52 protein-coding genes, 1 tRNA gene, 1 other RNA gene and 1 pseudogene (1 of these 55 only partly in view) are annotated in these 55,971 nt (G+C 62.5%); 26 read left to right on the plus strand and 29 right to left on the minus strand.

Annotated features, from left to right (window positions below; translation table 11 throughout):
* Positions 1-178 precede the first annotated feature (178 nt).
* From HGI47_RS16960 to HGI47_RS16970, 3 genes are all read right to left on the minus strand, one after another.
* Positions 179-937 (minus strand): TonB family protein, encoded by a 759-nt coding sequence (locus tag HGI47_RS16960; protein WP_168853967.1) that lies wholly within the window; start codon positions 935-937, stop codon positions 179-181.
* 378 nt (positions 938-1,315) lie between these two features.
* Complete coding sequence (locus HGI47_RS16965) at positions 1,316-2,536, minus strand: UbiH/UbiF/VisC/COQ6 family ubiquinone biosynthesis hydroxylase (RefSeq protein WP_168853968.1); 1,221 nt, start codon at positions 2,534-2,536, stop codon at positions 1,316-1,318.
* Positions 2,533-4,212, minus strand: coding sequence for an alkaline phosphatase family protein (locus tag HGI47_RS16970; RefSeq protein ID WP_206066259.1), 1,680 nt, complete (start codon positions 4,210-4,212; stop codon positions 2,533-2,535). The genes HGI47_RS16965 and HGI47_RS16970 overlap by 4 nt, the downstream gene beginning before the upstream one ends.
* A 121-nt stretch (positions 4,213-4,333) precedes the next feature.
* Between HGI47_RS16970 and HGI47_RS16975 the strand changes: the two genes are divergently transcribed.
* Positions 4,334-6,379: a protein-disulfide reductase DsbD gene (locus HGI47_RS16975; RefSeq protein WP_168853969.1), complete on the plus strand. Its 2,046-nt coding sequence runs from the start codon at positions 4,334-4,336 to the stop codon at positions 6,377-6,379.
* Positions 6,380-6,492: 113 nt separating this feature from the next.
* Here HGI47_RS16975 and HGI47_RS16980 read toward each other — a convergent pair whose 3' ends face one another.
* From HGI47_RS16980 to der, 3 genes are all read right to left on the minus strand, one after another.
* Positions 6,493-7,266: an SDR family NAD(P)-dependent oxidoreductase gene (locus HGI47_RS16980; protein WP_168853970.1), complete on the minus strand. Its 774-nt coding sequence runs from the start codon at positions 7,264-7,266 to the stop codon at positions 6,493-6,495.
* A gap of 77 nt (positions 7,267-7,343) precedes the next feature.
* The gene (locus HGI47_RS16985) at positions 7,344-7,769 is read right to left on the minus strand and encodes a DUF983 domain-containing protein (RefSeq protein ID WP_168853971.1); all 426 of its coding nucleotides are present in this window, start codon (positions 7,767-7,769) and stop codon (positions 7,344-7,346) included.
* An 8-nt stretch (positions 7,770-7,777) separates the two neighbouring features.
* Entirely contained in the window at positions 7,778-9,160 is a 1,383-nt protein-coding gene (gene der / locus HGI47_RS16990; protein WP_168853972.1) for a ribosome biogenesis GTPase Der, read from the minus strand.
* A 124-nt stretch (positions 9,161-9,284) separates the two neighbouring features.
* Between der and HGI47_RS16995 the strand changes: the two genes are divergently transcribed.
* Complete coding sequence (locus HGI47_RS16995; RefSeq protein WP_240950254.1) at positions 9,285-10,076, plus strand: CHAP domain-containing protein; 792 nt, start codon at positions 9,285-9,287, stop codon at positions 10,074-10,076.
* Positions 10,077-10,202: 126 nt separating this feature from the next.
* Here the strand turns inward: HGI47_RS16995 and mmsB are convergent, their stop codons facing one another.
* From mmsB to HGI47_RS17030, 7 genes are all read right to left on the minus strand, one after another.
* Positions 10,203-11,072, minus strand: coding sequence for a 3-hydroxyisobutyrate dehydrogenase (gene mmsB, locus HGI47_RS17000; RefSeq protein WP_168853973.1), 870 nt, complete (start codon positions 11,070-11,072; stop codon positions 10,203-10,205).
* Between the two features lie 4 nt (positions 11,073-11,076).
* Complete coding sequence (locus HGI47_RS17005; protein WP_168853974.1) at positions 11,077-11,859, minus strand: enoyl-CoA hydratase-related protein; 783 nt, start codon at positions 11,857-11,859, stop codon at positions 11,077-11,079.
* Complete coding sequence (locus HGI47_RS17010; RefSeq protein ID WP_370521780.1) at positions 11,856-12,941, minus strand: enoyl-CoA hydratase/isomerase family protein; 1,086 nt, start codon at positions 12,939-12,941, stop codon at positions 11,856-11,858. The genes HGI47_RS17005 and HGI47_RS17010 overlap by 4 nt, the downstream gene beginning before the upstream one ends.
* Positions 12,938-14,080 carry an acyl-CoA dehydrogenase family protein gene (locus HGI47_RS17015; protein WP_168853975.1) on the minus strand — a complete coding sequence of 381 codons (1,143 nt, stop codon included), beginning with the start codon at positions 14,078-14,080 and terminating at the stop codon, positions 12,938-12,940. Before HGI47_RS17015 ends, HGI47_RS17010 begins: the two co-directional genes overlap by 4 nt.
* Positions 14,081-14,163: 83 nt before the next feature.
* Complete coding sequence (locus HGI47_RS17020; protein ID WP_168853976.1) at positions 14,164-14,460, minus strand: I78 family peptidase inhibitor; 297 nt, start codon at positions 14,458-14,460, stop codon at positions 14,164-14,166.
* Between the two features lie 14 nt (positions 14,461-14,474).
* Entirely contained in the window at positions 14,475-14,969 is a 495-nt protein-coding gene (locus HGI47_RS17025; RefSeq protein WP_168853977.1) for a hypothetical protein, read from the minus strand.
* Positions 14,970-15,044: 75 nt separating this feature from the next.
* On the minus strand, positions 15,045-16,541 hold the full coding sequence (locus tag HGI47_RS17030) for a CoA-acylating methylmalonate-semialdehyde dehydrogenase (protein WP_168853978.1): 1,497 nt from the start codon (positions 16,539-16,541) through the stop codon (positions 15,045-15,047).
* Positions 16,542-16,648: 107 nt separating this feature from the next.
* Here HGI47_RS17030 and HGI47_RS17035 point away from each other — a divergent pair, with 107 nt between their 5' ends.
* Positions 16,649-17,545 carry a LysR substrate-binding domain-containing protein gene (locus HGI47_RS17035; RefSeq protein WP_168853979.1) on the plus strand — a complete coding sequence of 299 codons (897 nt, stop codon included), beginning with the start codon at positions 16,649-16,651 and terminating at the stop codon, positions 17,543-17,545.
* A 113-nt stretch (positions 17,546-17,658) separates the two neighbouring features.
* On the opposite strand, the gene HGI47_RS17040 is transcribed toward HGI47_RS17035, so the two are convergent.
* Positions 17,659-17,997 (minus strand): DUF3297 family protein, encoded by a 339-nt coding sequence (locus HGI47_RS17040; protein WP_206066260.1) that lies wholly within the window; start codon positions 17,995-17,997, stop codon positions 17,659-17,661.
* A gap of 112 nt (positions 17,998-18,109) precedes the next feature.
* Here HGI47_RS17040 and HGI47_RS17045 point away from each other — a divergent pair.
* Positions 18,110-18,184: transfer RNA gene (locus tag HGI47_RS17045), tRNA-Val, on the plus strand.
* A gap of 46 nt (positions 18,185-18,230) precedes the next feature.
* Here HGI47_RS17045 and glmU read toward each other — a convergent pair.
* Positions 18,231-19,592: a bifunctional UDP-N-acetylglucosamine diphosphorylase/glucosamine-1-phosphate N-acetyltransferase GlmU gene (gene glmU / locus HGI47_RS17050; RefSeq protein ID WP_168853980.1), complete on the minus strand. Its 1,362-nt coding sequence runs from the start codon at positions 19,590-19,592 to the stop codon at positions 18,231-18,233.
* A gap of 61 nt (positions 19,593-19,653) precedes the next feature.
* On the opposite strand from glmU, the gene HGI47_RS17055 reads away from it, so the two are divergent.
* Genes HGI47_RS17055 through rsmA form a run of 3 tightly spaced genes read left to right on the plus strand, consistent with a single transcriptional unit; the run spans position 19,654 to position 22,181 of the window.
* A complete protein-coding gene (locus tag HGI47_RS17055) occupies positions 19,654-20,343 on the plus strand; it encodes an HAD-IA family hydrolase (RefSeq protein WP_168853981.1) in 690 nt (229 codons plus the stop codon).
* Between the two features lie 9 nt (positions 20,344-20,352).
* Complete coding sequence (gene pdxA, locus HGI47_RS17060) at positions 20,353-21,354, plus strand: 4-hydroxythreonine-4-phosphate dehydrogenase PdxA (RefSeq protein ID WP_168853982.1); 1,002 nt, start codon at positions 20,353-20,355, stop codon at positions 21,352-21,354.
* A complete protein-coding gene (rsmA, locus tag HGI47_RS17065; protein WP_168853983.1) occupies positions 21,351-22,181 on the plus strand; it encodes a 16S rRNA (adenine(1518)-N(6)/adenine(1519)-N(6))-dimethyltransferase RsmA in 831 nt (276 codons plus the stop codon). Before pdxA ends, rsmA begins: the two co-directional genes overlap by 4 nt.
* On the opposite strand, the gene HGI47_RS17070 is transcribed toward rsmA, so the two are convergent.
* Positions 22,182-22,394: a DUF4287 domain-containing protein gene (locus tag HGI47_RS17070; RefSeq protein WP_168853984.1), complete on the minus strand. Its 213-nt coding sequence runs from the start codon at positions 22,392-22,394 to the stop codon at positions 22,182-22,184.
* A 43-nt stretch (positions 22,395-22,437) separates the two neighbouring features.
* Complete coding sequence (locus HGI47_RS17075; RefSeq protein WP_168853985.1) at positions 22,438-24,567, minus strand: malate synthase G; 2,130 nt, start codon at positions 24,565-24,567, stop codon at positions 22,438-22,440.
* Positions 24,568-24,744: 177 nt separating this feature from the next.
* On the opposite strand from HGI47_RS17075, the gene HGI47_RS17080 reads away from it, so the two are divergent.
* The 4 genes from HGI47_RS17080 (at position 24,745) to HGI47_RS17095 (ending at position 28,660) form a co-directional block, all read left to right on the plus strand.
* Positions 24,745-25,950 (plus strand): hydrolase, encoded by a 1,206-nt coding sequence (locus tag HGI47_RS17080; protein WP_168853986.1) that lies wholly within the window; start codon positions 24,745-24,747, stop codon positions 25,948-25,950.
* A complete protein-coding gene (locus HGI47_RS17085; RefSeq protein ID WP_168853987.1) occupies positions 25,950-26,987 on the plus strand; it encodes an arginine N-succinyltransferase in 1,038 nt (345 codons plus the stop codon). The genes HGI47_RS17080 and HGI47_RS17085 overlap by 1 nt, the downstream gene beginning before the upstream one ends.
* A 9-nt stretch (positions 26,988-26,996) precedes the next feature.
* Positions 26,997-28,262: an N-succinylarginine dihydrolase gene (locus HGI47_RS17090; RefSeq protein WP_168853988.1), complete on the plus strand. Its 1,266-nt coding sequence runs from the start codon at positions 26,997-26,999 to the stop codon at positions 28,260-28,262.
* Between the two features lie 149 nt (positions 28,263-28,411).
* Positions 28,412-28,660, plus strand: a complete 249-nt coding sequence (locus HGI47_RS17095; protein WP_168854036.1) for a hypothetical protein — start codon at positions 28,412-28,414, stop codon at positions 28,658-28,660.
* A gap of 58 nt (positions 28,661-28,718) precedes the next feature.
* On the opposite strand, the gene ssrA is transcribed toward HGI47_RS17095, so the two are convergent.
* Positions 28,719-29,087, minus strand: a transfer-messenger RNA (tmRNA) gene (gene ssrA, locus HGI47_RS17100).
* Between the two features lie 153 nt (positions 29,088-29,240).
* Entirely contained in the window at positions 29,241-29,663 is a 423-nt protein-coding gene (gene mscL, locus HGI47_RS17105) for a large conductance mechanosensitive channel protein MscL (protein ID WP_168853989.1), read from the minus strand.
* A gap of 180 nt (positions 29,664-29,843) precedes the next feature.
* Here mscL and HGI47_RS17110 point away from each other — a divergent pair, with 180 nt between their 5' ends.
* The 5 genes from HGI47_RS17110 (at position 29,844) to HGI47_RS17130 (ending at position 33,515) form a co-directional block, all read left to right on the plus strand.
* Positions 29,844-30,479, plus strand: coding sequence for a LemA family protein (locus HGI47_RS17110; RefSeq protein WP_168853990.1), 636 nt, complete (start codon positions 29,844-29,846; stop codon positions 30,477-30,479).
* 1 nt (position 30,480) lies between these two features.
* The gene (locus HGI47_RS17115; protein ID WP_240950255.1) at positions 30,481-31,320 is read left to right on the plus strand and encodes a YgcG family protein; all 840 of its coding nucleotides are present in this window, start codon (positions 30,481-30,483) and stop codon (positions 31,318-31,320) included.
* Positions 31,320-32,000: a TPM domain-containing protein gene (locus HGI47_RS17120; RefSeq protein WP_168853991.1), complete on the plus strand. Its 681-nt coding sequence runs from the start codon at positions 31,320-31,322 to the stop codon at positions 31,998-32,000. Before HGI47_RS17115 ends, HGI47_RS17120 begins: the two co-directional genes overlap by 1 nt.
* Positions 31,997-32,539: an NUDIX hydrolase gene (locus tag HGI47_RS17125; protein ID WP_168853992.1), complete on the plus strand. Its 543-nt coding sequence runs from the start codon at positions 31,997-31,999 to the stop codon at positions 32,537-32,539. Before HGI47_RS17120 ends, HGI47_RS17125 begins: the two co-directional genes overlap by 4 nt.
* A gap of 196 nt (positions 32,540-32,735) precedes the next feature.
* Positions 32,736-33,515, plus strand: coding sequence for an SDR family oxidoreductase (locus tag HGI47_RS17130; protein WP_168853993.1), 780 nt, complete (start codon positions 32,736-32,738; stop codon positions 33,513-33,515).
* A 17-nt stretch (positions 33,516-33,532) separates the two neighbouring features.
* On the opposite strand, the gene HGI47_RS17135 is transcribed toward HGI47_RS17130, so the two are convergent.
* From HGI47_RS17135 to HGI47_RS17145, 3 genes are all read right to left on the minus strand, one after another.
* A complete protein-coding gene (locus HGI47_RS17135; RefSeq protein ID WP_168853994.1) occupies positions 33,533-34,420 on the minus strand; it encodes a hypothetical protein in 888 nt (295 codons plus the stop codon).
* A gap of 11 nt (positions 34,421-34,431) precedes the next feature.
* Positions 34,432-35,367: a CsgG/HfaB family protein gene (locus tag HGI47_RS17140; protein WP_168853995.1), complete on the minus strand. Its 936-nt coding sequence runs from the start codon at positions 35,365-35,367 to the stop codon at positions 34,432-34,434.
* 465 nt (positions 35,368-35,832) lie between these two features.
* On the minus strand, positions 35,833-36,945 hold the full coding sequence (locus HGI47_RS17145; RefSeq protein WP_168853996.1) for an S-(hydroxymethyl)glutathione dehydrogenase/class III alcohol dehydrogenase: 1,113 nt from the start codon (positions 36,943-36,945) through the stop codon (positions 35,833-35,835).
* 111 nt (positions 36,946-37,056) lie between these two features.
* Here HGI47_RS17145 and HGI47_RS17150 point away from each other — a divergent pair, with 111 nt between their 5' ends.
* From HGI47_RS17150 to HGI47_RS17185, 8 genes and pseudogenes are all read left to right on the plus strand, one after another.
* Positions 37,057-37,944 (plus strand): LysR family transcriptional regulator, encoded by an 888-nt coding sequence (locus HGI47_RS17150; RefSeq protein WP_168853997.1) that lies wholly within the window; start codon positions 37,057-37,059, stop codon positions 37,942-37,944.
* Positions 37,945-38,043: 99 nt separating this feature from the next.
* Entirely contained in the window at positions 38,044-39,336 is a 1,293-nt protein-coding gene (locus HGI47_RS17155) for an MFS transporter (RefSeq protein ID WP_168853998.1), read from the plus strand.
* A 228-nt stretch (positions 39,337-39,564) separates the two neighbouring features.
* Entirely contained in the window at positions 39,565-40,362 is a 798-nt protein-coding gene (locus HGI47_RS17160) for a thioesterase family protein (RefSeq protein ID WP_240950256.1), read from the plus strand.
* A gap of 11 nt (positions 40,363-40,373) precedes the next feature.
* Positions 40,374-41,606, plus strand: coding sequence for a serine hydrolase (locus HGI47_RS17165; protein WP_168853999.1), 1,233 nt, complete (start codon positions 40,374-40,376; stop codon positions 41,604-41,606).
* A 44-nt stretch (positions 41,607-41,650) separates the two neighbouring features.
* Positions 41,651-42,886, plus strand: a pseudogene (locus tag HGI47_RS17170) (3-hydroxyacyl-CoA dehydrogenase NAD-binding domain-containing protein); the annotation flags it as partial.
* Positions 42,887-42,900: 14 nt separating this feature from the next.
* A complete protein-coding gene (locus HGI47_RS17175) occupies positions 42,901-44,478 on the plus strand; it encodes a class I adenylate-forming enzyme family protein (protein WP_168854001.1) in 1,578 nt (525 codons plus the stop codon).
* Positions 44,479-44,498: 20 nt separating this feature from the next.
* On the plus strand, positions 44,499-45,674 hold the full coding sequence (locus HGI47_RS17180; protein ID WP_168854002.1) for an acetyl-CoA C-acyltransferase: 1,176 nt from the start codon (positions 44,499-44,501) through the stop codon (positions 45,672-45,674).
* Positions 45,675-45,836: 162 nt separating this feature from the next.
* Complete coding sequence (locus HGI47_RS17185) at positions 45,837-46,298, plus strand: hypothetical protein (RefSeq protein WP_240950257.1); 462 nt, start codon at positions 45,837-45,839, stop codon at positions 46,296-46,298.
* A 203-nt stretch (positions 46,299-46,501) separates the two neighbouring features.
* On the opposite strand, the gene parC is transcribed toward HGI47_RS17185, so the two are convergent.
* The gene (gene parC / locus HGI47_RS17190; RefSeq protein ID WP_168854003.1) at positions 46,502-48,787 is read right to left on the minus strand and encodes a DNA topoisomerase IV subunit A; all 2,286 of its coding nucleotides are present in this window, start codon (positions 48,785-48,787) and stop codon (positions 46,502-46,504) included.
* A gap of 98 nt (positions 48,788-48,885) precedes the next feature.
* Between parC and HGI47_RS17195 the strand changes: the two genes are divergently transcribed.
* Positions 48,886-49,410, plus strand: a complete 525-nt coding sequence (locus HGI47_RS17195) for a type 1 glutamine amidotransferase domain-containing protein (RefSeq protein WP_168854004.1) — start codon at positions 48,886-48,888, stop codon at positions 49,408-49,410.
* Between the two features lie 82 nt (positions 49,411-49,492).
* On the opposite strand, the gene HGI47_RS17200 is transcribed toward HGI47_RS17195, so the two are convergent.
* The 5 genes from HGI47_RS17200 to HGI47_RS17220 all read right to left on the minus strand — a co-directional run bounded on the left by HGI47_RS17200 (position 49,493) and on the right by HGI47_RS17220 (position 54,455).
* The gene (locus tag HGI47_RS17200; RefSeq protein WP_168854005.1) at positions 49,493-50,650 is read right to left on the minus strand and encodes an iron-containing alcohol dehydrogenase; all 1,158 of its coding nucleotides are present in this window, start codon (positions 50,648-50,650) and stop codon (positions 49,493-49,495) included.
* A gap of 136 nt (positions 50,651-50,786) precedes the next feature.
* Complete coding sequence (locus HGI47_RS17205; RefSeq protein ID WP_168854006.1) at positions 50,787-51,953, minus strand: mechanosensitive ion channel family protein; 1,167 nt, start codon at positions 51,951-51,953, stop codon at positions 50,787-50,789.
* 38 nt (positions 51,954-51,991) lie between these two features.
* Positions 51,992-52,324 (minus strand): 2Fe-2S iron-sulfur cluster-binding protein, encoded by a 333-nt coding sequence (locus HGI47_RS17210; RefSeq protein WP_168854007.1) that lies wholly within the window; start codon positions 52,322-52,324, stop codon positions 51,992-51,994.
* A 2-nt stretch (positions 52,325-52,326) separates the two neighbouring features.
* Entirely contained in the window at positions 52,327-53,409 is a 1,083-nt protein-coding gene (locus HGI47_RS17215; RefSeq protein ID WP_168854008.1) for a cysteine desulfurase family protein, read from the minus strand.
* Positions 53,406-54,455: a cysteine desulfurase family protein gene (locus HGI47_RS17220; RefSeq protein WP_168854009.1), complete on the minus strand. Its 1,050-nt coding sequence runs from the start codon at positions 54,453-54,455 to the stop codon at positions 53,406-53,408. Before HGI47_RS17220 ends, HGI47_RS17215 begins: the two co-directional genes overlap by 4 nt.
* 125 nt (positions 54,456-54,580) lie before the next feature.
* On the opposite strand from HGI47_RS17220, the gene HGI47_RS17225 reads away from it, so the two are divergent.
* Complete coding sequence (locus tag HGI47_RS17225) at positions 54,581-55,237, plus strand: alpha/beta hydrolase (protein ID WP_168854010.1); 657 nt, start codon at positions 54,581-54,583, stop codon at positions 55,235-55,237.
* Between the two features lie 54 nt (positions 55,238-55,291).
* Here HGI47_RS17225 and HGI47_RS17230 read toward each other — a convergent pair whose 3' ends face one another.
* Positions 55,292-55,971: the 3' portion of an SDR family oxidoreductase gene (locus tag HGI47_RS17230; RefSeq protein ID WP_168854011.1), read on the minus strand. It continues 157 nt past the right edge of the window; only the last 680 of its 837 coding nucleotides appear in the window; the start codon falls outside the window, past its right edge — the gene reads right to left on this strand; its stop codon occupies positions 55,292-55,294.

A 55,971-nucleotide genomic window follows, 5' to 3' on the forward strand; every position in this document is an offset into this window, starting at 1 on the left:
CGCTTTTCCCGAGGTTACAGGCTACCACGCGAGTCTGTGGCTGAAGCCAGTATCCGACTGAAGTCGGAGGGGTTCCTCCTTGCTAGAGGACTCTAAATTGCCAAGTTTACTTCCCGAAAGCAGACATCCGTCTTGACGAAAGGTTACTGCAAGAGTCGCCCCCATCACACATCGTAATTCATCTCTTTAGACCAGCTATTTCGAAGGTCACTGCGATCTTACGGTTTTTGCCATCGGGGTCTGGGTCAAATTCCTTCGCGCCCACAGTAATTGGACCGCTACAGAGGTCAGAAGATTTTCCCATCCAGTCACGAGTGACTTCAGCTTTGCATGTTGTAATTACCCCAGACGCAGAAATACCTGCCGTTGCGCTTGTAATGATGACTCGGTCCTCGTCCAATCGCTCAGGAATTGCGATAACTGATCCTTCAACTTTAATGGCGAGTGTCAGAGAAATGCTTTGATAACTCGTCAATGTTGCCGGAAGAAATTTATCGGCAAGGACGTCGATCATTTGGGGATTACATTTCGGATCATTATCATGATAGTTATACTTAACCAGCTCGCAGTTGGATAAGCGCCCATCACGCTCCACTGCAAATGTCAATTTGAACCCTTGCGTTATGAGTTTCTCCCGAGGAATTCTCCAAGTGACTTTCTGAGAGTATTTGGAGGTTGTCGCTTGGCCATTTTGATTTTTTGCGGGAGTGAACTGTGCGCGCTTCATAATAAGAGAGCAGGTGAGATTGTCGAGGCCGCTGTCGCCGGAAGACGACGTTATTGAGCAAGACGACGGCGCACCTTTTTCATCAACATTTATGGAGACGTTTATTGCGCCTTCTGTTGCAGAGGCTACGAAGTCCGTCGGATAGTCGCTTTGACTAAGCCACGTATGCGGATCAGTGCGTGGTATTGCTGATACTGCACCTGAAGTCATCGCAAATAATAAAAGCAAGTTCGGCCTCCGGCTAATAGCTGGAGGTTAAACACTGTAAAGAAATTTTAGGCGATCGCAACCAGTACCGCTAACGCTTGGACGGTGACGAAAGCAGTACCTCTGCCAGTAAGGGGCTGTTCACGACGATACTAGCAACGTCAGAAATGCAGCGTGATTGATGAAAATCTGACAGTCTAAATCCCACCCAAAACCAACCATCCAAACATCAACCTTCGCAATCCCAAAACCCGTCGTCCCGGACTTGATCCGGGACTTGGCTTTTCTTCTTCAGCGCTGGGCCGCAACAACAAGCCAAGCCCCGTGTCGAGCACGGGGCGACGGGTTTAGCGCGTTTGGCGCGGCGCTACGCCACCAACCTCACGCCGCGCGCAGCAGCTTGGGCAAATCCCCGCTCATCCCGCGCGCTTCATCCATGAACCACCGCTTCAGCGGCGCGGCCCGCTGCACGCCAGCCATGCCAAGGCGACGGATCGCGGAAGGCACCTTGCCCGGAATGCCGAACAGCCGGGTCAGCACATCGGTCGCCGTCGCCACCATGAAGGTATCGGCCGCGCGCCAGCGCTCATAGCGGGCGAGCAGTTGCGCATCGCCCACGTCCAGCCCCAGCCGAACGCCATCGGCCAGCACTTCGACCAGCGCCGCCACATCGCGCAGGCCCACGTTCAGGCCCTGCCCCGCAATCGGGTGCATCCCGTGCGCCGCATCACCGATCAGCGCCAACCTGTCCTCCACGATCTTCGCCGTGTGGTGGAAGTTCAACGGATAGGACGAACGCGGGCTGGCAAGGTCGATCTGGCCGAAAATGCCGTGCATCCGGCTCGACACTTCATGCAGGAACATCGCTTCGGGCATGGCCAGCACGGCGGCGGCATCCTTTTCCGCAACGGTCCAGACCAGCGCCGAGCGGTGTTTGCCATCTTCGCCATCCAGCAGCGGCAGCAGTGCGAACGGCCCCGCCGGATAGAACACTTCCCACGCCACGTTGTCGTGCGGCTTTTTGTGCGTCAGCCCGGCGATGATGGCGCGGTGGCCATAGTCCCACTTCGCAGGGGTGAACCCGGCCTCGTCGCGCGTGGGGGACTTGCGCCCCTCCGCCGCCACCAGCAGTCGCCCTTTCAGCACGCGCCCGTCAGCCAACGTAACGGCAACGCCATGTTCGCCGCGTTCGCGCGCCACCACCTGGCTGTTGGGGTGAAAGGCAATCGCGTCCTCGCGCGCGGCCACGGCATACATCGCAATGCGCAAATCGCGGTTGGCATACATCCGTCCCAGCGATCCGTCGTCAGCGCCGGGTTTGAAATCGATGCGCCCCGGCTTCATCCCATCGGTCACCGCAATGGCATCGATAGGGCAGCCTTTCGGTGCCAGTTCCTCGGCCATGCCAAGATTGGTGTAAAGGTTCCAGCTTGCGGTCGAAATTGCAGAAGCGCGCCCGTCAAACCCTTCGGCGGTCTGGGCCGCAGGATCGGAATTGTCGACAACGTGGCTGCTGATCCCGGCCTTGGCCAGTCCGATCGCCAGCGTCATGCCGACAAGCCCGCCGCCAAGGATCACCACATCTGCGTTCAGTTCATTCACTTGATCGCTCCACACGTATTGCCGGTGCCACCATCGAGATCGAGGCAGCGCCCGTCAAATGCACCTTGGGGGATCTTGAGGCCGATCCATGCCGCAAGCGATGGGGCGATGTCCACCGTTTCCACCGGGCTTGGCTGTTCGAAACCGTTCATGCCCTTGCGCCAGAACAGGATCGGCACGCGGCGGTCATAGTCCCACGGGCTGCCATGCGTGGCGACATAGCCCTTGCGCGCCTGCGGAATGGCCACGACCCCGCGCTTGAGCATCACCACGAAATCGCCCGAATGCAGCGGGTTATAGGATGCACGCGCGCGTTCGGCCAAAGTCCATGTCTCAGCCGAACCGGTCGGCATTGGCGTGGCGGCAATCGCTGCGGCAGACAGCACCGTTTCCACAAAGGGGCTGGTCATCAGGATGGCGCTGGCATCGTCGATGATCTTGCCCCGCAGCCCTTCGGCAATATCGGTGCGCAGCCAGTAATCGCCCGCAGGACCGTCCGACAAGATCAGCCCCTTCGGCTCCAAGCCATAGCGCTTGCCCAGCGTGGCAGAGAGCGCTTCGGCGGAAACTTCCGGCCCCACGCGCGATGCCTTGGCCAAGCCTTGTTCGTTCAGGCGTTCGGGCATGTCGAAACCGCCGTGGTCCGCCGTCAGCACAACGCCATAATCGATCCCGCGCTTGTCGAGGCTGGCGAAGAAATCGCCGAGCGCCAGATCGAGCTGGGTCAACTGGATGCACATTTCAGCGCCTTCGGTGCCGGTGCCGTGGCCAACGTAATCGGTGGCGGAAAGGCTCACTGCCAGCACATCCGGCACAGCGCCCTTGCCCAGCTTCTGCTCGTCCACCAGCTTTACCGCCAGATCAAGCGTGGCGCGGTCAAGCCGGGGCGACGTGCGGAAGCCATCGGCATCGCCCGCTTTCAGTGCAAAGTGCCCATCACCCACCGAAACCTCGCCCGCTTTCACCGCGCGGTCGGCACGGCGGCACAGCGCGGGAACAGGATATTCGCCTGCGCCCTTGGCCAGAACCCTTGCGATCTCGGCATTTTGCGCAATGGCAGTCGGCCCCGGCTCGCGCCCGGCCAGCGTGACGAACTGCTTGCCCTTCCACCAATAGACCTGATCGATATCGTGCCCGCCCATCATCAGCGCGCCGCGATCCTTGCCCGAAACGGCAATGTTGCGCGCCGCCGGATTGGCCTTCTTCATCCACTCGCCCAGCGTGGGCACCAGGAGATGTGCGGTAGAGGCCACATAGTCCTTCGATCCCGCACTGCGCTGCGCCACATCCTCGGCGCAATAGACCACCTTCGGCCCCACCGTCACCGACTGGTCGATCCATGAATTGGCGATGATCCCGGTGTGGGCCGGGCGATTGCCGGTAAGGATCGTCGAATGGCCGGGGCACGTTTCGGTCGCCGCATGGCTCTGAAAGCCTGCCGGGAACACCGCGCCCTGCGTCAACCGCGCGAATCCGCCGGTAAAGTGCTGGCGATACTGCGCAAAGATGTCGGCAGAGAACTGGTCGATGGAAATCGCCACGATCAGCCGGGGCGCATTGGCCGGAACCTGCTGGCTCACGGCAGGCGCGGTTTCCTGTGCGCTGGCGGGAAGCATCGGCAGGACGGTTGCCAGCAGAACGGCGGCAAAACGGGACAGGCTTTTCACGCGGAACATACTCCTATGGGCAAGTGTGCTGGACTCAGGCCAAAGCCAGCCGTAGGACGCCCAAGAGCGCTACGCATGGCCCCGCTTGCGCTCTGGTTCAAGGGGCCTTTTTTGGACTTGTGCCCCCGATATGCCGATCAGCGAAACGGCCCGGATCAACATGTTGCGCACTATAGCGATGTTTGTGACGGCGCTGTTGCTGCTCACCTTTTCCTCTGCTCGCGCCGCGCCCAACCATGTGCAAACCACGCTGCTGGCAGAAGGTCCGGCAGAGCCGGGTGGTACGGTCACGCTGGCGTTGCTGATGCAACCGGAAAAGGGCTGGCACGGCTATTGGTCCAACCCCGGCGATGCAGGTTATGGCCTGACGTTGGACTGGACTTTGCCCAAAGGAGCCAGCGTCGGCGCGATGCAATTTCCGGTGCCGCAGACCTTGGTCATCCAAGGCCTGATGAACCACGTCTACGAACATGACTACGCCGTCCTTGTGCCGCTTAGCCTACCCGTAGGTGCAGTTCGGAACACCACGCTGCCGATCCGCGTCAAGGCGCAATGGCTGGCCTGTACCGATACGATCTGCGTGCCCGAACGCGCCGAATTGCAGGGCACCATAACGGTCGGCGCCGGCCCGAAGGACGCGCGGTTCGAAGGTTGGCGTGCAGCCCTGCCCGCGCCGCTCGACCGTGCAGGCACATTCGCGCTTGGTGCCAAGGCTCTGCGCATCGCCCTGCCTTTTCCCGCTTCGGCCCCGCTGGACACGCCGCACCTGTTCCTGTCGACGGAAGGACTGGTGAACTATGGCGCGCCGCAGCGCTTCTTCCGCGATGGCGACACGCTGATCGTCGAAGTGCCCCTCGCCGCCTCCCCCGCCCCTGCACAGAAGGTCGAAGGCTTGCTGGCGATGGGCAAGGACGCTGGCGGCATCAGCTTCACCGCTGCGCCCGGCACCGTGCCAACGGGCGGCACGGAAGTGGGCGGCACCGCCAGTTTCTCCGCCGCTACGCTCGGCCTTGCACTGATCGGAGCGTTTCTTGGCGGGCTGATTCTCAATGTGATGCCCTGCGTCTTCCCGATCCTCAGCCTCAAAGCGCTGGCGCTGGCACGCGGCAATTCGCACAATGCCCGCAGCGAGGGACTGGCCTACACCGCAGGCGTTGTCCTCGCCTGCCTTATGCTCGGCGGTCTGATGCTGGCCCTGCGCGCAGGCGGGGAACAGGTGGGCTGGGCGTTCCAGTTGCAGGAACCCGGCGTGGTCGCCGTGCTGCTGTTGCTGGCCGTGGCGATCACGGCCAATCTCATCGGCGTCTACGAACTGCCCGGCCTTTCGGTTGAACGCGGCGCAGGAAATTCTGGCGCGTTCGCCACCGGCCTGCTCGCCGCTTTCGTCGCCACGCCCTGCACCGGGCCGTTCATGGCCGCAGCAATGGGCGCAGCGTTGGTGTTACCAGTCTGGGCCGCGCTGGGCGTGTTCGCGGCGCTGGGGCTGGGTCTTGCCCTGCCCTTCCTGCTGCTCGGCTTCGTGCCCGCGCTGCGCCGCCTGCTGCCCAAACCCGGCGCGTGGATGGAACGCTTCCGCCGCTGGATGGCGCTGCCGATGGGTCTTACGGCTCTGGCACTGGGCTGGCTGGCATGGCGCGTCGGCGGAGCAGAGTTTGCCGCCGCCACCGTGGCCATCGCTGCTGCGCTCGTCGTGCTTCTTGCTTTTGCGGGCAAGGGCCAGCGCCGAGGCCACGCGGTAATGGCGTGGACGCTCCCCGCAACGCTCCTGCTGGGCGCGGGCGCCTTCGCCGCAACCCCGCATCTCGCCACGGCAACCGCAGGCGAAAGCGGCGGCATCCTCGCGGCGAAACCCTTCTCCGAGGCCGCGCTGGCCGAGGCACGCAAGGCCGGAAAGCCCGTCTTCGCCCATTTCACTGCCGACTGGTGCCTTTCGTGCAAGGTCAACGAAGGCACATCGATAGAACGTGAAAGCACCAGGGACGCGTTCGAAAAGGCAGGCGCCGTGGTGCTGGTGGGCGACTGGACGCGCCGCGATCCCGCGATCACGAAATTCCTCTCTACCCAAGGCGCAGCAGGCGTGCCGCTCTACCTGTGGTATCCCGCCGATGGCGCTAACCCGCGCCAGTTGCCGCAAGTGCTGACGCCCGACATGCTGGCAGAATTGCCCGCGCAGTAGCCTCCAAGACACACCTTGCTCCCCCGCGCAGGCGGGGGCCTCAGGCGGCTTCCACTGATGTTGCGTGATATCACCGAGGCCCCCGCCTGCGCGGGGGCGCGCAGCTTTGGGCCTTACAAACTCTGCCCGTCATCCACCGAAATGAACGTCCCCGTCACCTGTCGCGATGCGTCCGATGCAAAGAACAGCATCATGTCGTCCAGCGCCGAAATCTCTGTCAGGCGCTTGCGCGGCCACGATGCAACTTGCGCCTTGCCACCATCGGTATCGAACCACTCGCCATCGATCTCTGTGCGAATATAGCCGGGCTGGATCACGTTCACATTGATCCCCAACCGCGCCCATTCGCGGGCGAACTGCCGCCCCAGATGCTGCACGGCCAGTTTGGTCGCGGCATAGGCGCTATCGCCCTGCGCGGTCATCTGCGCGGTGATGGAACCGGTCAGGATCACCCGCCCCTTTTCCGATTGCTTCGATCCCGCTGCGATCATCCGCCGCGCCCCTTCGCGCGCGGTCAGGTACACGCCGTTGAAATTGGTATCGACCACCCGGCGCATCGCATCGGCGGACAAATCGACCGAGCGCCCCGCATCAACGATCCCCGCATTGGCCACCACCACGTCGGGCACGCCGATAGCTGCTTCTGCCGCATCGAACGCCTCGATAATCGAAGCCTCGTCCGTCACGTCCAACGCAACGGCCAGCGCCCTTCGACCTGCGTCATTGATCTCGTCGGCCAGCGCCGCCACACGATCAATCCGACGCGCGCCGATAACAACAGCGGCACCCGCAGCCGCATAGAGCCGCGCGAAATGCGCTCCCAGTCCTGACGATGCGCCCGTGATCAGCGCAATGCGGCCTGAAAGCGAATAGCGGGGTGTTTCCATGATCCTCTCCATTTCTGACCAGAGGATTTAACCAATTGCTTAACACGCGCAAGCTCTGACTTGGCGCAGGCAAAAAGCTATTTCAGCCCGGCTTCAGCCCGGCCCGGCCTTGCCGCAAAGCCCTGCAACCCCAGCCACCATTGCAGCGCAATCACGCCACCCTTGGCCGGCTGCAGAAAGGCCGCCAGCAGCGCTACAGCCATCACCGCAACGATCAGCATCATCGCCCACCCCGGAATCGCCGGGTTAAGACCCAGCTCGATAATCACCGGGGCCATGATGTGCCCCGTAAGCAGGATAGAGATATAGGGCGGAAAATCGTCTGCGGCGTGCAGCGTCCAGTTCTGGCCGCACATCCGGCAGCGCCCTACCGGCTTCAGAAACGCCGCGAACAGATGCGTGCCGCCACAACGCGGGCACTTGCTTTTTACCCCGCGCCACAGCGCCCCGCCCAGACCTTGCGGAAGCGAAGCGCGGTCAATCGGCAGGGCAGCATCGGGCATAGCGGGGCCTACTTGGCGAAGGGGTTCTTGGGGCTGCGCAATGTCAACCGGATCGGCACGGCATCAAAGCCCAGCTCGCGGCGAATGCCGTTCACCAGATAGCGCCGATAGCTTTCGGGCAGTTGATCCAATCGCGTGCCAAACAGCACGAAGCCCGGCGGGCGCGTCTTGGCCTGCGTGATATAGCGCAGCTTGATCCGGCGCCCACCCGGCGCGGGTGGCGGATTGGCGGCCAGCGCATCGTCGAACCAGCGATTGAGTGCAGCAGTCGCCACGCGCTTCGACCATGCGGCGCGAATCTCGAACGCAGCCTTCAACAGCTCGTCCAGCCCCTTGCCGGTGCGACCGGAAATCGCCAGCAGCGGCACGCCGCGCACTTGCGCCAGACCATCTTCCAACGCGCCACGGATACCTTGAAACAGGCCCGAAGGATCTTCGGCCACGTCCCACTTGTTGATCGCGATCATCAGCGCGCGACCTTCTTCGAGCACCATCGACGCGATCTTGAGATCCTGATGCTCCAGCCCGCGCGTAGCATCGAGAACCAGCACGACCACTTCGGCAAAATCGATGGCGTGGCGCGCATCGGCCACCGAAAGCTTTTCCAGCTTGTCGGTCACTTGCGTTTTCTTGCGCATCCCTGCCGTGTCAATCAGCCGGACCGGGCGGTAGCCCTCGCGCTCTGGATCGAACCACTGCCAGTCGATCGCGATGGAATCGCGCGTGATACCGGCTTCAGGCCCGGTCAGCAGGCGGTTCTCGCCCAGCAGCTTGTTGATCAGCGTAGACTTGCCCGCGTTCGGGCGACCGACGATGGCGAGCTTCAGGACGGATTCGGGATCGAACTCCTCCTCGTCGCCGTCAACCTCGTCGGTTTCGTCCTCTTCAACCTGCTTCGGTTCCAGATGCGGGCGCAGCGCTTCGAACAAATCGGCAAGGCCCTGCCCATGTTCGGCCGAAAAGGCCACCGGCTCTCCAAAGCCAAGCGCGAAGGCATCGTACAGGCCCGAATCGCCTGCTCGCCCTTCGGCCTTGTTGGCCATCAGCACGATGGGCACGCGGCTCTGGCGCAGATAGCGGGCAATTTCCTCGTCCAGCGGGGTCACGCCCGCGCGCGCATCAATCACGAACAGTGCAACGTCGGCGCCTACCAGCGATGCTTCGGTCTGCTGGCGCATCCGGCCCGGCAGGGTATCGGGATCAAGATCTTCCCAGCCTGCGGTGTCCACGATAGTGAAATCGAGGCCGAGCAGCGTCGCATCGCCAAAACGGCGGTCGCGCGTAACGCCCGGCTGATCGTCAACCAGTGCGAGTTTTTTGCCGACAAGTCGGTTGAAAAGCGTGGACTTGCCCACATTGGGGCGTCCGATAATGATAACCTGAGGGCGCATCCGCCTCCCGTGGCTGTTCCTGCGCGTGAACGCAAGGGGCCGATTAAGTCAGGGTGTTTGATTAGGCCGCCATTAACCAAGGGTAGAAGGCCTGCCATAACCAAAGACCCGCATAACCCCTCACATGAGGGAAAAGATCTGCCGCATTGCCGCACTGATGGCGTTCGCCCTGCCCGCAACGGGTGGAAACGCCGCAGAACTAAGCGATTTTTCGCGATCCACGGGTTCATTCACCGCTGACCGCGAATCACTCCCCTACCTGCAATGCGTGCCTTATGCGCGGCAGGTCAGCGGCATCCAGATCTATGGCGATGCGTTAACCTGGTGGGGTCAGGCAGAAGGCCGCTATGCACGCGGGCGCAAGCCGAAAGCGGGCGCAGTTATGAGTTTCGCGCCCTATGGCCGGATGGAACTGGGCCATGTCGCCGCTGTCAGCAAAGTGATCGATTCGCGCACCGTGCTGCTGCGCCACGCCAACTGGTCGGTGATCGATGGTCGGCGCGGCCAGATCGAAGACAATGTGCGCGCGGTGGATGTATCGGACGCGAACGACTGGTCAGAAGTGCGCGTCTGGTATGCCCCCATCGGCAATCTCGGCACTACGGCATGGCCGGTGAATGGGTTCATCTATCCGGAAAAACCCGGCAAGCAGAAAGGCTTCACGCTGCTGGCCGCAACGCCGGTGGTGAAAGCCAAAGCCGCCGAAGCGCCGCGGTCGCTGGTCGGGGCGGATTTTCTGAAAGGGGTTCGCCCAGAAGTGGATACGAAAGCGGCGGCGGTGCGGAGGCAACTGTCCTACAGCTACAGCGCCCCCAAAGCCTCGCCGCAACCGCAAGTAGCCAACCGCCCTGCGCGTACGAACCCGGCGCTGGCAGACGACCCGATTGGCCGGATCATCGCCGCGAGAACACGCTGACGGGCAGCCCGCAAACAAACCTGCGCCCGCGCGAAGGCGGGGGCCTCGGGGGTGTTACGGAACCTTGAAGTAAAACGATTAAGGCCCCCGCCTTCGCGGGCGCGCACCATTTGCCATCGGCACTGGTTACAGCGACTTGATGATGGCGGAGAAATCCAGCCCCGCGTTGCCCGCATCGGCAAAAGCCGAATAAAGCTCCTCGGCGCGCGCGCCCATCGGCACTTGCGCGCCCGCATCCTTCGCCGCCGCAATTGCCAGCTTCAGATCCTTGAGCATCAGCGCGGTGGCAAACCCGCCCTGATAGCCATTGTCAGCCGGGCTTTGTGGCCCCACGCCGGGAACCGGGCAATAGGACGTCATCGACCAGCACTGGCCCGAGGCTTTCGACGAAATGTCGTAGAACGTCTGCAGGTCCAGCCCCAGCTTTTCCGCCATCGCAAAGGTTTCGCAGGTGGCGACCATCGATGCGCCCAGCAGCATGTTGTTGCAAATCTTGGCCGCCTGCCCCGCCCCGATGGCCCCTGCATGGATCACTGCCTTGCCCATCGCGGCAAGGATTGGCTCTGCGCGGGCAAAGGATTCGTCTGTCCCGCCGACCATGAACGTCAGCGTGCCGCCGTTGGCCGCTGCGATGCCGCCCGAAACCGGAGCATCGACCATCTCGTACCCTGCGGCGTTGGCGACAGCGGCAACCTCGCGCGCAGTGGCGACGTCGATGGTCGAGCAATCGAGCAGCAGGGCAGACGTTGGCGCGTGACCGATCACATCGGCGCTGTAGACCGCATTCACGATGGCCCCGTTGGGCAGCATCGAAACCACGGCATCGGCACCCTGCACGGCCTCTCTCACCGAGGTGTAGGTGGTGCAGCCGTTCTCCTTCGCACGGCTTAGCGCTGCTTCGGCAAGATCGAAGGCGTGGACATCGTGGCCTGCTTTGACAAGGTTCGCGGCCATGCCGCCACCCATGTTGCCAAGGCCGATGAATGCGATTTTCATGGTCTTACCGCCCCTTCCACACGCCGGGGCGCTTTTCGATGAAGGCCTTCATGCCTTCGGCCTTGTCCTCGCTGGCGGTCAGCACCTGGAACAGGCGGCGTTCGAACAGGAGGCCCTGATCCAGCGTCGTTTCGAACGCGGCGTTGACCATTTCCTTGTTGGCGACGGCGGCCATCGGTGGCATCGCGGCAATGGCTTCGGCAGTCTTCATCGCATCGGCCAGCAGATCGGCCAGCGGCACCACTCGGGTCACAAGGCCCGAACGCTCGGCTTCGGCAGCGTCCATCATGCGGCCGGTCAGGCACATGTCCATCGCCTTGGCCTTGCCCACGGCGCGAGTCAGGCGCTGCGATCCGCCCATTCCGGGGGCCACGCCCAACTTGATTTCGGGCTGGCCGAACTTGGCATTGTCAGACGCGATGATGAAATCCGCCATCATCGCCAGTTCGCAGCCACCGCCCAGCGCAAATCCGTTGACCGCCGCGATCCACGGCTTGCGCGTGGTCTTGACCAAGTGGCTGGTCCACTTGGAAAAGAAGTCTTCGTTGTAGAAGTCGGCGGCAGGCTTGTCGGCCATTTCCTTGATATCGGCCCCGGCGGCAAAAGCCTTTTCGCCCGAACCGGTCAGCACCGCACAGCGCTGCGAAGGGTCGGCCTCGAACGCGGCGAAGGCATCGATCAGTTCGGCCAGAACCTGCGAATTGAGCGCGTTCAGCGCCTGCGGGCGGTTGAGCGTGATAAGGGTGACGGCACCCTTCTGCTCCACGAGGATCGTTTCAAAGCTCATAGCGGTTTCCATTCGTCAGCAGCGCCCAGCGGCGCGAAAATCTGGTCCAGCAGGTCATCGGTCACACCTTCCGGCGTTGCGGGCGACCACTTCGGCGCGTGATCCTTGTCGACGATCACGGCGCGGACGCCTTCTGCAAAATCCGGCAGTGTCAGCACCCGCGCACCCACGCGATATTCCATCGCCATGTTCGCGGCAAAATCGGGCAAAGTCAGGCTGGTGGACAACTGGCGCAGCGCAACCTTGCAGGTCTGCGGGCTTTTGGTGCGGAGCGTTGCCAGCGTCGCAGTCGCGAACTCGGACCCGTCAGCCTCAAGTGCAGCAAGGATATCTTCATAGCGGTTCGATGCGAACAGCCGCTCGATATCGTCGGCGTGCGCGGCGATCTTCGGTTCGGGCGGCACGGCTGACAGTTCACGCAGAATCGCGGGAATACTTTCAGGATTGGCGGCAATCCGCGCCTTTGCATCCGCCAGATTTTCCGAAGGCAGGTAATGCGTGGCAAGCCCCGCCCACACGCATTCCGCCCCATCGAGCCGCGCGCCGGTGAGCGCGAGATATTGCCCCAGCCGCCCGCGCAGGCGCGAAAGGAACCAGCCGCCGCCCACGTCGGGGAACAGGCCAATGCCGGTTTCGGGCATCGCCAGCTTGGTATTTTCCGTTGCAACACGGTAGGTTGCGGGGCCGGAAATGCCCACTCCGCCGCCCATCGTGATGCCATCCATGAACGCCACCACCGGCTTGCCATAAGTCATCAGCAAGTGGTTGAGCTGGTATTCATCGTGGAAGAACTTGCGCCCCGAAGCGCCGCCATCGTTCAGCGCGGAGTTGCGCAGGAAGGCGATATCCCCGCCCGCGCAGAAGCCTCTGGAAAGTTTTGGATCGCCATCCGGCGCGGCGGAATGGTCGATCAGGACCACGGCCACGGCAGGGTCATCCCGCCATTCGATCAGGGCGGCGGTCATGGCGTGAACCATGTCGAGCGTCAGGGCGTGTAAAGCCTTGGGCCGGTTCAAGGAAATGACGCCTGCGTGCATCTTGGTGCACTTCAGGACGTCTTCTGTGCTGTTCAGAACGGTCACTTCAACAAGTCCCTTCCCACGATCATGCGCATGACTTCGTTGGTGCCTTCAAGGATGCGATGGACCCGCAGATCGCGCCAGAAACGCTCGATCGGATAGTCGCGCAAATAGCCGTAACCGCCGAACATCTGTAGCGCGGCATCGACGATGGACGAGCCATTGTCGGTCGCCAGTTTCTTGGCCATCGCGGAAAAACGGGTCTTGTCGGGCGCGCCCGACGTGACCTTCGCAGCGGCGAGATAGAGCAGCGCACGCGCCGCTTCCAGATCGGTGGCCATATCGGCAAGCTGGAACTGGGTGTTCTGAAACTCCGCGATGGACTTGCCAAACTGGCGGCGATCCTTGACGTACTGGATCGCCTCATCAAGGCAACGCTGCGCCCCGCCGAGCGAGCAGGCACCGATGTTCAGACGTCCGCCATCAAGCCCCGCCATCGCGAACTTGAAGCCATCGCCTTCTGCGCCAACGCGGTTGGCCACCGGCACGCGCACGTTGTCGAAAATCACTTGCGCGGTGGGCGAAGCGTTCCAGCCCAGCTTCCTTTCCGGCGCACCGAACGAAACGCCCGGCATGTCCTTATCGATCACCAGACACGAAATACCCTTCGCGCTGTCATCGCCAGTGCGGACCATCGTTACGTAAATGTCGTTCACCCCGCCGCCCGAAATGAACTGCTTGGTCCCGTTGACGACATAGGCATCGCCATCGAGCCGCGCCGTGGTCTTCAGCGCTGCCGCATCGGAACCGGAACCGGGTTCGGTAAGGCAATAGCTGGCCATCAAGTCCATCGTGACGAGGCTGGGCAGATAACGGCCCTTGATCTCGTCCCCGCCGAACTTGTCGATCATCCACGACGCCATGTTGTGGATCGAAATGAACGCGCTGGTCGCAGGGCAGCCATAGGCCATCGCTTCCATGATCAGAGCCGCTTCCAGACGGCCAAGCCCGATGCCGCCCGATTCCTCGCTGACATAGATCGCGGCAAAGCCAAGTTCGGCGGCGGCCTTGATCGTTTCGCGCGGGAACGTGTGATCTTCGTCCCACTGCGCAGCAAAAGGCGTGATGGCATCGGCGGTAAAGCGCCGCGCCATGTCCTGAATGGCGATCTGGTCTTCGGTCAGCGCGAACTGGTCGGTCATTTCTCTCTTCCCGTCACACGGATTAATCGTGCCCTTAAATCAACGGGACGGCGGTTATGGCCCGCCGTCCAAGCTGTCGAGTCCTATCCGCAGGAAATGCGAACGATCGCGTAATCGTCATCATAACTTACGGTCAGCCGGTCTGCGCGATAGTCCATCGTCACGGCGGAGCGCGGCGGCACCCAGCGCAAGGTTTTTGCCCCGGTCAGACGCAGCAGTTCGGCACCGCTTGCCCCATTGGCCTGGTGGCCCAAATGGGATTGCACCGGATCAGCATTGCAGGTGCCTTCGGGCATAGCAGGCAAATCGGCAGGCGGTGCCTGCGTGGCGCATCCGGCCAAGGCCAGCGATGCGAACGCGGCGATCATGATCGGTTTCATCAAAAACGCCCCCTTCACTTGCACTGGCTATAGCGGCGCGGACCTTGCGGCGCATCATCGCCATATTCGGTCAGGATCAGCGTTTTGCCGCCATCCGACAATTCATAGCGCGCGTCCCGCTTCCACTCCATGCCTTCGCCTTCATAGTCGAACACGGCACGCAAAACGCTTTCGCTGCGGTCTGCCACGACGCCGATTTCACCGATGGATTCGTAGAATTTCACGCTGTTCGGCCCGACCGTCATCAGGCCCTTGTTATCGGCACGCGCCGGATCGCAATCCGCCGCATTCATGCCCCAGCGCCCGCGCATGGCCATCGGAAACGATGTTTCTGCAAGCGAGGAAGCCGAAGCGCTGGCACCCGGCGCCACCGGCGGCGCAAGCGCTTCGGATTCGCTGACAATGGGCGCCATGCTGGGCGTCGCCGAAGCATCTGGCTCCGGCGACGGGTCCGAACAGGCTGCCAGTACCAGCGGCATGGCGAGAAGGGGCAGATTGAAACGCTTCATCGGGAAAACTCCGGTGCTGTTGCAGATGGCATAACCAACGCGCACCGGAGCAATCCTTTCCTGAACCGTCTGGCCTCAGCCCATCGTCGGGATGACGAAGGCATTCCCGCCATCAGGCGAACCATCTGGCCAGCGCTGCGTGATCGTCTTGACCTTGGTCCAGAACTTCACGCCTTCCATGCCGTGCTGGTTGGTGTCGCCAAAGGCGGACCGCTTCCAGCCGCCAAAAGTGTGATAGGCCACCGGCACCGGGATCGGCACGTTGATGCCGACCATGCCGACATTGACGCGGGCGGCAAATTCGCGCGCGGCATGGCCGTTGCGCGTGAAGATCGCCACGCCATTCCCGTACTGGTGCTTCGAAGGCAGGGCGAGTGCTTCTTCAAAGTCCTTCGCGCGCACGATCTGCAGCACCGGGCCGAAGATTTCGTTGTGGTAGCTGTCCATATCAGCCGTGACATGATCGATCAGCGTCGGGCCAACGAAGTAGCCGTTTTCATGGCCCTGCAGCGTGAAGCCGCGACCGTCGATGACCAATTCGCCACCTTCATCGACGCACTTCGAAATCCAGGCCTCGACCTTTTCCTTGTGCGCCTGCGTCACCACCGGACCATAGTGCGCTTCGGGATCGGTCGATACGCCAACGCGCAGAGCGTTGATCGCCGGGATCAGCTTGGCTTTGAGCTTTTCGGCGGTTTCCTCACCAACCGGCACGACCACCGGCAGCGCCATGCAGCGTTCGCCCGCCGAACCGAAAGCCGCGCCGCACAGATCGTTGACCACCTGATCCAGATCGGCATCGGGCATCACGATACCGTGGTTCTTGGCCCCGCCCATTGCCTGCACGCGCTTACCGGCGGCAACGCCCCGGTTATAGACATAGTGCGCGATGTCCGACGAACCGACGAAGCTGACCGCACCGATGGCCGGATGATCGAGGATCGCATCGACCATTTCCTTGTCGCCGTGGACGACCTGACAGATGCCTTCGGGCAGGCCTGCTTCGATGAACAGTTCGGCCAAGCGCACCGGGACCGAGGGATCACGCTCGGACGGTTTGATGATGAAGGCGTTGCCGGTGGCGATGGCGATCGCGCTCATCCACAGGGGGATCATGCCGGGAAAGTTGAACGGCGTAATGCCCGCGCCGATGCCGATGGGCTGGCGCATCGAATAGACATCGATGCCGGGGCCTGCGCCCTGCGTGTATTCACCCTTCAGGACATGCGGCAAACCGCAGGCGAATTCGACGACTTCCAGCCCGCGCTGAATGTCACCCTTGGAATCGGCAATGACCTTGCCGTGTTCGGACGAGAGCATATGCGCCAGCGCATCCATGTTCGCTTCGACCAGTTCCTTGAACCGGAACATCACGCGGGCGCGGCGTTGCGGATTGGTAGCGGCCCATGCAGGCTGAGCCTTGAGCGCGGCCTGCACCGCACGCTCCAGCGTTTCTGCCGTGCCGAGCGCGACCTGCGCCTGCACGCCACCATTGTTGGGATCGAAAATATCGCCCTTGCGAGCAGGCGCGCCACCGGGGCCGCCAACGATGAAGTGGTCTACGAGACGCATGGATTTCCTCTTCCGCCTGAATTCGTGTGGCGCGGTGATGCGCCTGCGATGGATTGCAGGCAACAGGCGAATGTGCGAGGATAACCTGCAAATTTGCAGGTGAATTGATGCAATCGACCGACTGGAACGATTTTCAGGCCTTCATCGCGGTGGCCCGCGCCGGGCAGCTTGCCCGTGCAGCGGCGGCAATGGGCGTGGATGCCACCACGATCGGCCGCCGCCTGCGCCGTCTGGAAACAAGAACCGGTGCCACCCTGTTCGAACAGACCCGCGAAGGGCAGGTGCTGACCGAAGCGGGCGAAGCCATGCTGGCCGAAGTGGAAGCGATGGATCAGGCCGCCAGCCGCATTGCCGAAAACGCGGCGGGTGGTGGCGGAATCGCGGGAACGCTGCGCATCAGCTTGTCCGAAGGGCTGGGCAGCTGGATCGTCGCGCCTGCCTTGCGCGATTTCGTGGAGGCAAACCCACGACTTGTCGTGGACCTTGTGGCGTCGTCTGGCTTTCTCAGCCCGTCGAAGCGCGAGGCGGACCTGGCCGTCACACTTTCGCGTCCGCGCGCAGGGCCGGTGATTGCTGGAAAGCTCTCGGACTATGCGCTGCGCCTTTATGCCACGCGCGGCTATCTTTCGCAGAAGGGCGTGCCCGAACGCCCGGCCGAACTGGCGCAAGGCCACCGGCTGGTGGGCTATATCCCCGATCTGCTCTATGCGCCCGAACTGCGCTATCTGGCGGAAATCGAACCCGATCTTGTCGCCAATGTCCGTTCATCCTCGATCATCGCGCAGCACAGGATGATCGCGGCGGGCGCAGGGATCGGCGTGTTGCCGTGCTTCATCGGTGATGCCGACAAATGGCTGGTGCCGGTGCTGCCAGACCAGCGCATAACCCGCTCGTTCTGGCTGGTGACGCACAAGGACACGCACAATCTGGCGCGGGTGCGAGCGTTCAAGGACTGGCTGACGGCGCTGGTCGCGCGCGAGCGGGGGCGGCTGTTGCCAAGATAAGATTTAAGTGAAACGCACCCCCGCGCAGGCGGGGGCCTCAGGCGGTTTACGATGGGCTGCGGAACAACGCCGAGCCCCCCCCTGCGCGGGGGCGCAAGGATGCGCTGTTTCGTTCAGGCCTTCGCCACCGGCGCGTCTTCACCCAAATCTTCGTACCATGCCTCTACCGGACCGGTCAGTTTGATCGTCAAAGGATTGCCCTTGCGGTCCATCGTCTTGCCAGCCTGCACGCGCACCCAGCCTTCGGAAATGCAATATTCCTCGACATTGTTGCGCACCACGCCCTTGAAGCGGATGCCCACGCCACGACGCAGCTTGTCCGCATCAAAGAACGGGCTGCGCGGGTGAATGGCAAGGTGATCGGGCGGCACGTCTGCGCCGGTACTGCCGACATCGGTGCTGGCAACAGGCGTTTCGGGCGCGGATTCGGGCTGGATGGTTTCGTCGGTCATGGCCAGCGCAAATATCTTGATTGCCCCACTTGTCAATCAAACCGACTCGTCGTAGAGGCGCGCCCCTGACTTCGGTCAGACGTCCGGCAGAGGTTTTCAGCCCTGCCCCGACGGGCGCGTAGCTCAGCGGTAGAGCACACCCTTCACACGGGTGGGGTCACAGGTTCAATCCCTGTCGCGCCCACCATCTTTTCCCGAAAGTCCACGGAAAAGATGGCAGAGACGCAGGCCGATCAGCCTTTCTTTTCGGCTTTCTTCTTTTTCATCGCATCGTGGAAGCGGTCTGCCCAGCCGGGTTTTACCAGTTGTTCGGCGCGGACCATGCGCAGTTCGCCGTCGCCCACATCGCGCGATACGGCGCTGCCTGCGGCGACGATGGCGTCGGCACCGATCTTGATGGGCGCGATGAGGGCGCTGTTCGACCCGATGAAAGCGCGTTCACCAATCACGGTCTTGTGCTTGAAATAGCCGTCGTAATTGCAGGTGATCGTGCCTGCGCCGATGTTAGCGCCTGCACCCACGTCTGCATCACCCAGATAGGTCAGGTGGTTGGCCTTGGCTCCCTTGTGCAAAGTGGCATTCTTCACCTCGACGAAGTTGCCGATCTTGGCCTTTTCTTCCAGCCGCGCGCCGGGACGCAGGCGGGCGTAAGGGCCAATCTGCACGCCTTCAGCCAGAGTTGCGCCTTCCAGATGGCTGAACGCATGGATGGTGACGTGATCGGCCACGGTAACGCCGGGGCCGAAGAACACGTTGGGTTCGACCAGCACATCGCGGCCCAAGACTGTATCCCATGCGAACCAAACGGTTTCGGGCGCGGTGAGCGTTGCACCGTCGGCCATTGCCTGCCCCCGGCGGCGTTGCTGCCAGCGGCCTTCGGCTTCCGCCAGTTCTGCGCGGGAGTTGATACCGGCGACTTCATCGGCATCGTCGGTCACCACCACAGCGCAAGTGCGGCCATCGGCAATGGCGATGTTCACCACATCGGGCAGGTAGTATTCGCCCTGCGCGTTGTCATTGCCCACGCGCGCGAGCAGGCCGAACAGGTCGGCGCTGCGCAGCGCCATCAGGCCGGAGTTGCAAATGCGGCACTGGCGCTCGACCTCGGTCGCGTCCTTGTGCTCCACCATTTTGACGATACGGCCATCCAGCGCGATCACGCGGCCATACTGCAGCGCATCTGCAGGTTCAAAGCCCAGCACTACGGCAGCGGGGCTGTCAGCATCGTGCAACCGCGCGATCATCGCCTGCATCGTGGCAGTGCGCACAAACGGCACGTCGCCATAGAGGATCAGCACGTCGCCATCGAAGCCTGCGAGCGCATCTTCGGCCTGCTGCACCGCGTGGGCAGTGCCGAGCTGAGGGTCTTGCACCGCAATCGTTGCGCTTTCCCCCAGCGCTTTTTCAAGCTGATCGCGCCCGTGGCCTGCCACCACCACCTGCCGCGTCGGCGCAAGATCGGCGGCGCTGGCCAGAAGGTGCATCAGCATCGGTCTGCCCGCAATGGGATGGAGCACCTTGTGCAGGTCGCTCTTCATGCGGGTGCCTTTTCCGGCGGCGAGAACGATAATGGCGAGCGGGGTATTTTCAGTCATGCCCGCACCCTTGCCAGACAATTCTTGCGCTTTCCAGAACGCCGGGCCAGTTGCGCACATCATGGCGGATTTTCCTTATACCATCGTCGGATTCGATCTCGACGGCACCCTGCTCGATACCAGCCACGATCTCGGCGTGGCGCTCAACCATGCGCTGGCGCTGGCCGGGCGACCGCCAGTGCCGCTTACGGAGACGGCACGCCACGTTGGCGGCGGGGCGGCGCAAATGCTGCGGTCAGCGCTGATGGAATCGGGCGGGGTCGACGAAGATGCGTTCGATGGCCTGCAGGCCGAGCTGGTTGCGTTTTATGCCCGAAACATCGCCCATCACACGAGGTTCTTTCCCGGCGGTGAAGCGATGCTCGATGCGCTGGACGCGCGCGGCGTGAAGATTGCCATCGCCACCAACAAGAAGGAATCGTTGGCCGTTCGGCTGTTCGAGGAAATGGGCATCCTGCATCGCTTCGCCTGCGTGATCGGCGGCGACACACTTGGCCGCGACAGGGCAAAGCCGAAGCCTGACATGCTGCTTGAGATGGTGCGGCGTTGCGGCGGCGGCACGGCGGCGTTCGTCGGCGATACCACATTCGATATCGGTGCGGCGCGCGCGGCGGGCCTCTCGGTGGTTGCGGTGCGCTTTGGCTTCAACGATGTGCCTGCTGATAAACTTGGCGCGGATGCGGTGATCGACCATTTTGATGAACTGGGGCCCGCGCTCGAACGGCTCGCCAGTCTCGAACGAACCGCGTAAGGCTGTTTCATGCAGCCCCCCCTTGCCCTTTCGATTGGCGATCCGGCCGGTGTCGGCCCGGAACTTGCAGCCGCCGCATGGGCGCTGAGCGATGCCGAAGGACTGCCGCCGTTCTTCGTCGTCGGATCAGCCCGCGTGGTTGAAGAAGCGGCCCGCAGGCGTGGCATCACCGTTCCGGTCTGCACCGTGAAGACGCCGGATGAAGTGGCCGACTGCTTTGCCGGATCACTCCCTGTGCTTGATCTGGCAGACCTGCCCTACACGCCGGGCGAACCCGATGATGCGGGCGCGGAACTGGCGCTGAATGCGCTGGCCACGGCTACGGGTCTTGTCCGTTCAGGAGCGGCATCCGCACTGGTCACCGGCCCGATTGCCAAAAGCCGCCTTGCCCGCGTGGGCTTCACCCATCCGGGGCAGACCGAATTTGTTGCGGAGGCCTGCGGCATCGCGCCCGAAAACGCCGTGATGATGCTGGCGGGGCCGAGCCTGCGCGTCGTGCCGATAACGGTTCACGTGTCGCTGCGGTCCGTGCCGGACCTGCTGACCGCAGACCTGATCCGCAGCCGCGCCGCAATCACCGCCGCCGCACTCGCCCGCGATTACGGGATTGCGCGCCCGCGTCTGGCGGTTGCGGGCCTCAATCCCCATGCGGGAGAGGATGGACGCATGGGCAGCGAGGACATGGCCGTTGTCGCACCAGCCATCGCTGCCTTGCGCGATGCTGGAATCGACGCTTTCGGCCCGCTACCGCCCGACACCATGTTCCACGCCGAAGCGCGCGAGGGCTATGATGTGGCCATATGCATGTATCACGATCAGGCGCTGATCCCGTTGAAGGCGCTTGATTTCGATGCAGGCGTCAATGTCACGCTCGGCCTGCCCATCGTGCGCACATCGCCCGATCACGGCACCGCTTTCGGCATTGCCGGCACCGGCACGGCGCGCGTCGGCCCGACCATCGCCGCCCTGCGCATGGCAGGCCAATGCGCCGCACGAAGGGCAACCGCATGACCGACCTTCCCGATCTGCCGCCCTTGCGCGATGTCGTGAACCGCCACGGCCTTTTCGCCACCAAGGCGCTGGGGCAGAATTTCCTGTTCGACGAACATCTGCTGGATCGCATCGCGCGCGTGCCGGGCAAGCTGAAGGGCGAAAACGTTTTGGAAGTCGGCCCCGGCCCCGGCGGTCTGACGCGCGCCCTGCTGCGCGCCGGAGCGAACGTCACCGCGATCGAAATGGACAAGCGCTGCCTGCCCGCGCTGGCCGAACTTGGCGAAGCTTTCCCCGGCCAGTTGACCGTAATCGAGGGCGACGCGACCAAAATCGCACCCGACACCTTGTTCGAAGGCCCGTGGCACGTTGCCGCGAACCTGCCCTACAACGTTGGCACGCAACTGTTTACCGGCTGGCTATCGGGGCAGGACTGGCCGCCGCAGTGGAAATCGCTGACGCTGATGTTCCAGTTGGAAGTGGCCGAACGCATCGTCGCGCAACCGGGCACCGATGCCTATGGCCGCCTTGCCGTGCTGGCGCAGTGGCGCAGCACCCCGCGCATCGCGATGAAGGTCCACCGCAGCGCCTTCACCCCGCCGCCCAAAGTCATGTCGGCCATCATCCATGTCGAACCCGGCACAATGCCAGAAGGCGTTTCGGCACGGATGCTTGAGCGGGTGACCGAGGCCGCGTTTGGCCAGCGGCGCAAGATGCTGCGCCAATCGCTGAAGGGGTTGCCGGGCGCGCTCGATGCTCTGGACGTGTTGGGAATAGACCCGCAGCGCCGGGCCGAAACGCTGAGCGTGGAAGAGTTCGTCAGCATCGCGCGGGTGCTGACGAAGTAGCTATTTGCCGTCTTCGGCAAGCGTATAGGCCACAACCGCGTTGGCATGGCCGTGACCCATACCGTGCTGTTCTTTCAGCATTGCAACCAGTTCCATATGCTTGGCGGGCAAGGCAGCGCGCACCAGCGCCTGCCATTCGGCTATCGGTTTGCCATACTTCTTCTCGATAGACGGAAAGTAGGACGCAGGGCCTTTGGTTGCTGGGTCGGTCATGACCCGAAAGTCATCATGACCGACCCAGCATTGTCAACGCCGATCAGGCCAACTCAGCCACTTTCGCCATCGCGGCCTTCTTCTTCAACCGCCACGCATGAAGCAGCGGCTCGGTATAGCCGTTCGGCTGCTCCACCCCGTTGAACACCAGATCGCAGGCCGCGCGGAAGGCAAAGCTTTCTTCCCAGCGCCCCGCCATCGGTTCATAAAGCGGATCGTCGGCATTCTGCGCATCGACCTTGGCCGCCATACGCTTCAGGCTGTCCATCACTTGTTCACTGGTGGCAACGCCGTGCAGCAGCCAGTTGGCCATATGTTGGCTGGAAATGCGCAACGTGGCGCGATCTTCCATCAGGCCCACATCGTTGATATCGGGCACCTTGGAACAGCCCACACCCTGATCGATCCAGCGCACGACATAGCCCAGCAACCCTTGCGCATTGTTGTCCAATTCCTCGCGCACTTCGTCTTCCGACCAGTTCGCGCCGTCTGCCAGCGGGATCGCCAGCAGCGCATCGAGGCCCGGTACCGGTTCCTTCGCAATGTCATCGCGAAGGGCGAAGACCGGTACCTGATGATAGTGCATTGCATGCAGCGTGGCGGCGGTGGGTGATGGCACCCAAGCCGTGTTCGCGCCCGTGCGCGGGTGGCCGACCTTCTGCTCCATCATGTCGCGCATCATGTCCGGCGCGGCCCACATGCCCTTGCCGATCTGCGCCTTGCCCGACAGGCCCTGCTTCAGCCCGATGCAGACATTGCGCTTTTCATAAGCGGCGATCCAGCCCGAGCCTTTGATCGCGCCCTTGCGGATCATCGGGCCCGCCTGCATCGAGGTGTGGATTTCATCCCCTGTCCGGTCAAGGAAGCCTGTGTTGATAAAGACCACGCGATCCTTCACCGCCGCGATGCAGGTGGCGAGGTTGGCCGAGGTGCGACGCTCTTCGTCCATCACACCCACCTTTACGGTGTGGCGCGCAAGACCCAGCAGATCTTCCACCGCATCGAACAGGTCGTTAGTGAAAGCGCACTCTTCTGGCCCGTGCATCTTGGGCTTCACGATATAAACGCTGCCCGCCCTGCTGTTGCGATGGCGGCCCAGCCCCTTCAGATCGAACATGGCGATGGCACTGGTGATCACCGCGTCCATGATGCCTTCGGGCACTTCGCTACCATCAGGCAGCAGGATCGCAGGGTTGGTCATCAGATGGCCGACATTGCGCACGAACAACAGGCTACGCCCCGGCAGGACCATTGCCTCGCCGCTGATCGACGTCCATTCGCAGTCGCCCTCCAACGTGCGGGTCAGCGTCTTGCCGCCCTTCTGGAAGCTCGCCTCCAGATCGCCGCGCATCAGACCCAGCCAGTTGCGATAGGCAACAAGCTTGTCTTCGGCATCAACCGCCGCAACCGAATCCTCAAGATCGACGATGGTCGTCAGCGCGGCTTCCATCACGATGTCGGAAATGCCTGCCTTGTCGTCAGCACCCACCGGCGTCGAACGGTCGATCACGATCTCGACATGAAGGCCATTGTTGATCAGCAGCAGCCCGCCTGCCTTGCGACCCACCAGTTGCGCCGCATCAGCCAGCGGCGGATCGCCCGCACCGTCCCAGTCGGCCCAGCTACCGGTCGAAAGCGGGAACCTAGCGTCAAGGAACGCGCGGCCTGCCGCAACGACCGCGCTGCCGCGCACCTTGTCATAGCCGCCCGGCTTGGCAGGCGCAGCGTCCAGCGCATCGGTGCCATACCATGCGTCATAAAGGCTGCCCCAGCGCGCATTGGCGGCGTTCAACACAAAGCGGTCATTTAGAACTGGCACGACAAGTTGCGGCCCGGCCATCGTCGCAATTTCGGGATCTACGTTTTCCGTCCCGATCAGGAAATCGGCAGGTTCGGGCACAAGATAGCCGGTTTCAGTCAGGAACGCGCGATAGGCCACCGCATCAAGAGGTTTGCCACGCCGTTCACGGTGCCATGCGTCGATCTGCGCCTGCAACGCATCGCGCTTGGCCAGAAGCGCGCGGTTTACCGGAGCGAAACGGCCCACCAGCGTGGCAAAGCCCTGCCAGAAGGCTTCGCGTTCAAGGCCCAGCGGCACCAGAACTTCGCTGTCAATGAAAGTGGCGAGGGCTGCGTCAACTCGCAGGCCATTGCGCTCGATACGTTCGCTCATAATTCCCATGTCCATACGCTCGCATAAACTGCGCCGACGGACAAACCCGCCTGCGCCGAATCCGATGAACCTGGGGAGGAACGTCCCAGCCTATGCCCGCTTTGAACAAGCTTGGCAACAATACGAAAGTCTTGAGGGGGTTCACCCGACAGGTTCAACCCGCTACGCTGGTTGCAGATGCAACAGCTTTCCCTCACCGAACAAGCCCTGCTCGAACCGCTCGATGCGCCCCCCATGCTTGCGCTGGTCCAGCAATGGTGCGCCATCAACACCGGCACGGGGAACCTGCCCGGCCTTGCCCGCCAGTGCGACATGCTGGCCGATGCCTTTGCCGTGCTGCCCGGCGATATCCGCAAGATTGATCCCGCGCCGGTGCAGACCATAGCGCCAGACGGTACAGAGCGAGACACGCCCAACGGTGCGCACCTTGTGTTGTCGGTCCGCCCACAGGCACCGCGCCGCTATCTGCTGACCGGGCATATGGACACGGTTTTCAGTCCCACCCACCCGTTCCAGACGCTGCAATGGCTGGATGCCAAAACGCTCAACGGCCCCGGCGTGGCCGACATGAAAGGCGGGATCGCGGTAATCCTTGCCGCGCTGCAAGCCTTCGAGGCCAGCCCTGCTGCGGCATCGGTCGGCTATGATGTGCTGATCAATTCCGATGAAGAAACCGGCAGCCTGTCGTCCGCGACGCTTATTGCCGAACTGGCGCAGGGCAAGGCGGCTGCGCTGACTTATGAACCTTCCGCGTTGCCCGATGGCACCTTGGCCGGCGAGCGCCCCGGCAGCGGCAACTACAGCGCGGTGATCAAGGGTCGCTCCGCGCATGCTGGGCGCAATCCGCAGGACGGGCGCAATGCCATTCTTGCCGCTGCCGATCTGGCGTTGCGGCTGAAAGCGATGGAAGAGCCGGGGCTTTCGATAAACCCGGCAAAGATCGATGGCGGCAGTGCCAACAATGTCGTGCCCGACCATGCCGTGCTGCGCTTCAACGTACGCCCGCGCCTGCCCGAACAGGCGCAAACGTTCGACGCTGCCCTGCGCGAGGCGATCCGTGTGATTGAAAAGCTCCACGATGTGGCGATCCACCTTCACGGCGGCGTTTCACGCCCGCCCAAACCGCTCACGCCGGAAGCTACCGCTCTATTCGGTCTGGTGCGCGAATGTGGTGAAGCGCTGGGCCAGCCGATCCGCTGGCAACCATCGGGCGGCGTCTGCGATGGCAACAACATCGCGGCCTGCGGGGTGCCCGTGGTCGATACGATGGGCGTGCGCGGCGGGGCAATCCATTCGGATCAGGAGTTCCTGATCGTGCCTTCGCTGGCAGAGCGCGCCGCGCTTTCCGCGCTTGTCCTGCATCGTCTTTCCGGGGGAATGTGATGACCTTCCGCATCCGCGCCGCACGCGCGAACGATCTGCAACCGCTCTACGAAATGGCCAAGCTCACTGGTGGTGGCTTCACCAACCTGCCGCCCGATCGCAAGGCGCTGACCGCGAAACTCGCCCGCGCAGCAGAGGCTTATGGCAATACCGACGTGGGTGATCCCAAAAACCCCAGCGACGAACTGTTCGTCTTCGTGCTGGAAAACGTCGAAACCGGCGAAGTGCGCGGCACATCGCAGATATTCACCAGCGTGGGCCGCCAGTGGCCATTCTATTCCTATCGCATGGCCACGCTGACGCAGCATTCCAAGGAACTGAACCGCACCTTCCGGGCAGAGATGCTCAATCTCGTGACCGACCTTGAAGGGTCGAGCGAAGTGGGCGGCCTGTTCCTTCATCCCAACGAGCGCGCAGGCGGCCTGGGCATGTTGCTGGCGCGCAGCCGCTATCTGTTCATCGCCATGCATCGCCAGCGCTTTGGGGAGAAGATCCTGGCCGAATTGCGCGGCGTGATCGACGAGCGCGGCGGATCGCCGTTCTGGGACGGCGTGGCAGGGCGCTTTTTCGGCATGAGCTTTCAGGAAGCGGACTATTTCAACGCGATCAACGGCAACCAGTTCATCGCCGATCTGATGCCCAAGCACCCGGTCTATATCGCAATGCTGCCCGAATCTGCTCGCTCCGCCATCGGGCTGCCGCACCCATCGGGCCGCGCGGCAATGCGGATGCTCGAAGAGGAAGGCTTTGCCTACGAAGGATATGTCGATATCTTCGACGGCGGCCCGACGATGACATCCCGAACCGATCGCGTGCGTTCGATCTGCGAGGCAAGGCAATTGCCCATCGCGCATGTGCGCGCGCCGGAAAGCGATGGCCCGGTGATCAAGGCGCTCGCCGCCACTGGCACGCTTGCGGACTATCGCTGCACCTTTGCCGAACTGCACGAAACGCCCGATGGCCCGACGCTCGATCCGGTCGCCGCTGCTGCGCTGGGCGTCAAGGCGGGCGATGCCGTGTGGTTTGTGGAGCGCTAAGGACACGTCATGCCCCTCGTTGAAATCAACTTCGATGGCCTTGTCGGCCCCAGCCACAATTACGCAGGCCTCAGCCTCGGCAACCTCGCATCCGCCAGCAATGCAGGCGAGGTTTCCTACCCACGTGCCGCCGCCCTGCAGGGCTTGGCCAAGATGCGCCACAACATTGGCTTGGGTTTGACGCAGGGCTTGTTCGCGCCCCTTCCCCGGCCCAACCCGGCGTTTCTCGGCGCTCTGGGCCTTCACGCAATTGACGAAAGCGATCCAGCCCAACGCCGCCTGCGCGCGGCGGCATGGTCTGCGTCATCCATGTGGACCGCCAATGCGGCCACCGTCAGCCCCGCACCCGATACGGTGGACGGGCGCTGCCACCTGACCGCCGCCAACCTCGTCACCATGCCGCACCGATCGCAGGAATGGCCTGATACCCTGCGCCAGTTGCGCGTTGCATTTGCCAATGCTCAAGCTTTTGTCGTTCACGATGCCGTGCCCCCCTGCTTCGGGGATGAAGGCGCAGCCAATCACATGCGCATGTGCGCTTCCCACGAAGCCCCCGGCCTCGAAATCTTCGTCTATGGCACCACGGGCGGCGCGTTTCCCGCACGCCAGCATGAACAGGCGAGCCGCGCCATCGCGCGCCGTCACGGCCTCGCCCCGGAACGCTGCCTTTTCGTCGAACAATCCACTGAAGCCATCGCGGCAGGCGCATTCCACAATGATGTCGTCGCCGTCGCCAACGAGCGCGTGCTGTTCACGCACGAACAGGCCTTTGCCGATCCCGATGGCACATATGCCGCGATCCGCGAACGCCTGCCCGAGGTCGAGATCGTCATCGTTCCTGCCAGCACGGTCAGCCTGGCCGATGCGATCCGCAGCTATCTGTTCAACGCCCAACTCCTGACGCTGCCATCAGGCGAAATGGCCCTCGTCATCCCGCTGGAAGCATGGGAGACGCCTTTGGTACGGGGCTGGCTGGAAGCACATATGGCCTCAAACGGCCCTATCCGCCGGGTCCTGCCGGTCGATGTGCGCCAGTCGATGGCCAATGGCGGTGGCCCCGCCTGCCTGCGTCTGCGCGTTGTCGCCGATCCTGCCACCGTCGATCCGCGCTTCCTGCTGGACGAGGCCAAGATTGCGCAAGTTGAGGCGGTGGTTGCGGCGCATTGGCCCGAACAGATCGATCCCGTTGATCTTGGCCGGGAATCGCTCGCGCGCTCGGTCATCGCAGCACGCACGGCATTGCTCGAAATGCTGCAATTGCCGGAACTGGCCTGAACTCTTTCGCGTATCCTCAGGGCAAGGTGCTTGCCCGCTTGTCGCCGGGCTTTACAGTGAAGCTCGCGTTAACCAGGCGCTTTTCAGCAAACCCTGATCTGGCACGATCGTTGCTGAGCAGATGGCAGGACAAAAGGATACCGTTCGGGATGCTGCGCAAAATTGGTCGCCTCTTCATCATCAAGACCCGGTTCGAGGCGTTCGCGGTGATCTATGCGCTGTCGTTAGGCGCGGTTGAGCGCGGCAAAGCTTACCTCACCGAATATCCCGGCTTTGGTGGCAAGATGCTGTTTCTGGCAGCTACAGGCGCAGTGTTCATCGCGGGAGCCAAAATTCTTGATGCCGTGCGCATGGAACAACAGGCTCGTGCGCAGACGGAAGCTTCCGCCAAGATCTGAGTATCGCGCCGAAAACGTGAATAGGGCGATTCTGTTGCTAGGCTCGCCCCCAGCCCCCGGTTTCCGATTCTGTTACCCGGTTCGGTCCGAACCGTGCTCTAACCTTATAACTTCAGGGCGTTAGCCCCTAGAATTATGCAGCGAGAGCAAGTGCTTCGTTGTCGTTGGCACTTGTGAGTTTTGAGCCTTGAGCAGGTTACTCAGCCTGGGCAAAAACAGCGCTTTTCAACACACGTCGATCCTAGTTCGGCCCCATCAACACCCTTGCGACAACAAGGCCCGCATCCGAAAGAACACGGTAGTGATGGTGGAGCCGCCGGGTACCGCCCCCGGGTCCGCTGTGCCTATTGCACGCCGCAGTTTATCACCATAGCCGGTCGAAACCGGCAGGGATCCATATAGGCACTGCGCGAGAAATGAAAAGGGGCAGGTTTGCACCCGCCCCGTTCAACTCACGCCACTCATCACACCTCGTCATCCCCGCGAAGGCGGGGATCCAGTCCAACGAAAGAATCGTCGCGGTGCGACGACGGTCTTGTCGCTGGGTTCCCGCCTTCGCGGGAATGACGGAGGGTCGTCCTTACTTCTTCAGCGCATCCCTGATCTCTGCCAGCAGTTCGACCTCGGTCGGCCCGGCCGGGGCGGCAGGTGCTTCGGGCTTTGCCATCAGCTTGTTGGCCTGACGCACGATCAAAAAGATCACGAAGGCGAGGATCAGGAAATTGATGACCGCCGTGATGAACGATCCCCAGCCCAGCATAGGCACACCCGCGGCCTTGAGCGCGGCGTAGGTCATCTCGCCCTTGTAGTCTGCCGGGATAGACCCCAGCACCACAAACTTCTGGCTGAAATCGATGCCACCCGTGATCAGGCTGATAAGCGGCATCAGCACGTCGTCGGTCAGAGACGAAACGATCTTGCCGAAAGCCGCGCCAATGATCACACCGACCGCCAGATCAAGCACGTTCCCGCGCGCGATAAATGCTTTGAATTCCGAAATCATATCGACCAATCCCCCTCGACACATTAACCATATTGGAGAGCGGAGCTTGCCAGCGACGTGTTTCAACGACAACCCTCAATCGGTTGCATATCGGGTCGATACTTGAACCGTAACGCAGTCCCTCTATCTCATGCATTATTCGGGCCGCATCGCGGCTCACACAATGGGGATGACTTTTCGATGGCCGCCACCCGCTTTACGCAGATTGCATTCGCCACCGTTGCCGCCGCCAGCCTTTCGGCCTGCGGAATCAACTCCGTTCCCGCTGCCGAGGAAGAAGCCAAGGCGCGTTGGGCCGATGTCGAAAGCTCCTATCAGCGCCGTGCAGACCTGATCCCCAACCTTGTCGCCACGGCAAAGGGCGCAGCGGCATCGGAAACCACGATCCTGACGAACGTGACCAACGCCCGCGCCGCCGCCACATCGATCAACATCACCACCGATGATCTTTCGAACCCCGCCGAGTTCGAGAAATTCCAGAACGCGCAGAACCAGTTGACCCAGGCACTGGGCCAGTTGCGCACCGTGGTCGAAAACTACCCGCAACTGCAAAGCCAGGCCCGCTTTGCCGATCTGATGGTGCAGCTTGAAGGGACCGAGAACCGCATCGGCGTGGCGCGCACGCGCTATAATGAAGCGGTGCAGGCCTATAACACCACCATCCGCACCTTCCCCGATGCCATCGGCGCAAAGCTGATCCACGGCGCAAAGCCGATGGTGCCGTTCAAGGCCGCTGCCGGTGCCGAAACCGCGCCGACGGTGAACTTTGACATGAACGCGCCTGCGGCCCCGGCTCCGGCAGCATCGGGCCAATAAAATGATCCGCCCGCCGAGGGCTTTGGCGCGCGCCTTATGGCAGATGTTCGCGGTGCTGTTCCTGCTTTTGGCCGGAACAGCACAAGCAGCCATGCCCGCACGCCCCACCGGGCCGGTGCTGGATCAGGCCCAGATCATTCCCGACGATCAGGAAGCCGCCCTCACCCAAAGGCTATCTGCCTACAATGCGCAGACAGGACGATCGGTAGTTGTCGCAACGGTCGCCTCGCTCGACGATCAGGACGTTGACTCATACGCCAACGAGCTGTTCCGCGCATGGGGCATAGGCGGCAAGCAGACCGATCAGGGCCTGCTGTTCCTGATTGCACCAAACGAACGCAAGGTGCGGATCGAGGTGGGCCTTGGCCTTGAGGAATATCTGCCCGATGTCCTGGCCGGGCGCATCCTTTCAGGCGCAGTCACCCCCCGTTTCAAACAGGGCGATTATGCAGGCGGCATCAATGCCGGGGTAGAGCAGATCCTCACCCAGCTCAGCCGCAATCCCGCCGACGCAAAGGCCGTTGCCGAAGCCGCCGCCGCTGCGCGCAAGGGCGAAGGTTCAGGCGGTTCGGTCATCGCCAGCGCGATATTCTGGATCGTGCTGATCGTTGTGCTCATCGCCATCTTTGGCCGCCGCAACCGTGGCTATGTCCAGCGCCGAAGTGGCATCGATCCCGGCATCGTGCTTTGGGGCATAAGTGAAATCGCCCGCGCCGCATCGGACAATAACCGTGGCTCAGGATGGAGCAGCGGCGGCGGGTCCGACTGGAGCGGAGGCGGCGGCTTTGGCGGTTTCGGCGGGGGTGACTCCGGCGGCGGTGGCGCTTCGGGGGACTGGTGATGGCAAAACTTGCAATGACCGCAGCCGATCACAAGCTGGTTTCCGATGCCGTCGCGGCTGCGGAAATGCACAGCGCGGGCGAGATCGTCACCATCGTCACGCCCCGTTCCGACACCTATCACGATGTTTCGCTGATCTGGTCGGCACTGGTCGCTTTCCTCGCACTTTCAGCGCTCGAAATCGCGCCCACCTTTTACTTCTCGCTGGTTGAACGCGCATTGGGCCTGTGGGGTCACGAATGGACGCCGCGTGGTGTGCTAGGCGTGGCGCTCACGTTCGCCGCGCTCAAATTTGGCGGCATGTATCTGCTAATGCGGTTCACGCCGCTGGGCCTGTGGCTCACGCCAAGCTTCGTCCGCAATGCCCGCGTTCGCGCCCGTGCGCTCACCTGTTTTCGTGTCGGTGCGGAAAGCCGCACATCGGGCCGCACCGGGGTGCTGATCTATGTCAGCCTTGATGAACATCACGCCGAAATCATCGCCGATGCAGCCATCGCTTCCAAGGTTTCGCCCGAAACATGGGGCCACGCGATGAAAGCCATGCTCGACCCGCTGCGTGCGGGCCAAATCGCGAAAGGGATGGCGGCGGCGGTAGGCGAAGTGGGCAAAGTTCTGGCCGAACACTTCCCGCGCAGCGACGATGATACCAACGAACTGCCAGACAGGTTGATCGAAGTATGAGCCTTGAGGAAGAATACCGCGATCATCCCGAACAGGTGCGCTGGGAAGGCCGCTTCATCATCGCCAAGACGCGCGGGCGCTGGGAATATGTCAGCCGCACCCGCAACATCAAGGCAGCGGTAATCCTCGCCATCGAGGATGGCCAGGTCCTGCTGGTCGAACAGTTCCGCGTACCGCTGGGCCGCCCGTGCATCGAACTTCCCGCAGGCCTGATCGGTGACGAAGACGCTGCGGAAAACGAGGACGGTGCCGCTGCCGCCGCCCGCGAACTGGAAGAGGAAACCGGTTATCGTCCGGGCCGGATCGAATCGCTGGGCGAGTTCCATTCGTCGCCCGGCATGGTGACAGAGGCCTTCACCCTGTTTCGCGCGCACGATCTTGAAAAAGTTTCCGAAGGCGGCGGTGTGGAAGGTGAAGGCATCACCGTGCACCGGGTTGCCCTTACGGAAATCGAACGCTTCCTCTCCGCCAAGCGCGCGCAAGGCTACGCTATCGACGTGCGAATGCTCCTCCTCCTATCCCCCGGCATCATGGCCTGACATTTCCGCCGCTTGCGCGAAGCGGCGCGAATTGCTTGTCTAACCTCAAATGGCTTGCTCACCCGCGAAGGCGGGGGCCTCGGTGTTGTGACGTAACGCTCGCGTAAACTGACTGAGGCCCCCGGTTTATCCTGAGCGTCTGGCTTTCCAGCCAGTCGAAGGGCGGGGGCGCATGAACTTTCGGGAGAGAACCTACATGAGCAGAGTTCACGGCAAGAAAGCCCTCGTCACCGGCGCAGCGCAGGGCCTCGGCGCAGCACACGCATGGATGCTCGCCCGCGAAGGCGCGCGCGTGCTGCTGACGGACATCAACGGCGATGGCGCTGTGGCACAGGCCGATGCGATCAACGCTGAACTGGGCGCAGGCACTGCCTTTGCCATGCAGCACGATGTCACCAGCGCGGATGATTGGGACAAGGCCATCGCCCTTGCCGCCGAAAAGCTCGGCGGCCTCTCCGTCCTCGTCAACAACGCGGGCGTGGGCGTGCGCGGCAATATCGAAACCTGCACGCTGGACGAATGGCATCGCGGCTTTGCCATCAACGTCGACAGCGTGTTCCTCGGCTGCCAAAAGGCCCTGCCCCTGCTGCGCGACAGCCAGCCCGCCTCTATCGTCAACATCAGTTCTATCGCAGGCCTGATCGCGTCGGACACAATGCCCGGTTACAACGCCAGCAAGGCAGCCGTCTGGATGCTGACCAAATCGGTTGCGCTCTATTGCGCCAAGCGCGGCTGGGACATCCGCTGCAATTCGGTCCATCCCACCTTCGTCGACACCCCCATTCTCGATGGCATCAGCGCCAACGCAAATCTCGACAAAGGCGTCGTCATGGGAAAACTCGCCCGCCAGATCCCGCTGGGCCGCGTCGGCGACCCGAACGACATCGCCGCCGGTGTTCTCTACCTCGCCAGCGACGAAAGTCGCTTCATGACAGGGGCCGAGTTGAAGCTCGACGGCGGCATATCCGCGATGTGATGTGCCGGTGCGGTCGTTCAGGGCAGAGGCGTGCGCTTGAACCTCGGCCCATTGGCCGCTGGATCGTCATTTTCAATTACGATCGCCTGGCTTCCGGGCACGATGCGCTGATACCTGCCATCGCCTTCAAGTTCGGCCAGCGCCGATCCATTGGAAGCGGAGGTTACGCGATAGCGCGCCACAGCTGAACCGTCGGGCGCCGTCGCCTGGACCGTCTGACCCAGCGCGATGAGCGGCGCGCCATAGTTCAACTGGATTTCGGTGCCTTCGTTGCGGATCACCGCCAACGGGACAAAGTGGAACGCGATCTTGCGGGCAATGGCTTGCGACAGCTCCTTCTGCAGCACGGCATAAAGCCCCGGGCCGCCCTGCGAAGACGTGGCGCGGAAACCGTTCACGTTGATGTCGGAACCCACTTCTATCTTCTTGGTAACGACATCGCCAAACACGATGCGGCCGCGCGCGTCCTTCACCGTGAAGTCCATAGTCACGAACATGCTGCTGGACGTGATCGAGAATCCGCCCGGCCCCATATCGGGTGCGTCGGGCGCAGGGCCACCCGTTCCGCTGACGCGCGAAAGGTGTCCGGTCACCACATACCCTCCCGCGCGCTGCGCAAACTTGCCGGACGAAGCCAGCGCCGCCTGCAATGCGGTGCGCAAGGATGGGAAATTCTGCACACAGTCCTTGACCAGATAGGTAAAGAAGCTGCTGTACGATGCGTAGACATAAGGATCAGCGTATTCAGCCCGACGACCTGCATATTGCTGGTAAATCGTGCACGCTTCCTCGGCATCGAAAGCGCCGATGGATATGGCCGGACCGACCTGTGCCTGCACTGGAACCGAACTTGCCAGAGCCACTGCAACCATCGCCGCACCAAAAGCATTGCTGTGCTTGTTCATGGCCGGGCCCCTCACTTCTTCTTCGGCTTGGCGTTCATCAACCTGACTTCATCCGCCGTTGCCGGACGGACAATTGCACCTACTGTCGGTGTGCCTGAGAAAGCCCCCATCGGCTGCGCCTTCGAGACGCGGCCAAGAACGTCGGTAATGCGCAGGCCGCCTACACGCTGCTCATCATTGGCAATGATTTCGCCGGTCGCAGGATCTCGGATGACTTCACCCTTGGCAAAGATCGACATCATGTCGCCAACCCTGACCGCGCCCTCACCGTAGTTGAGCACGATGACACCGTCCGATTGGACGGCCGCAATCTGAATAGGATAGATCGCGGTTACCAGACCCGTCGCCACCTTGTCGGCAGCTGAACGCAACAACGCCGCTGCATCGACTGACGGATTCTGCGTGTCGCACGTGGTGGCAAGCTTCTGCGTTTCGTCGATCCGGCGGTTATAGCGGACTTCGCCACTATCTGCGTCGGTGATCTTGATGTCGATCGAAAGCGTTGCCTGACCGCCCGAACAGGTCTTTCCACCATTGTTGTTGCTGAGCATCCCTGAAAGCAACGAACTGCCGAAGTCGGACTTACGCACCATCGAAAGCGTCGTGATAGAACCGTAGATCAGATAGTCCGCGCCCTCAAACCCGCCGACTTTGCCGGGTTTGCGGCTGGTGACCAACCCGGACTTGGCGCGGGCCTGCTCGCCCACCAGCTTGTCCAGACGGGCGCGTTCGATCACACGGAACTTGTTCGTCGATTCGATTGCCGACTGGATCATCGTGGAAAAGGCGGCTGCCTGACCGGAGTTTGCGAGATCGTCCATCTTCTCGATGGCCACGATGGGTTTGGAGGTTACAGCCTGCGCCGAGGCTGTCGCGGCGCCAAACGCCACAGAAGTAGTAACCCCAACCATGCACGCGACAAGCTGCACGACGAACTTCGCTCTCATCCGAAACGAGCCCCCTATTTGCCCCGCCGATTTCCAGAAACCGAATTGGATATTCATTACTGCGAATCGAACGTTTCAAACCATAATGGGGTAAAAGTGCTTTTGCACGGCCTTAGTCTGCGTGATTCTCGTCACATATTCAGGAATGATGTCGCTATTCCGACGCACGTGTAGAGCCGGCGAATTTACATCACGGGCAACTACGACAGCCGATGTACCTGCGGCGCTGCAGAAACCGGACCGCACGGCATCAGCAATGTGATCAATGCGGAGCCTTTACCAAGGCACGGACTGAAAATCCGCTGTCCTACACGCTCGTAAAGTGCCAGCCTCCGCCCCGTTCCTTGACCCATCAAACTCCCGCCTACGCGCCTTTTCGCACACGAAAAGGCCGGCCAGACATGCGTCCGACCGGCCCCTCAATAGTTTCTCAGGACTGTGTAAACTGTGTAAACCTGTTCAGATTCAAAACACCACAACTGAACGGATCGATTTGCCCGCGTGCATCAGATCGAACGCGGTGTTGATCTCTTCCAGACCCATCACGTGGGTGATCATCGGGTCGATTTCGATCTTGCCGGTCATATACATGTCGACGATCTTCGGCACATCGGTGCGCCCCTTGGCCCCGCCGAACGCAGTGCCCCGCCAGTTGCGGCCTGTCACAAGCTGGAACGGACGCGTGGCGATTTCCTTGCCCGCTTCGGCCACGCCGATGATGATCGACGTGCCCCAGCCGCGATGGCAGGCTTCCAGCGCGGTGCGCATCACTTCGGTGTTGCCGGTGGCGTCGAAGGTGTAATCCGCACCGCCATCGGTCATCTCAACGACCTTCGCCACCGTTTCCTCGCGGCTCAACCCCTTGGAGTTGAGGAAGTCTGTCATGCCGAACTTGCGGCCCCATTCCTCACGGTCAGGATTGATGTCCACGCCGATGATCTTGCCCGCACCCGCCAGCCGCGCGCCCTGAATCACGTTCAGGCCGATGCCCCCAAGGCCGAAGACCACCACGTTGTCACCCACCTGCACCTTGGCGGTGTTCACCACAGCGCCAACGCCCGTGGTCACACCGCAGCCGATGTAGCAGGCGGACTGGAACGGTGCGTCCTCGCGGATCTTGGCAACCGCGATTTCGGGCAGGACCGTGAAATTCGAGAAGGTGGAGCAGCCCATGTAGTGGAAGATGGTCTGGCCCTTGTAGCTGAAGCGGCTTGTGCCATCAGGCATCAGGCCCTTGCCCTGCGTGGCGCGGATCGCGGTGCACAGGTTGGTCTTGCCCGAAAGGCACGATTTGCACTGGCGGCATTCGGGCGTGTAGAGCGGGATAACGTGATCGCCCGGCTTTACCGATCTGACGCCGGGGCCAACTTCGCGCACCACGCCTGCACCTTCGTGGCCCAGAACGCTGGGGAAGATGCCCTCGCTGTCGAAACCGTCGAGCGTATAGGCGTCGGTATGGCACACGCCCGTCGCCATGATTTCGACCAGAACTTCGCCCGCCTTGGGGCCTTCAAGATCGAGTTCGACGATTTCGAGCGGCTGCTTGGGCGCGAAAGCCACGGCGGCGCGGGTCTTCATGGCACGGGTCTCCCTTAAGAATGGCCAAAATCTGTTGTAGGGCCGTTAGCATAATTGCTACGCCAGTGTTAAATTGCGCATTACGCGAAACACTGTTGCAAGACGAGAACAATGAACAATCGATGGGATGGGATTGATGAGGTGGTAGCAGTCGCCGATGCGGGGACATTTGTCGCCGCAGCAAAACGGCTGGGCACGTCCACATCGCACGTCAGCCGCGCGGTGGCCCGGCTGGAACAGGGCCTTGGCGCGCAGTTCTTCCACCGCACCACCCGCGCGGTCAGCCTGACCGATACCGGACGCACGCTGGTGGACCAGTTCCGCCGCCTGATTGCCGAGCGGGACGAGGCCATCGCCATGCTCGATCTTCAGGGCGAACCGCAGGGCCACTTGCGCATCACCTGCCCCACGGCGCTGGGCGAACGCTTCGTGGCCCCGATCGTGCGCGCTTATGTGCAGGAATATCCGAAGCTGTCGGTGGACCTCGATCTGTCGAACCGCGTGGTCGAACTGGTATCCGAAGGCTATGACCTTGCCATCCGCACCGGCACCCTGCCCGACAGCCGCCTGATCCGCACCCAGATCGCCACACGCGGCATCATCACCTGTGCCTCGCCCGCCTACCTTGCCGCACACGGCACGCCGGAGACGGTGGACGATCTTGAAGCGCACGAATGTATCCCCGCCACGTCCGACACCTGGCGCTACCGCATTGACGGAGAAGTGCGCACCATCCGTCCGCGCGGACGCTGGCGTTGCAGCAACGGAACCGCCGTGTACGACGCCGCAATAGCGGGCCTTGGCCTGTGCCAGTTGCCCGCATTCTACGTCAGCCGAGCCATTGCCGAAGGTTCGCTCGTCGAAGTCGTTGGTGCCTTCCGGCCAGAGGACGATCCGATCTGGGCAGTCTATCCGCAGCGGCGGCACCTCCTGCCCAAGGTTCAGCGCCTGATCGACAAGCTGCGCCGCGAACTGCCCCCCGCAATGGCACAGGGATGAGGCGTCATTTGCATAGCTATGCAAATGGATGACATCGCTGACAAGGCCAGCTAGACCCGCAGGCCAACGGTCTGCCAGCGACCGGTTTAGGAGAGCGAAGTGTCAGTCAGCGCGTCAGCAGGTTCCGCAAGTCCCAACTCGCAGAAAGCGGCCTTCGCAGCCGTCACTGTGCTGTTTTTCGCGTGGGGCTTCATCACATCGCTGATTGATCCTCTGGTCGCTGCGGTGAAGGGCATTTTCACGCTCACGACGCTCGAAGCGCAACTTTCCGCCTTCGCCTTCTTCATCGCCTATGGGGTGATGAGCTTCCCCGCCGCCGCGATCATCGGAAAAATGCGCGCGGTTCCGGCAATCCTGTTGGCGCTGATCACGATGACGCTGGCCTGCCTTGTGATGCTGGCCGCCGCCAACATGGCGTCCTATCCGCTGGTGCTCACCGGGCTGTTCATGCTCGCCGCTGGCATCACCGTGTTGCAAGTGGCCGCCAATCCGCTCGCCGCGGCGCTGGGCAAGCCCGAGGGTAGCCACTTCCGCCTCACGCTTTCGCAGACGTTCAATTCCTTCGGCACATTCCTCGGCCCGGCGCTGGGCGCATCGCTGTTCCTCAAAGGCGTGGAAGTGGCCGATGGACAGGCTTTGACACCGGAAGTCCGCGCTGCGGCGCTGGCCGGTATCGACCGTGCCTATTTCTGGATCTGCGGGTTGCTGGTCGTGCTGCTGGTGTTCTTCTTCGTGAACCGCGCGCGCATTTCTGCCGCAGCGCCGCCAGCACAGCCGACCGGCGGCATAGGCGCTTTGCTGGCGCAGGCTTTCGCATCGCGCTGGGCCGTGCTGGGTGCTGGTGCGATTTTCGTCTATGTCGGCGCCGAAGTGGTCGTTGGCACGCAGATGGCCTTCTATCTCAACAATTCCGCGATCTGGAATGTCAGCCTTGAACAGGCGGGCAAGGCCGTGTCGTTCTATTGGGGCGGCGCAATGGTGGGGCGTGCAATCGGTACGGTGCTGCTCGCCCGTTTCCCTGCTGCGCGCCTGATGGTGATTTTCTCGGCGATTGCCGCCGCCATGTGCGCCTACCTGTTCGTCGCCCGCGGGGTGCCGGCAGGTTACATTGCCCTTGCCATCGGCCTGTTCAATTCCATCATGTTCCCAGTGATTTTCACCCTAACGCTGGAGCGTTCCTCCGCCAGCGAAGAAGCCACATCCGGCTTGCTTTGCACGGGCATCATCGGCGGCGCGCTGATCCCGGCACTGGCCGGTGCGGTAACCGACGCAGCGGGCATCTTCACCGCATTCCTCGTGCCGCTGGCCTGCTATCTCCTGTTGGTGCTGTTCGCCGCCAGCGCCGCCAAGGCTCCGGTGTTGCGCCGTGCCGCCAGCGAAAGCGTGCACTGACAATATCCACCCGGCCACAAGCTGGTACTCGTGGCCCCGACGGCGGTTTTCGAACCGAAGTCGGGGCCAATTTTTTTGCCCTGCCCAAATGCAGGATGCCGTAGCGTAAGCACTGCCCGCGGCGAATTTCGCCACGCCGCACCCCTTTCCCTTTACGTAAACTTCCACTAGCCTCGGCCCGAGAGTCGAACCTGCCGCGATCAAGTCGCGCAGGAATGGGAGAGAACGTTGGCATCTCAGACCACCAGTCTGGCAATCGGCAGCATCGCGGATGGCATGAAGGCAGATGCGGACGGCATGTTCGCCCTGCGCGGCGTCGATGGTTGGCTGCAAGGCCGCACGATGTATGGCGGGGCGTCATCGTTCCTCGCCTATGCCGCCGCACGCAAGGCCCGGCCCGATCTGCCGCCACTGCGCGGAGGGCAGGTTAGCTTTATCGCGCCGGTGGGGCCTGATGTGGACATCACCGTCAGCGTGCTGCGCGAGGGTCGCAGCGTGGCCAATATCCAGACGGACCTGACAAGCGGCGGCGCTCTGGCGCACCGCACCGCATGGGTCTTTGGCAGCGCCCGCCCATCCAACGGCGGCGTGACGGCACCGCAGGCCGAAGGCTTTACGTCTTACGAGGATATGCCCGAACTCGGATCGCCCGAAGGCCTGCACTTCGTTACCAATTTCGAACTTCGCCGGGGCGAGGCCAAGGATGATCGCCGCCCCGGCGTCCTCCGCCGCTGGGTGCGCCTGAAAGACCGCTGCGGGCTGGACCCCATCGGTGAACTCGTGCTGATCGGGGATACGCTGCCGCCCGGATCGATGCGCGCGATGGAGCGGATGGCACCGATCAGTTCGATCAACTGGTCCTTCACCCTGCTGGGCGATGCGCCGCAGACGCGCGATGGCTGGTGGCTGCTGGAAACCGCATCGAACTACATGGCCGAAGGGTTCAGCAGCGAGACTTTGCGCATGTGGAACGCCGATGGCGTGCAGGTGATGCACGGCCTGCAAAACGTCGCAATTTTCGGCTGAAAGGACAATCCATGCAGCTTTCAGACGCCAAGGCGCTGGGTTTCGAACCGGATCGCCTGCCGCGCATCGGCGCTTTCCTAGACGAGCACTATATCGCCACGGGCCACCTGCCCGGCCTTGACGTGCTGGTCGCGCGCGATGGTGAGCCGGTCTATCGCCACACCAGCGGCAACGCCCGTGCGGGTGGCACACCGATGGCAGCCGACACGATTTGCCGCATCGCATCGATGACCAAGCCGCTAACCTCAGTTGCGTTCATGATGCTGGTCGAAGAAGGCAAAGTCGCGCTCGACGATCCGGTGACAAAGGTGATCCCCGAATTTGCCGGGCTGGGCGTCTATGCAGGCGGCGGCGGCGAAGTGGACTTCTTCCCTGCGCGCCCTGCCCCGGTCATGCGCATGGTCGATCTGATCACGCACCAGTCCGGCCTGACCTACGGCATCCAGAACCGCACCCACGTGGATGCCGCCTATCGCAAATCGCGGCTCGATGGCCACGCCAGCCTGCCCGGCAACGATCACTTCATCGAAGAGCTGGCCAAGCTGCCGCTAGAGTTCGAACCCGGACAGGGCTGGAACTATTCGGTCGGCACCGACGTGCTGGGCGTGATCGTGTCACGGCTTTCGGGCATGAGCCTTGGGCAATTCCTCAAAACCCGGATTTTCGATCCGCTGGGCATGGTGGACACCGGCTTTCACTGCCCCGACGACAAGGCGCATCGGTTGGCCGATGCCTTTGCCTATCAGGCTGGAGAGCCGCCGCAACTGTTCGATCCGGCGGAGAAATCCGGCACGCGCCGCGTGCCGCGCTTTGAAAGTGGTGGCGGTGGGCTGCTGTCCACCACAGCGGATTACCACCGCTTCTGCCGGATGCTGGTGAATGGCGGCGCTGCCGATGGAGCGCGCCTGCTCAGCCCCAAGACGATCCAGTTGATGACCACCAACCACCTGCCCGGCGGAGCGGATTTGACGCAGGTTTCGCGCGCGCTATTCAGCGAGGCTTACAACGCAGGCGCGGGCTTCGGCCTTGGCTTTGGCATGACCATCGATCCGGCACGCGCGCTGGTGCCCGGCTCTGCGGGCGAGTTCTACTGGGGCGGCATTTTTTCGACCGCGTTCTTCGTGGACCCGGTGGAGAAGCTGCACATGGTCTTCATGACCCAGCTCTACCCCTCGTTCATCTATCCCATCCGGCGTCAGGTGAAGACGCTGATCTACAGCGCGCTGGCGGAAAGCCGCGCCTGAAAACAGCCTTAGGAGAGAACACGATGTCTGATCCCATCCCCGGCGCGAAAGAACACATCGACGCTGCGCGCAAACTGGCCGCGACCATCGACGACATTCCGGCCGACACCACGCTTCTGCCCATCGCTCGCGTCGGCGTGATCGGTGCAGGCACGATGGGCGGAGGCATCACCATGAACTTCCTGACCGCCGGCATCCCCGTGACCATCGTGGAAATGACGCAGGAAGCCCTTGATCGCGGCGTTGCCACGATGGGCAAGAACTACGAAAACACCGTCAAGCGCGGCAAGATGGACGCCGCCGATGCGCAGGCCGCAATGGCGCGCCTCACGCCGACGCTCGATTTCAATGCGCTGGCCGAAGCCGATCTGGTGATCGAAGCCGTCTATGAAAGCATGGACGTGAAGAAAGACGTGTTCGGCAGGCTCGACAAGGTGGCAAAGCCCGGCGCGATCCTCGCCAGCAACACCAGCTTTCTCGACATCGACGAAATCGCAGCCGTCACCTCGCGCCCCGAAGCGGTGCTGGGCATGCACTTCTTCTCGCCTGCCAATGTGATGAAGCTGCTGGAAGTCGTCCGCGGCAAGGCGACCGGCGCGGCGCAGCTTGCCACCGTGATGGCGCTGTCCGTCAAGATCGGAAAAGTGCCGGTGGTTTCGGGCGTGTGCCACGGCTTTATCGGCAACCGGATGCTCAGCCCGCGTCAGGCGCAGGCCCACGCGCTGATCATGGAAGGCGCGAACTACTGGGACGTGGACGAAGCGCTGCTCGAATTCGGCTTTCCGATGGGTCCGTGGCAGATGGCCGACCTTGCGGGCGTGGACATCGGTTGGCACCGCGATCCGACCCGAATCGAAACCCTGCGCGATGCGCTTTGCGCCGTTGGCCGGTGGGGCCAGAAGACCAGGAAGGGCTTCTACGATTACGACGAAAACCGCCAGCGCACCCCGTCTGACGAGGTGAAGGCGATAATTGCCGATTTCGCCGCCAGGGAAGGCAAAGCGCAGCGTGAAATCGGGAAGGACGAGATCCGCGAACGCCTGCTCTATCCGATGATCAGCGAAGGCGCACTGATCCTTGATGAAGGCATTTCACAGCGGGCAAGCGACATCGATACCGTTTGGCTCAATGGTTATGGCTGGCCCGCGTGGACCGGTGGCCCGATGTTCTGGGCGGATCATATTGGCCTCGATACCGTGGTTGCGGGCCTGAAGAAGCACGGCCTTGTGGTTGCGCCGCTGCTCGAACGCAGAGCCGCTGCGGGCGAAACGTTCAACTGAGCGAGGGTCCGGCCATGCGGATCGAAGATATCGTCGAAAGCGAATTCACGCCGCTGAGCGACATCATCCGCGCCCATGCCGCACGGCGGGGCGATGCGGTGGCGCTGGCGGATGAAAGTCGCGCCATAAGCTGGGCGCAGATGGACGCCTTGATCGACCGCGTGGCCGCCGCCCTCCAGCGTGAGGGCGTGGCAAAAGATGAACCCGTTGCCATTGCCGCAATGAACGCTGTGGCAACCGGCCTCGCCTTCCTTGGCGCGATCCGGGCGGGCGCGGTGGCGGCCCCACTCACCTCCACTGCAGCGCCCGAAACCATCGTGGCCATGCTGGCTGACAGCGGCAGCCGCGTGCTGCTGCTGGACAAGGACATTGCCGAACGCATCGCTGGGCTGGCACTACCCGCAGGCGTCAAACGCATCGCGCTAGACGATAGCGATGCGGGCGAGCCGTTCACCTCATGGATAGCCGCAGAAGGCGCAAAACCCGAAGACCGCCCTGCCGCGCCGGGCGATCCGTTCAACATCATCTACTCCTCCGGCACGACCGGCGCCCCCAAGGGCATCGTGCAAAGCCACAAGATGCGCCACGAATATGCCCGCCGCACCATCCCCGGCGGATATGGCGACGATACGGCAGTGATCTGCTCCACCCCGCTCTATTCCAACACCACGCTGGTCAGCTTCCTGCCCACGCTGACGGCGGGCGGCAAAGTGGTGCTGATGCGCAAGTTCGATGCGCGCACGTTCCTTGAATTGTCCCAGCGCGAGCGGGTGACGCACGCCATGCTCGTGCCGGTGCAGTACCGCCGGATCATGGAACTGCCCGATTTCGACAGCTTCGACCTGTCGGCCTACAAGCTCAAGTCCTGCACCTCTGCCCCCTTCCCCGCATGGCTCAAGGCCGATGTGCTGAAGCGCTGGCCGGGCGGCCTCACCGACGGTTACGGTATGACCGAAGGCGGAGCGACCGCCGTGCTGCTGGCGCACTTATACCCGAACAAGCTGCACACCGTGGGGCAAGTCTCGCCCGGCCACATCATGAAGATCATCGACGAAGACGGCAACGAACTGCCCCAAGGCGAAGCGGGCGAGATCGTCGGCCATTCGCCCATCATGATGAACGGCTATCATGGCAAAGACGACAAGACGCGCGAGATCGAATGGTTCGACGCCGAGGGCCGCCGGTACATCCGCCACGGCGATGTGGGCAAGTTCGATGAGGACGGCTTTCTGATCCTGATGGACCGCGCGAAGGACATGATTATATCAGGCGGGTTCAACATCTACCCTAGCGACCTCGAAGCCGAACTCACCCGCCAGAGCGTGGTCAGGGAAGCCGCCGTGGTCGGCGTGCCATCAGACGCATGGGGCGAAACGCCGCTGGCCGTGGTCGTGTTGGCCGATCCCTCTGCCGATTCGCAAGCCGTGCTGGCCGAAGCCAACAGCCGCCTCGGCAAGACCCAGCGCATCTCTGCCATCGAAGTCGTGGACGAACTGCCGCGCAGCCCCATCGGCAAGGTGCTGAAACGCGAACTGCGCGACCGTTTCGGCGGCAACCCCATTCTTGCCGCAACGTCCCTAGAAAAACGCTAACTTCAGCAGGAGCATAACCCATGCGTGACGCCGTAATCGTATCAGCCGCCCGCACGCCCATCGGGCGCGCTTACAAGGGCGCATTCAACGCCACGCCGGGCGCAACGCTGGGTGCGCTGTCGCTCGAAGCCGCCGTCGCTCGCGCCGGGATCGATCCTGCCGAAGTGGATGACGTGCTGTGGGGCAGCGCGCTGCAACAGGGTGCGCAGGCGGGCAACATCGCGCGGCAAGTCGCCCTGCGCGCAGGTCTTCCCGTCACCACTTCGGGCATGAGCATGGACCGCCAATGCTCATCGGGCCTGATGACCATCGCCACGGCGGCCAAGCAGGTGATTATCGATCGCATGGACGTGGTGGCCGCAGGCGGTCAGGAATCGATCAGCCTTGTCCAGACAAAGGACATGCGCGTTGCCCCGGACAAGAGCCTGATGGCGATGCACAAGGCCATCTACATGCCGATGCTGCAAACCGCCGAAATCGTCGGCCAGCGCTATGGCATCAGCCGCGAGGCTTGCGACGAATACGCGCTGCAATCGCAGCAGCGCACTGCCGCCGCGCAAGCCGCAGGCAAGTTCGATGAAGAAATCGTGGCCACCGACAGTTCGATGGGTGTCCACAACAAGGAAACCGGCGAGATCACCTTCACCGACGTCCACCTGACCAAGGACGAAGGCAATCGCCCCTCGACCACGCTGGAAAACCTGCAAGCGCTCAAGCCCGTGATCGAAGGCGGCATCGTGACCGCAGGCAACGCCAGCCAGCTTTCCGATGGCTCAGCCGCAGTGATCGTGATGGAAGCCGCGCTCGCCGCGCAAAAGGGCCTTACCCCGCTGGGCCGCTATGTCAGCATGGCGGTTGCGGGCACGGAGCCTGACGAAATGGGTATCGGCCCAGTCTTCGCCATCCCCAAGCTGCTCCAGCGCTTCGGCCTGAAGATGGACGACATCGGTCTGTGGGAACTGAACGAAGCCTTTGCCGTGCAGGTGCTCTATTGCCGTGACAAGCTGGGCATTCCGAACGACCTGCTCAACGTCAACGGCGGCTCGATCTCAATCGGCCACCCCTATGGCATGACCGGTGCCCGCTGCACCGCTCACGCCCTGATCGAAGGCAAGCGCCGGGGTGCGAAGTACGTGGTCGTCACCATGTGCGTCGGCGGCGGCATGGGCGCAGCGGGGCTGTTCGAGGTTCTTTGAACCGATAGGTCGGAGGCCCACCCCCAACCCCTCCCGCCTGCGGGAGGCGGGCAACGTGGCCCTCTTCCCTTCCCGTAGGCGGAAGGATCACACTTCTCTTCCCCCCTCCCGCAGGCGGGAGGGGCCTGGGGTGGGTTTCAACGGTTCACCGACAGCGCACATGTGGCGCACGATGATCTGGTCGATCAACTTCTTGTGAGCGGTGGCTTTCTGGATTTTGGACCTAAAAGCTGCCGTTGCGGTGACGACGCCATTGCCGTCATCAAGCGGCGATGGCAAAAAAAGTGGATGAAGAACGTCCAAATCATCGATGGCGCAATCAACGCGACCTTCAGCATCTTCCAAGCAACCGATGAAGAGTTCTCGATCATCTTTCCTGATGGAAGGGACATTGAGGTTGCAGATGATCTAGTTGAACGCGTGGGGGAAGTTGAAGCCAGCAGGGTGCTTGCGCCACTCTGGCAGCGTCCAATTCTTAAACGCGACGCGATGGGTATCCACGGCACGCTCTATTATGGCGCAAAGGAGCGCAGAGAGTTTCTGCCGCCCTCCCGACGAGAAGTTGATTGGGACGAAACCTGTGTGAACGAGGCGCAAAGAGCGCTTTTTCGCGCGCACCAATAGCGGCAGCAAACCACCCACAATCAGCCGCTCAACCGCAAACAAAAATTCCCCAAAACCCACCGTCACCCCGGGCTTGCCCCGGGGTCCCGCTTTTCCGTTGGCCATCAGCGGGATCGCCACCCTTGCGCGAGGGGAGCGGGCCCCGGGTCAAGCCCGGGATGACGAGGTGTGGTGGTTCGGCACGAGCGAGTATCCCCTCACCCTCAGAACTTGTTATCCCGCGGAAACCCGTTCGGCGGCAGTCTGCCCGCTGCGCCGCGCGCGACCTTCCACGGCAGCAGGTCCTTCTCCACCCGCGTGCGCCCGCTGTCGCCGCCCATCGCCCATGACAGCCCGTCTTCCAGCCGCAGCGTAATGACGTCGGCCATTTCGCCGTCCTTGTAGCGTTGCAGCGTCACGCCTTGCCCCTTGGCGAGGATCGGCACTTCGGACAGGGCAAAGATCACCAGCTTGCGGTTCTCACCAATCACCGCGACATGATCGTGCTCGGCTGCAATCTCGCGCACCACGGCCAGCTTCACGCCTGGCTTGGTCGAAACCACGCCGCGCCCTTTGCGCGTTTCGGCCAGCAGTTCGTCCATCTCGGCAGCAAAGCCACGCCCGGTGTTGGCCGCCAGCAGCAATTGCCCCTTGGGCTTGTAGACCACGACGCTGACGATCTGCGCATCGGAATCGATGTCGACCATCGTCCTGATCGGTTCGCCAAAGCCGCGCGCGCCGGGCAGTTTGTCGGCCCCCAGCGTATAGAACCGCCCATTGTCCACCGCCACCAACAGCTTGTCGGTGGTCTGGCAGTGGAAGGCAAAGGCCGGGCCATCGCCCTCCTTGAACTTGAAGTCGCCGTCCAATGGCACATGCCCCTTGGCCGCCCTGATCCAGCCCTTGGCGGAAAGGATCACCGTCACCGGCTCCTTCTCGATCATCGCGTCCATGCTGAATTCGCGCGTCGGCGCGGCTTCGGCAATCGTCGTGCGCCGCCGCCCCAGCACGGTATCCTCGGCATAGTCCTTGCGCAGCGCATTCAGATCGCGCTTCAGCCGCGTGCGCTGGCGGGCCGGGCTGTCGAGCAGCTTCTGCAATTCGTCCTGCTCGGCCAGAAGCGCATCGCGCTCCTTGCGCAGCTCCATTTCCTCAAGCTTGCGCAAGGAACGCAGCCGCATGTTGAGGATCGCTTCGGCCTGCCGGTCGGTCAGCGCGAACTCGGCCATCATCACCGGCTTCGGCTCATCCTCGGTGCGGATGATCTCGATGATCCGGTCAAGATTGAGGTAGGCAATGATATAGCCTTCGAGCAGTTCGAGCCGCGCGGCGATCTTGTCCAGCCGGTGCTGCGAACGGCGCAGCAGGATGTCGATCTGGCTGATCACCCATTCCTGCAACACCAGCTTCAGCCCCAGCACGCCGGGCGTCCGATGCGAATCCAGCACGTTGAGGTTGAGGCCGAACCGCGTTTCCAGATCGGTCAGCTTGTAGAGCGATTCCTTCAGCAATTCGGGATCGATGTTCCGGCTCTTGGGCACCAGCACGAGCCGAATCTGCTCATCGCTTTCATCACGCACGTCTTCAAGGATGGGCAGCTTCTTGTCGGCGATAAGCTGCGCGATCTGTTCGATCAGTTTGCTCTTCTGCACCATGTAAGGGATTTCGGAGACGACAAGCTGCCATTGCCCGCCACCCAGCTTTTCGATCCCCGTCTCTTCCCAGTTTCCCGCATCGTCACGCCCGGTAGAGAACCGCCCGCGCACGCGGATCGCCCCGCGCCCGGTTTCATAGGCGTTCGAGATGACCGCCGGACTATCCACGATCACGCCGCCGGTCGGCAGGTCCGGCCCGTGGAACACTTCCATCAACTGGCTGTGTTCAGCGTGCGGATTGTCGATCAGCAGCAGCGTGGCATCGATGATCTCGGCCACGTTGTGGCTGGGGATGTTGGTGGCCATGCCCACCGCGATCCCGCTGGAACCATTGGCCAGAAGGTTCGGGAACAGACCCGGAAAGATCTCCGGCTCCTCGTCCTCACCGTTATAGGTCGGCACGAAGTTCACCGTGCCTTCGTCCAACCCGGCCATAAGCTGCATCGCCGTGCGCGTCAGCCGCGCTTCGGTATAGCGATAGGCGGCGGCATTATCGCCATCGATATTGCCGAAGTTGCCCTGCCCCTCAACCAGCGGATAGCGGAGCGACCAATCCTGCGCCAAACGCACCATCGCATCATAGACGCTGGCATCGCCGTGCGGGTGATACTTGCCGATCACATCGCCCACCACGCGCGCCGACTTCTTGTAGGCATCGGTCGGGTTGAGCTTCAACTGCCGCATCGCCCACAGCAGGCGGCGGTGCACCGGCTTCAACCCGTCGCGCAGATCGGGCAGCGACCGCGCGGTGATCGTGCTGAGCGCATAGACCAGATAGCGCTCTGACAGCGCGGAATCGAACGGGGCATCGACGATGGCGTCGAACGGATCGGGTTCTGTGATGTCAGTCGGCATGGTTGGAACGTCCTAGCAACACGATTGCCGGAGCGAAAGCCAAGGAACATCCGCAGTCCCCGGCAATTGTAGGGATATTCTGAACAAAGGAGATCCACATGACCAAGCGCGTCCTCATCGTCGCGACCGACGGCTTCGAGCAGTCCGAACTCGAAGGGCCGAAGAAGGCGCTGGAAGACGCTGGCATCGAAACCGTGGTTGCCAGCCTGAAATCCGGATCGATCACCGGCTGGAAGGACAAGAACTGGGGCGATGCCGTGGCGGTCAACATGACCATCGATGAGGTGGAAGCGACCGACTATGATGCCCTGTTGCTCCCCGGCGGGCAGATGAACCCGGACATCCTGCGCATGGAAGACTCGGTCATCGATCTGGTCAACGATTTCGACGATCTGGACAAACCGATCGCCGCCATCTGCCACGCACCCTGGTTGCTGGTCGAAGCCGATATTGTCGATGGTCGCACCGTCACCGGCTGGCCCTCGATCCGCGTGGATCTCGCCAACGCCGGAGCCGATGTGGTGGACGAGGAAGTCGTCGTCCACGGCAACCTCATCACCAGCCGCAACCCGGACGACATTCCGGCGTTTTCAAAAGCGTTGATTGCAGCGCTGGCGGACTGATCGGAAGCAGCCAAAAAGCCCTCTCCCCTTCAGGGGAGAGGGTTGGGTGTGGGGGCCATCAGCAAAAAACCACCCCCTCCCCTCACCCAAACACCTCTGCATAAAGCCGCTCGATCTCTCCGGCATCCGCCACACGCGGATTGTTTCCCGGCGAGCCAGAAGCAATCGCCTGCCGCGCCATTTCGGGCGCCACTTCCAACCAGCGCTCCTGCGAAATCCCGTGGCTGCGCGGCGTCGGCACCGAAAGATCGCAATTGAGCGCCGCCAGTTCTTCGAGCAACCGCGCGACCGCCGCCTGATCACCCTCGGCCTCTCCCGCCACCCCCATCGCCCGCGCACAATCGGCATAGCGCCCCAGCGCCGAAGCGGCTGAAAACGCCGTCACCGCAGGCAGCAGCATCGCGTTGGAAAGCCCGTGCGGCACATGGAAGAAAGCTCCCACCGGGCGGCTCATCCCATGCACCAGCGCCACGCTGGCGTTCGAAAAGGCAATCCCCGCATGATGCGCGCCCACCATCATCGCTTCGCGCGCGGCGCGATTGCCCGGCTCGGCACAAGCCGTGCGGATATTGGGCGCAATCAACTTCATCGCAGAGATCGCCATCGCATCAGAAAACGGATTGGCCTTCTTCGAAACATAGGCCTCAATCGCATGGGTCAGCGAATCGATACCGGTATCCGCCGTCAGCCGCGCGGGCTTACCCATCGTCAGTTCGAAATCGACGATTGCAATAGTGGGCAGGAACGCCAACCCGGCACAGAGCATCTTCTCGCTCGTCGCTTCGTCGGTGACGATGGTGAACTTCGTCGCCTCAGATCCCGTCCCCGCAGTGGTCGGCACGGCAATGATCGGCAAGCCGCCGTCATCGGTCTGCACCGGAGCCTTCAACGAGGGGATGGGCCGGGGATTTAGCGCAATCGCCGCGATGACCTTTGCGGTATCGATCGGGCTGCCCCCACCAAAGCCGATCACGCAATCGCTGCCGCTCCACACCAGCGCATCCAGAGCCTTTTCCACCACCGCCACGGTCGGATCAGGCACGGTGTCCGAAAACAAAGTGACCGCCATCCCCGCCGCTTCCAGCACGCCGACAAGCTTCGCCGCCATGCCGCTTTGCACCAGAAAACCGTCGGTCACCACGAACGGCCGGTTAAACCCGCATTGCCCCATAGCCGCAGGCAGTTCCGCCAGCGCACCGCCGCCCACCCTGATAATACGCGGAAGATTGATCGCCGCCATCTGCACCCTCTATTCAAAACTTGCCCCATCGGACCGCAAAATGCGTTTCCGGGCAAGCTATCAAAAAGAGCGCTGGCAAAAGAGCAGCCACACCGGACACGCTTGGCGCCCCCGCTTTCGCGAGGGAGCACAGCCTTTAGTCCTGCGTCAGACGATCCGCTTGCATAGGCATAACCGCGCCATCGGGATAAGGCATGATCAGCGTGCCATCGGGTGCCGCCGTGTAGGACGTTTGCGTCGGATAGGCCAGACTGATGCCCTCTGCCGCAAAGCGCTCCATGATCGCCACCAGCAGCCGGTCGCGGGTCGGATGTGCCACGCCCCAGTCCGCGCCCGGCACGTCGACGATGAACGCAAAATCCAGCGAACTCGCCCCAAAAGCCTCAAAACCGGCGCGCGAAACCTTCACGCCCTCGGCCTCGCCCATCTCCTTCAGCATAGCCGGTATGCGCGCCAGCGTTTCCGGCTTCGTCTCATAAGTCACGCCCAGCATGAAGCTCAGGCGGATGTGATGGCGCACGGTCACATTGCGGATTTCCTTGTCCAGCAAGTTCTTGTTGGAAACGATGAGCAGTTCACCGGTGAACAGCCGCACGCGCGTGGTGCGCATTCCGATCTGCTCCACCGTGCCGCTTGTCTCGCCCCAGCCAATGTTGTCGCCCACCTTGAACGGGCGGTCGAACAGGATCGAAACGCCTGCAAACAGATCGGAAAAGATGCCCTGCGCAGCCAGACCGATGGCGATGCCGCCAATGCCCAGACCGGCAACCAAGCCCGCCACGTTCACGCCCAGATTGCCCAGGATCAGCACCAGCGCGATGGCAAAGACAAGGAAAGTCACCAGCGCGCGTATGATGCTCATGGCAGATGTCAGTGCGCCATTGGCGTGCTGCGCGCCGCCCGCACGATGCTCCACCACGCCCAGCACCACCTCGCGCACCCAGATGGCGGCCTGTACGGTCATGCCGATGGTGAACAGGAACGTGATCGTCCGATCCAGCCAAAGCGGCGCGCCAGCATAGTTGTCGACGATCTTCGCGGAAAGGATGACAAGGAACCAGAACTTGGTCCGTGCCGCCAGCCGCCCAAGAATCGTGCGCCAGCTAACCAATGCCTCGCCTTCGCGGCAAAAGCGCTGCGCCATTTTCTGCGCGGTCAGCAGCACGAGCACGATGGCCGCCGCAACGCCGACAGCTATGGCGATGCGCAGCCAATTCTCGGCTATCCAGCCACTGGTTTCGGCTACAAGCAGTTCAGGGTTGGCAGAAAAAGCGGACGGAGAAGCGCTGGGGGAAACTTGCATATCGTTCTGAAAGCCTCAGAACGCAGCAGGTTCCCGAGTTAGCGCCCCTGCATATCCCGCGCTTCATCGGGCACATGAACGACCAGCCCGTCCAGCGCATCGGTCAGTTCTATCTGGCAGGACAGTCGGCTGGTACGGGTCACCCCGGCGGCCAGATCGAGCATGTCTTCTTCATCATCCACGGCGGGCGGCAACTTGTCGAACCAATCGGGCGCCACGATCACGTGGCAGGTGGAACAGGCCATCTGGCCTTCGCAGGTGCCTTCCAGCGGCATCCCGGCATTCTGGCCCACTTCCAGCAGGCGCTGCCCCGGCTTGGCCTTCGTCGCGACCTTTTCCCCCTTGGCGGTGACGAACGTGATGCTGACCATGCCTAAATGACTCCCTGCGCCCGTGCCGCGGCGTTGATCGCCGCTGCCGCCTGTTCGAGTTCATCATCCCCAGTATAGCGTCCGAAACCGATGCGGATCGCGGTTTTGCTATCCCTGTCCGAAAGTCCAAGCGCGCGCAAGACATGGCTTGGTCTGCCAGAGCCGCTGGCGCAGGCCGAACCTGCTGAAAATGCAATGTTGCGGCATTCTGACAACAGTCTGCCAACATCCAGACCGGGCAGCCGCAGATTGAGATTCCCATGCCAGCGATCGATAGCGCTGCCGTTCAGTGTCCACCCGTCGAACAGCGTGCGCGCCTTGGTCCACAGCTTTTCCACATGACGTTGGTCCGTTTCCAACAGACTTGTGCACAGCGCAGCCGCCGCGCCGAACCCGGCGCAGTGCGCAGGGGAAAGCGTGCCCGACCGCAGCCCGCCCTCTTGCCCGCCGCCGTGGATCAGGGGGGCCAGCGTCACCCCATCGCGCACCCACAACGCGCCGATCCCCTTGGGTCCGTAAAGCTTGTGCGCCGATATCGCGATCAGGTCCGCCCCTTCAGGCGCGGCAATCTTCCCCGCACCCTGCACCGCATCGCACAGGAACAGAGCGCCCATTTCCTTTGCGCGGCGAGCGAGCGCCTCGACCGGCTGCACCGTCCCGATCTCGTTGTTCACCTGCAGCACGGCAACAAGGCCACATCCACCGGGAATCGCTACATCGGGATCGACCAACCCCGCCCCGTCCACCGGCAGCACCTCCACTTCAGAATCGAGGAACCGCGCGGTATCCAGCACGGCTGCGTGTTCAATCGCGCTCACCGCCAACCGCTTCGCGCCAGACCCTGCCAGCGCCAGATTTATCGCCTCGGTCGCGCCAGAAGTGAACACCACGCGCCCGCCGGGAGGCAAGAGCGCCGCCACTTGCGCCCGCGCCACTTCCACCGCCGCCGCCGCCGCCCGGCCCGCGCGGTGCGGACTGTGCGGATTGGCAAAGCCCGGCTCGCCAGGCCCTGCCAGCCACGGCAGCATCGCTGCGCGCGCTTCCGGCGCAAGCGGGGTCGTCGCCTGATAATCGAGGTATATCAACCGCGTATTTCCTTCCACACGGCCACAAATCGCGCGATATCCGCTTCGGTCGTCTCGCGCCCGATGGACACGCGGATCACTTCGCCGGGGTGGGCATAGCCCATCGCGGTCAGCACATGGCTGGCCTTCAGCGAGCCGGACGAGCAGGCGCTGCCCGCCGAAACCGCAACGCCCGCGCCATCGAAGCGGATCAGTTGCGCCGCGCTCGATTTGCCGGGCATTCGATAGGCCGCGATGGTCGGGCTGCGCGGCGATTCTCCGCCCACAATTTCCGCCCCGTTTTCAAGCAGTTGGTTCGTAAGCGATTCCCGCAAAGCTGAAGCGGACTTGAGCCATCCATTCCCCGCCTCCAGCGCCGCCACCATGCCTAGCACCAGCGGCAAGGCCTCGGTCCCACCACGATAGCCGCGCTCCTGACCGCCGCTCGGCTCAAGCAGCGCGTAATCGCGCACCAGCAGCGCGCCACCGCCAACAGGACCGCCGAATTTGTGCGCCGAAAGCACCACCATGTCCGCCTCGGCGGGAATGTCCAACTTGCCCGCCCCTTGCGCGGCATCGCAGAGCAGCACCCCTCCGGCGGCGTGAACCACCTCGGCAATTTGCGCGATGTCTTGCACCACGCCAGTCTCGCTGTTGACCTGCTGAACCACCACTAGCGGTCGCTTGGTGTCGTCTAGGTGCATCTTGGTGCTGTTCAGGATTACCAGCCCATCCGGCCCCACATCCAGCCTTTGCGCACCCCCCGCAGCGCGCAAAGCCGCGTCATGTTCCACTGCAGAAACAAATACTTGCGCGCACTTCGCACGCCCGATGCCCAGCGCCAGAGCCTCGCTTGCGCCGCTGGTGAAGATCACCTCCCCCTGCCACCTAAGCAGCGCCTTGCATTTCGCCCGCGCCCCCTCCAACGCCGCCCTTGCCGCGCGCCCAGCCGCGTGCGGGCTGGATGGGTTGGCCCAGATCCGCCACCCCTCCTGCATCGCCGCCAAAGCTTCTGGCAAAAGCGGCGTAGTGGCGGCGTGATCGAGATAGATCGGATTTGCTGGCAACTTGAATCCCGGAAATGCGTGGAAAGATTGCTTTCGAAGGGTTGGTTTCTATATAGCCATCAACGCAATTCCCAGCCCCGGCATTTCGTGCCGTGCGGCCAGACCACAGGATTACCGGACAGGCAATGCCCGCAGTCATTTTCCCCGGCCCCGAAGGCCGTCTCGAAGGCCGTTTCCAGCCCGCCACCCGCCCGCGCGCACCGGTCGCCATGATCCTGCACCCGCACCCGCAGGCGGGCGGCACGATGAACGATCGCATCACGCAAGCGATGTACAAGACCTTCGTCGCGCGCGGCTTTGCTACGCTGCGCTTCAACTTCCGGGGTGTTGGCCGCTCGCAAGGGTCGTTTGACAACGGCATCGGTGAACTGTCCGATGCCGCCGCCGCGCTCGACTGGGTGCAGTCGATCCACCCCGAAGCGAGCACGACATGGATCGCGGGCTATTCGTTCGGCGCGCTGATCGGGATGCAATTGCTGATGCGCCGCCCTGAGATTCGCGGCTTCATCTCGGTTGCCCCGCCGGCCAACATGTATGATTTCAGCTTCTTGGCCCCCTGCCCCGCATCGGGCATCATCGTGCAGGGCACCGCGGACACGGTGGTAACGCCCAACGCCGTGCAGAAGCTGGTCGACAAGCTGCGCACGCAAAAGCACATCACCATCCACCATGATGAAGTGCCCCGCGCCAACCACTTCTTCGAAAACGAGATGGATGAGATGATGCGCGCGGTAGACAACTACCTCGATATGCGCCTGTCGCCGGATTGCCCGATCCGCTGATCCAGCGTCGGTCCGAACAAAACCCTCGCCCTTTCCGGCGGGGGTTTTTGTTTGTCACAACACGAAGTGATCCCCCGCCGCACGCACAGTGACTTCCGCAATCGAAACGCCCCAAGGCTGATCTATGGCGTGGATCACCGCATCGGCAATGTGTTCGGGCGCAAGGCTGGCGTAATCCATCGCTTCGGGATCGAGCCGTTCCGCCGGGAACGTGCCTTCCGCCATCTGGCCGACCATTTCGATGAAATCGGGCATGTTGTGCGCAACGATGCCAATGCCCGCCGCCTGATTGACCACCGTGCCAGACAGGCCGGTTGAAGGAACGCCGGTGGGCTTGATCGTCGTCACCTTGATCCGGCCACGACTTTCCACACGCAGCGATTCCGACAGGAAGTTCACCGCCGATTTGGACGCGCCATAGACCGCCGCGCCGACCACCGGGAAATTCCCGTAGATCGACGAGATGTTGATGATCTGCCCACGTCCCGCCGCGATCATCGGGTCATAGGCTGCGACCATGCCATTGAGCACACCCTTGATATTGATGTCGATGCAGCGCTCCCATGCCGGGTAAGCCGCTTCGTGATCGGAAAAGAACGCCAGCGGCATGATGCCCGCATTGTTGACCATCACATCGACCGCGCCGAACGCATCCATCGCGCTGGCAACCAGCGCCTTCATCGCGGCCAGATCGCGCACGTCAACCTGGGCTGCCTGCGCCTTCCCGCCGGACG

Source organism: Novosphingobium sp. ERN07 (assembly GCF_012641335.1).
Classification (GTDB): domain Bacteria; phylum Pseudomonadota; class Alphaproteobacteria; order Sphingomonadales; family Sphingomonadaceae; genus Novosphingobium.

Excerpts from the sequence above, each read along its gene's own strand:
- HGI47_RS17140 (WP_168853995.1), bottom strand. The coding sequence starts at position 35,367 with ATGAGAGCGAAGTTCGTCGTGCAGCTTGTCGCGTGCATGGTTGGGGTT.
- HGI47_RS17180 (WP_168854002.1), top strand. The coding sequence starts at position 44,499 with ATGCGTGACGCCGTAATCGTATCAGCCGCCCGCACGCCCATCGGGCGC.
- HGI47_RS16960 (WP_168853967.1), bottom strand. The coding sequence starts at position 937 with ATGACTTCAGGTGCAGTATCAGCAATACCACGCACTGATCCGCATACG.
- HGI47_RS17055 (WP_168853981.1), top strand. The coding sequence starts at position 19,654 with ATGGCGGATTTTCCTTATACCATCGTCGGATTCGATCTCGACGGCACC.
- HGI47_RS17205 (WP_168854006.1), bottom strand. The coding sequence starts at position 51,953 with ATGCAAGTTTCCCCCAGCGCTTCTCCGTCCGCTTTTTCTGCCAACCCT.
- HGI47_RS17135 (WP_168853994.1), bottom strand. The coding sequence starts at position 34,420 with ATGAACAAGCACAGCAATGCTTTTGGTGCGGCGATGGTTGCAGTGGCT.
- HGI47_RS17025 (WP_168853977.1), bottom strand. The coding sequence starts at position 14,969 with ATGAAGCGTTTCAATCTGCCCCTTCTCGCCATGCCGCTGGTACTGGCA.
- HGI47_RS17110 (WP_168853990.1), top strand. The coding sequence starts at position 29,844 with ATGGCCGCCACCCGCTTTACGCAGATTGCATTCGCCACCGTTGCCGCC.
- HGI47_RS17080 (WP_168853986.1), top strand. The coding sequence starts at position 24,745 with ATGCAACAGCTTTCCCTCACCGAACAAGCCCTGCTCGAACCGCTCGAT.
- HGI47_RS17165 (WP_168853999.1), top strand. The coding sequence starts at position 40,374 with ATGCAGCTTTCAGACGCCAAGGCGCTGGGTTTCGAACCGGATCGCCTG.
- HGI47_RS17040 (WP_206066260.1), bottom strand. The coding sequence starts at position 17,997 with ATGACCGACGAAACCATCCAGCCCGAATCCGCGCCCGAAACGCCTGTT.
- HGI47_RS17095 (WP_168854036.1), top strand. The coding sequence starts at position 28,412 with ATGCTGCGCAAAATTGGTCGCCTCTTCATCATCAAGACCCGGTTCGAG.
- HGI47_RS16975 (WP_168853969.1), top strand. The coding sequence starts at position 4,334 with ATGCCGATCAGCGAAACGGCCCGGATCAACATGTTGCGCACTATAGCG.
- HGI47_RS17015 (WP_168853975.1), bottom strand. The coding sequence starts at position 14,080 with ATGACCGACCAGTTCGCGCTGACCGAAGACCAGATCGCCATTCAGGAC.
- rsmA (WP_168853983.1), top strand. The coding sequence starts at position 21,351 with ATGACCGACCTTCCCGATCTGCCGCCCTTGCGCGATGTCGTGAACCGC.
- HGI47_RS17130 (WP_168853993.1), top strand. The coding sequence starts at position 32,736 with ATGAGCAGAGTTCACGGCAAGAAAGCCCTCGTCACCGGCGCAGCGCAG.
- HGI47_RS17115 (WP_240950255.1), top strand. The coding sequence starts at position 30,481 with ATGATCCGCCCGCCGAGGGCTTTGGCGCGCGCCTTATGGCAGATGTTC.
- HGI47_RS16985 (WP_168853971.1), bottom strand. The coding sequence starts at position 7,769 with ATGCCCGATGCTGCCCTGCCGATTGACCGCGCTTCGCTTCCGCAAGGT.
- HGI47_RS17225 (WP_168854010.1), top strand. The coding sequence starts at position 54,581 with ATGCCCGCAGTCATTTTCCCCGGCCCCGAAGGCCGTCTCGAAGGCCGT.
- HGI47_RS17090 (WP_168853988.1), top strand. The coding sequence starts at position 26,997 with ATGCCCCTCGTTGAAATCAACTTCGATGGCCTTGTCGGCCCCAGCCAC.
- HGI47_RS16980 (WP_168853970.1), bottom strand. The coding sequence starts at position 7,266 with ATGGAAACACCCCGCTATTCGCTTTCAGGCCGCATTGCGCTGATCACG.
- HGI47_RS17020 (WP_168853976.1), bottom strand. The coding sequence starts at position 14,460 with ATGAAACCGATCATGATCGCCGCGTTCGCATCGCTGGCCTTGGCCGGA.
- HGI47_RS17005 (WP_168853974.1), bottom strand. The coding sequence starts at position 11,859 with ATGAGCTTTGAAACGATCCTCGTGGAGCAGAAGGGTGCCGTCACCCTT.
- HGI47_RS17150 (WP_168853997.1), top strand. The coding sequence starts at position 37,057 with ATGAACAATCGATGGGATGGGATTGATGAGGTGGTAGCAGTCGCCGAT.
- HGI47_RS16970 (WP_206066259.1), bottom strand. The coding sequence starts at position 4,212 with ATGTTCCGCGTGAAAAGCCTGTCCCGTTTTGCCGCCGTTCTGCTGGCA.
- HGI47_RS17200 (WP_168854005.1), bottom strand. The coding sequence starts at position 50,650 with ATGGCGGCGATCAATCTTCCGCGTATTATCAGGGTGGGCGGCGGTGCG.
- mscL (WP_168853989.1), bottom strand. The coding sequence starts at position 29,663 with ATGATTTCGGAATTCAAAGCATTTATCGCGCGCGGGAACGTGCTTGAT.
- der (WP_168853972.1), bottom strand. The coding sequence starts at position 9,160 with ATGCGCCCTCAGGTTATCATTATCGGACGCCCCAATGTGGGCAAGTCC.
- HGI47_RS17070 (WP_168853984.1), bottom strand. The coding sequence starts at position 22,394 with ATGACCGACCCAGCAACCAAAGGCCCTGCGTCCTACTTTCCGTCTATC.
- HGI47_RS17210 (WP_168854007.1), bottom strand. The coding sequence starts at position 52,324 with ATGGTCAGCATCACGTTCGTCACCGCCAAGGGGGAAAAGGTCGCGACG.
- parC (WP_168854003.1), bottom strand. The coding sequence starts at position 48,787 with ATGCCGACTGACATCACAGAACCCGATCCGTTCGACGCCATCGTCGAT.
- HGI47_RS16995 (WP_240950254.1), top strand. The coding sequence starts at position 9,285 with ATGAGGGAAAAGATCTGCCGCATTGCCGCACTGATGGCGTTCGCCCTG.
- HGI47_RS17075 (WP_168853985.1), bottom strand. The coding sequence starts at position 24,567 with ATGAGCGAACGTATCGAGCGCAATGGCCTGCGAGTTGACGCAGCCCTC.
- pdxA (WP_168853982.1), top strand. The coding sequence starts at position 20,353 with ATGCAGCCCCCCCTTGCCCTTTCGATTGGCGATCCGGCCGGTGTCGGC.
- HGI47_RS17035 (WP_168853979.1), top strand. The coding sequence starts at position 16,649 with ATGCAATCGACCGACTGGAACGATTTTCAGGCCTTCATCGCGGTGGCC.
- glmU (WP_168853980.1), bottom strand. The coding sequence starts at position 19,592 with ATGACTGAAAATACCCCGCTCGCCATTATCGTTCTCGCCGCCGGAAAA.
- HGI47_RS17125 (WP_168853992.1), top strand. The coding sequence starts at position 31,997 with ATGAGCCTTGAGGAAGAATACCGCGATCATCCCGAACAGGTGCGCTGG.
- HGI47_RS17145 (WP_168853996.1), bottom strand. The coding sequence starts at position 36,945 with ATGAAGACCCGCGCCGCCGTGGCTTTCGCGCCCAAGCAGCCGCTCGAA.
- HGI47_RS17085 (WP_168853987.1), top strand. The coding sequence starts at position 25,950 with ATGACCTTCCGCATCCGCGCCGCACGCGCGAACGATCTGCAACCGCTC.
- HGI47_RS17030 (WP_168853978.1), bottom strand. The coding sequence starts at position 16,541 with ATGCGTCTCGTAGACCACTTCATCGTTGGCGGCCCCGGTGGCGCGCCT.
- HGI47_RS17195 (WP_168854004.1), top strand. The coding sequence starts at position 48,886 with ATGACCAAGCGCGTCCTCATCGTCGCGACCGACGGCTTCGAGCAGTCC.
- mmsB (WP_168853973.1), bottom strand. The coding sequence starts at position 11,072 with ATGAAAATCGCATTCATCGGCCTTGGCAACATGGGTGGCGGCATGGCC.
- HGI47_RS17120 (WP_168853991.1), top strand. The coding sequence starts at position 31,320 with ATGGCAAAACTTGCAATGACCGCAGCCGATCACAAGCTGGTTTCCGAT.
- HGI47_RS17175 (WP_168854001.1), top strand. The coding sequence starts at position 42,901 with ATGCGGATCGAAGATATCGTCGAAAGCGAATTCACGCCGCTGAGCGAC.